The 53,103-nt window shown below is 66.3% G+C and carries 49 protein-coding genes and 7 pseudogenes; 27 read left to right on the forward strand and 29 right to left on the reverse strand.

Going from position 1 to position 53,103, the window contains the following annotated elements; translation table 11 throughout:
- The first annotated feature begins 71 nt into the window (after nt 1–71).
- Nucleotides 72–1,415 (forward strand): macrolide-binding ATPase MABP-1, encoded by a 1,344-nt coding sequence (locus ACLP9N_RS38240; protein WP_442412263.1) that lies wholly within the window; start codon nt 72–74, stop codon nt 1,413–1,415.
- Between the two features lie 6 nt (nt 1,416–1,421).
- On the opposite strand, the gene ACLP9N_RS38245 is transcribed toward ACLP9N_RS38240, so the two are convergent.
- On the reverse strand, nt 1,422–1,700 hold the full coding sequence (locus ACLP9N_RS38245; protein WP_442412264.1) for a WhiB family transcriptional regulator: 279 nt from the start codon (nt 1,698–1,700) through the stop codon (nt 1,422–1,424).
- 339 nt (nt 1,701–2,039) lie between these two features.
- Nucleotides 2,040–4,154 (reverse strand): annotated as a pseudogene (locus ACLP9N_RS38250) (ATP-dependent DNA helicase UvrD2).
- Between the two features lie 117 nt (nt 4,155–4,271).
- On the opposite strand from ACLP9N_RS38250, the gene mrx1 reads away from it, so the two are divergent.
- On the forward strand, nt 4,272–4,526 hold the full coding sequence (gene mrx1 / locus ACLP9N_RS38255) for a mycoredoxin Mrx1 (protein WP_442412265.1): 255 nt from the start codon (nt 4,272–4,274) through the stop codon (nt 4,524–4,526).
- Nucleotides 4,527–4,533: 7 nt separating this feature from the next.
- Here the strand turns inward: mrx1 and nudC are convergent, their stop codons facing one another.
- From nudC to ACLP9N_RS38275, 4 genes are read right to left on the reverse strand one after another with little or no spacing between them, the layout of a single operon-like run.
- Complete coding sequence (gene nudC, locus ACLP9N_RS38260) at nt 4,534–5,457, reverse strand: NAD(+) diphosphatase (protein WP_442412266.1); 924 nt, start codon at nt 5,455–5,457, stop codon at nt 4,534–4,536.
- A gap of 57 nt (nt 5,458–5,514) precedes the next feature.
- Nucleotides 5,515–6,639, reverse strand: a complete 1,125-nt coding sequence (locus ACLP9N_RS38265; protein ID WP_442412267.1) for a potassium channel family protein — start codon at nt 6,637–6,639, stop codon at nt 5,515–5,517.
- 51 nt (nt 6,640–6,690) lie between these two features.
- Nucleotides 6,691–9,987, reverse strand: a complete 3,297-nt coding sequence (locus ACLP9N_RS38270) for an ATP-dependent helicase (RefSeq protein WP_442412268.1) — start codon at nt 9,985–9,987, stop codon at nt 6,691–6,693.
- Nucleotides 9,984–13,118, reverse strand: coding sequence for an ATP-dependent helicase (locus ACLP9N_RS38275; RefSeq protein WP_442412269.1), 3,135 nt, complete (start codon nt 13,116–13,118; stop codon nt 9,984–9,986). The genes ACLP9N_RS38270 and ACLP9N_RS38275 overlap by 4 nt, the downstream gene beginning before the upstream one ends.
- A 67-nt stretch (nt 13,119–13,185) precedes the next feature.
- Between ACLP9N_RS38275 and ACLP9N_RS38280 the strand changes: the two genes are divergently transcribed.
- Together ACLP9N_RS38280 and ACLP9N_RS38285 are read left to right on the forward strand one after the other, a co-directional pair.
- The gene (locus tag ACLP9N_RS38280) at nt 13,186–13,971 is read left to right on the forward strand and encodes an alpha/beta fold hydrolase (protein ID WP_442412270.1); all 786 of its coding nucleotides are present in this window, start codon (nt 13,186–13,188) and stop codon (nt 13,969–13,971) included.
- A gap of 2 nt (nt 13,972–13,973) precedes the next feature.
- A complete protein-coding gene (locus ACLP9N_RS38285; RefSeq protein ID WP_442412271.1) occupies nt 13,974–14,279 on the forward strand; it encodes an MGMT family protein in 306 nt (101 codons plus the stop codon).
- Between the two features lie 6 nt (nt 14,280–14,285).
- Here ACLP9N_RS38285 and ACLP9N_RS38290 read toward each other — a convergent pair whose 3' ends face one another.
- Genes ACLP9N_RS38290 through ACLP9N_RS38300 form a run of 3 tightly spaced genes read right to left on the reverse strand, consistent with a single transcriptional unit; the run spans nt 14,286 to nt 17,037 of the window.
- A complete protein-coding gene (locus ACLP9N_RS38290) occupies nt 14,286–15,140 on the reverse strand; it encodes a TIGR02569 family protein (RefSeq protein ID WP_442412272.1) in 855 nt (284 codons plus the stop codon).
- A gap of 37 nt (nt 15,141–15,177) precedes the next feature.
- Nucleotides 15,178–16,350: an adenylyltransferase/sulfurtransferase MoeZ gene (gene moeZ, locus ACLP9N_RS38295; RefSeq protein WP_442412307.1), complete on the reverse strand. Its 1,173-nt coding sequence runs from the start codon at nt 16,348–16,350 to the stop codon at nt 15,178–15,180.
- Nucleotides 16,351–16,374: 24 nt separating this feature from the next.
- Nucleotides 16,375–17,037 carry a DUF3152 domain-containing protein gene (locus ACLP9N_RS38300; RefSeq protein ID WP_442412308.1) on the reverse strand — a complete coding sequence of 221 codons (663 nt, stop codon included), beginning with the start codon at nt 17,035–17,037 and terminating at the stop codon, nt 16,375–16,377.
- Between ACLP9N_RS38300 and ACLP9N_RS38305 the strand changes: the two genes are divergently transcribed.
- Both ACLP9N_RS38305 and ACLP9N_RS38310 read left to right on the forward strand, forming a co-directional pair.
- The gene (locus tag ACLP9N_RS38305) at nt 16,958–17,230 is read left to right on the forward strand and encodes a hypothetical protein (RefSeq protein WP_442412273.1); all 273 of its coding nucleotides are present in this window, start codon (nt 16,958–16,960) and stop codon (nt 17,228–17,230) included. The two genes, ACLP9N_RS38300 and ACLP9N_RS38305, sit on opposite strands and share 80 nt — an antisense overlap.
- A 404-nt stretch (nt 17,231–17,634) precedes the next feature.
- On the forward strand, nt 17,635–18,330 hold the full coding sequence (locus ACLP9N_RS38310) for a TetR/AcrR family transcriptional regulator (protein WP_442412274.1): 696 nt from the start codon (nt 17,635–17,637) through the stop codon (nt 18,328–18,330).
- Here the strand turns inward: ACLP9N_RS38310 and ACLP9N_RS38315 are convergent.
- On the reverse strand, nt 18,317–18,589 hold the full coding sequence (locus tag ACLP9N_RS38315) for a DUF3107 domain-containing protein (protein ID WP_442412275.1): 273 nt from the start codon (nt 18,587–18,589) through the stop codon (nt 18,317–18,319). The two genes, ACLP9N_RS38310 and ACLP9N_RS38315, sit on opposite strands and share 14 nt — an antisense overlap.
- Nucleotides 18,590–18,766: 177 nt before the next feature.
- Here ACLP9N_RS38315 and ACLP9N_RS38320 point away from each other — a divergent pair, with 177 nt between their 5' ends.
- The gene (locus ACLP9N_RS38320) at nt 18,767–19,519 is read left to right on the forward strand and encodes an MmpS family transport accessory protein (RefSeq protein ID WP_442412309.1); all 753 of its coding nucleotides are present in this window, start codon (nt 18,767–18,769) and stop codon (nt 19,517–19,519) included.
- A gap of 7 nt (nt 19,520–19,526) precedes the next feature.
- On the opposite strand, the gene ACLP9N_RS38325 is transcribed toward ACLP9N_RS38320, so the two are convergent.
- Entirely contained in the window at nt 19,527–20,222 is a 696-nt protein-coding gene (locus ACLP9N_RS38325; RefSeq protein ID WP_442412276.1) for a ferritin-like fold-containing protein, read from the reverse strand.
- Nucleotides 20,223–20,478: 256 nt separating this feature from the next.
- Here ACLP9N_RS38325 and ACLP9N_RS38330 point away from each other — a divergent pair, with 256 nt between their 5' ends.
- Together ACLP9N_RS38330 and ACLP9N_RS38335 are read left to right on the forward strand one after the other, a co-directional pair.
- Entirely contained in the window at nt 20,479–22,014 is a 1,536-nt protein-coding gene (locus ACLP9N_RS38330) for a DEAD/DEAH box helicase (RefSeq protein WP_442412277.1), read from the forward strand.
- 14 nt (nt 22,015–22,028) lie between these two features.
- A complete protein-coding gene (locus ACLP9N_RS38335) occupies nt 22,029–23,255 on the forward strand; it encodes an Rv3212 family protein (protein WP_442412278.1) in 1,227 nt (408 codons plus the stop codon).
- 12 nt (nt 23,256–23,267) lie between these two features.
- On the opposite strand, the gene ACLP9N_RS38340 is transcribed toward ACLP9N_RS38335, so the two are convergent.
- Entirely contained in the window at nt 23,268–24,068 is an 801-nt protein-coding gene (locus ACLP9N_RS38340) for a ParA family protein (RefSeq protein WP_442412279.1), read from the reverse strand.
- Between the two features lie 125 nt (nt 24,069–24,193).
- On the opposite strand from ACLP9N_RS38340, the gene ACLP9N_RS38345 reads away from it, so the two are divergent.
- From ACLP9N_RS38345 to ACLP9N_RS38355, 3 genes are read left to right on the forward strand one after another with little or no spacing between them, the layout of a single operon-like run.
- Entirely contained in the window at nt 24,194–24,784 is a 591-nt protein-coding gene (locus ACLP9N_RS38345) for an acid phosphatase (RefSeq protein WP_442412280.1), read from the forward strand.
- Entirely contained in the window at nt 24,781–25,881 is a 1,101-nt protein-coding gene (locus ACLP9N_RS38350) for an isochorismate synthase (protein ID WP_442412281.1), read from the forward strand. The genes ACLP9N_RS38345 and ACLP9N_RS38350 overlap by 4 nt, the downstream gene beginning before the upstream one ends.
- Entirely contained in the window at nt 25,878–26,360 is a 483-nt protein-coding gene (locus ACLP9N_RS38355) for a GNAT family N-acetyltransferase (protein ID WP_442412282.1), read from the forward strand. Before ACLP9N_RS38350 ends, ACLP9N_RS38355 begins: the two co-directional genes overlap by 4 nt.
- On the opposite strand, the gene ACLP9N_RS38360 is transcribed toward ACLP9N_RS38355, so the two are convergent.
- Nucleotides 26,312–26,743: a hypothetical protein gene (locus ACLP9N_RS38360; RefSeq protein WP_442412283.1), complete on the reverse strand. Its 432-nt coding sequence runs from the start codon at nt 26,741–26,743 to the stop codon at nt 26,312–26,314. The genes ACLP9N_RS38355 and ACLP9N_RS38360 overlap by 49 nt on opposite strands.
- Before the next feature lie 80 nt (nt 26,744–26,823).
- Here ACLP9N_RS38360 and ACLP9N_RS38365 point away from each other — a divergent pair, with 80 nt between their 5' ends.
- Entirely contained in the window at nt 26,824–27,798 is a 975-nt protein-coding gene (locus ACLP9N_RS38365) for a diacylglycerol/lipid kinase family protein (protein WP_442412284.1), read from the forward strand.
- 277 nt (nt 27,799–28,075) lie between these two features.
- Complete coding sequence (gene whiB1 / locus ACLP9N_RS38370) at nt 28,076–28,330, forward strand: transcriptional regulator WhiB1 (RefSeq protein ID WP_442412285.1); 255 nt, start codon at nt 28,076–28,078, stop codon at nt 28,328–28,330.
- A gap of 62 nt (nt 28,331–28,392) precedes the next feature.
- On the opposite strand, the gene ACLP9N_RS38375 is transcribed toward whiB1, so the two are convergent.
- Complete coding sequence (locus ACLP9N_RS38375; RefSeq protein ID WP_442412286.1) at nt 28,393–29,904, reverse strand: sensor histidine kinase; 1,512 nt, start codon at nt 29,902–29,904, stop codon at nt 28,393–28,395.
- A gap of 59 nt (nt 29,905–29,963) precedes the next feature.
- On the reverse strand, nt 29,964–30,179 hold the full coding sequence (locus tag ACLP9N_RS38380) for a biotin/lipoyl-binding carrier protein (protein WP_442412287.1): 216 nt from the start codon (nt 30,177–30,179) through the stop codon (nt 29,964–29,966).
- A 226-nt stretch (nt 30,180–30,405) separates the two neighbouring features.
- Between ACLP9N_RS38380 and ACLP9N_RS38385 the strand changes: the two genes are divergently transcribed.
- On the forward strand, nt 30,406–30,480 hold the full coding sequence (locus ACLP9N_RS38385; RefSeq protein ID WP_139825066.1) for a 50S ribosomal protein bL37: 75 nt from the start codon (nt 30,406–30,408) through the stop codon (nt 30,478–30,480).
- A gap of 3 nt (nt 30,481–30,483) precedes the next feature.
- On the opposite strand, the gene rsrA is transcribed toward ACLP9N_RS38385, so the two are convergent.
- Both rsrA and ACLP9N_RS38395 read right to left on the reverse strand, forming a co-directional pair.
- Complete coding sequence (gene rsrA / locus ACLP9N_RS38390) at nt 30,484–30,786, reverse strand: mycothiol system anti-sigma-R factor (protein ID WP_442412288.1); 303 nt, start codon at nt 30,784–30,786, stop codon at nt 30,484–30,486.
- Nucleotides 30,783–31,445, reverse strand: a complete 663-nt coding sequence (locus ACLP9N_RS38395; RefSeq protein WP_442412310.1) for a sigma-70 family RNA polymerase sigma factor — start codon at nt 31,443–31,445, stop codon at nt 30,783–30,785. Before ACLP9N_RS38395 ends, rsrA begins: the two co-directional genes overlap by 4 nt.
- A 272-nt stretch (nt 31,446–31,717) precedes the next feature.
- On the opposite strand from ACLP9N_RS38395, the gene ACLP9N_RS38400 reads away from it, so the two are divergent.
- Both ACLP9N_RS38400 and ACLP9N_RS38405 read left to right on the forward strand, forming a co-directional pair.
- Nucleotides 31,718–32,578, forward strand: coding sequence for an SDR family oxidoreductase (locus tag ACLP9N_RS38400; RefSeq protein ID WP_442412289.1), 861 nt, complete (start codon nt 31,718–31,720; stop codon nt 32,576–32,578).
- Between the two features lie 15 nt (nt 32,579–32,593).
- Nucleotides 32,594–33,040 (forward strand): annotated as a pseudogene (locus ACLP9N_RS38405) (YbaK/EbsC family protein); the annotation flags it as partial.
- 36 nt (nt 33,041–33,076) lie between these two features.
- On the opposite strand, the pseudogene ACLP9N_RS38410 reads toward ACLP9N_RS38405, so the two are convergent.
- Together ACLP9N_RS38410 and ACLP9N_RS38415 are read right to left on the reverse strand one after the other, a co-directional pair.
- Nucleotides 33,077–33,506 (reverse strand): annotated as a pseudogene (locus ACLP9N_RS38410) (serine/threonine-protein kinase); the annotation flags it as partial.
- A pseudogene (locus tag ACLP9N_RS38415) lies at nt 33,507–33,580 on the reverse strand (hypothetical protein); the annotation flags it as partial. It lies immediately after the preceding pseudogene.
- A gap of 454 nt (nt 33,581–34,034) precedes the next feature.
- Here ACLP9N_RS38415 and ACLP9N_RS38420 point away from each other — a divergent pair.
- The 3 genes from ACLP9N_RS38420 (at nt 34,035) to ACLP9N_RS38430 (ending at nt 36,500) form a co-directional block, all read left to right on the forward strand.
- Nucleotides 34,035–35,525 carry a bifunctional phosphatase PAP2/diacylglycerol kinase family protein gene (locus ACLP9N_RS38420; protein ID WP_442412290.1) on the forward strand — a complete coding sequence of 497 codons (1,491 nt, stop codon included), beginning with the start codon at nt 34,035–34,037 and terminating at the stop codon, nt 35,523–35,525.
- Between the two features lie 84 nt (nt 35,526–35,609).
- A complete protein-coding gene (locus tag ACLP9N_RS38425; RefSeq protein WP_442412291.1) occupies nt 35,610–35,885 on the forward strand; it encodes a hypothetical protein in 276 nt (91 codons plus the stop codon).
- 285 nt (nt 35,886–36,170) lie between these two features.
- Entirely contained in the window at nt 36,171–36,500 is a 330-nt protein-coding gene (locus ACLP9N_RS38430; protein WP_442412292.1) for a hypothetical protein, read from the forward strand.
- A 29-nt stretch (nt 36,501–36,529) separates the two neighbouring features.
- Here ACLP9N_RS38430 and ACLP9N_RS38435 read toward each other — a convergent pair whose 3' ends face one another.
- Nucleotides 36,530–37,690, reverse strand: a complete 1,161-nt coding sequence (locus ACLP9N_RS38435) for an acyl-CoA dehydrogenase (RefSeq protein WP_442412293.1) — start codon at nt 37,688–37,690, stop codon at nt 36,530–36,532.
- A gap of 727 nt (nt 37,691–38,417) precedes the next feature.
- On the opposite strand from ACLP9N_RS38435, the pseudogene ACLP9N_RS38440 reads away from it, so the two are divergent.
- Nucleotides 38,418–39,246, forward strand: a pseudogene (locus tag ACLP9N_RS38440) (alpha/beta fold hydrolase).
- A gap of 37 nt (nt 39,247–39,283) precedes the next feature.
- On the opposite strand, the gene ACLP9N_RS38445 reads toward ACLP9N_RS38440, so the two are convergent.
- The 4 genes from ACLP9N_RS38445 to ACLP9N_RS38460 form a co-directional block, all read right to left on the reverse strand.
- Nucleotides 39,284–39,970: a rhomboid family intramembrane serine protease gene (locus ACLP9N_RS38445; RefSeq protein ID WP_442412294.1), complete on the reverse strand. Its 687-nt coding sequence runs from the start codon at nt 39,968–39,970 to the stop codon at nt 39,284–39,286.
- A 146-nt stretch (nt 39,971–40,116) separates the two neighbouring features.
- Nucleotides 40,117–40,458, reverse strand: coding sequence for a DUF308 domain-containing protein (locus ACLP9N_RS38450; protein WP_442412295.1), 342 nt, complete (start codon nt 40,456–40,458; stop codon nt 40,117–40,119).
- Between the two features lie 158 nt (nt 40,459–40,616).
- Entirely contained in the window at nt 40,617–40,811 is a 195-nt protein-coding gene (locus ACLP9N_RS38455; RefSeq protein WP_442412296.1) for a hypothetical protein, read from the reverse strand.
- A 637-nt stretch (nt 40,812–41,448) separates the two neighbouring features.
- Nucleotides 41,449–42,312: an Hsp20/alpha crystallin family protein gene (locus tag ACLP9N_RS38460; RefSeq protein ID WP_442412297.1), complete on the reverse strand. Its 864-nt coding sequence runs from the start codon at nt 42,310–42,312 to the stop codon at nt 41,449–41,451.
- A gap of 400 nt (nt 42,313–42,712) precedes the next feature.
- Between ACLP9N_RS38460 and ACLP9N_RS38465 the strand changes: the two genes are divergently transcribed.
- The 4 genes and pseudogenes from ACLP9N_RS38465 to ACLP9N_RS38480 form a co-directional block, all read left to right on the forward strand.
- The gene (locus ACLP9N_RS38465; RefSeq protein WP_442412298.1) at nt 42,713–43,141 is read left to right on the forward strand and encodes a hypothetical protein; all 429 of its coding nucleotides are present in this window, start codon (nt 42,713–42,715) and stop codon (nt 43,139–43,141) included.
- Between the two features lie 1,011 nt (nt 43,142–44,152).
- Complete coding sequence (locus ACLP9N_RS38470; protein WP_442412299.1) at nt 44,153–44,974, forward strand: magnesium transporter MgtE N-terminal domain-containing protein; 822 nt, start codon at nt 44,153–44,155, stop codon at nt 44,972–44,974.
- 179 nt (nt 44,975–45,153) lie between these two features.
- Nucleotides 45,154–45,231 (forward strand): annotated as a pseudogene (locus ACLP9N_RS38475) (hypothetical protein); the annotation flags it as partial.
- A 47-nt stretch (nt 45,232–45,278) separates the two neighbouring features.
- Nucleotides 45,279–45,748: pseudogene (locus ACLP9N_RS38480) on the forward strand (putative zinc-binding metallopeptidase); the annotation flags it as partial.
- Nucleotides 45,749–45,850: 102 nt separating this feature from the next.
- On the opposite strand, the gene ACLP9N_RS38485 reads toward ACLP9N_RS38480, so the two are convergent.
- The 3 genes from ACLP9N_RS38485 to ACLP9N_RS38495 are packed head-to-tail and all read right to left on the reverse strand — an operon-like array spanning nt 45,851 to nt 49,923.
- Nucleotides 45,851–46,693, reverse strand: coding sequence for an alpha/beta fold hydrolase (locus ACLP9N_RS38485; RefSeq protein ID WP_442412300.1), 843 nt, complete (start codon nt 46,691–46,693; stop codon nt 45,851–45,853).
- Between the two features lie 3 nt (nt 46,694–46,696).
- A complete protein-coding gene (locus ACLP9N_RS38490; RefSeq protein WP_442412301.1) occupies nt 46,697–48,409 on the reverse strand; it encodes a PHA/PHB synthase family protein in 1,713 nt (570 codons plus the stop codon).
- A gap of 2 nt (nt 48,410–48,411) precedes the next feature.
- Nucleotides 48,412–49,923 (reverse strand): long-chain-fatty-acid--CoA ligase, encoded by a 1,512-nt coding sequence (locus tag ACLP9N_RS38495; RefSeq protein WP_442412302.1) that lies wholly within the window; start codon nt 49,921–49,923, stop codon nt 48,412–48,414.
- A 150-nt stretch (nt 49,924–50,073) separates the two neighbouring features.
- Here ACLP9N_RS38495 and ACLP9N_RS38500 point away from each other — a divergent pair, with 150 nt between their 5' ends.
- Nucleotides 50,074–51,282, forward strand: a complete 1,209-nt coding sequence (locus tag ACLP9N_RS38500) for a PucR family transcriptional regulator (RefSeq protein ID WP_442412303.1) — start codon at nt 50,074–50,076, stop codon at nt 51,280–51,282.
- On the opposite strand, the gene ACLP9N_RS38505 is transcribed toward ACLP9N_RS38500, so the two are convergent.
- Nucleotides 51,279–51,866 (reverse strand): HdeD family acid-resistance protein, encoded by a 588-nt coding sequence (locus ACLP9N_RS38505; RefSeq protein WP_442412304.1) that lies wholly within the window; start codon nt 51,864–51,866, stop codon nt 51,279–51,281. The genes ACLP9N_RS38500 and ACLP9N_RS38505 overlap by 4 nt on opposite strands.
- A 279-nt stretch (nt 51,867–52,145) precedes the next feature.
- On the opposite strand from ACLP9N_RS38505, the gene ACLP9N_RS38510 reads away from it, so the two are divergent.
- Nucleotides 52,146–52,328, forward strand: coding sequence for a hypothetical protein (locus ACLP9N_RS38510; protein ID WP_442412305.1), 183 nt, complete (start codon nt 52,146–52,148; stop codon nt 52,326–52,328).
- A 38-nt stretch (nt 52,329–52,366) separates the two neighbouring features.
- Here ACLP9N_RS38510 and ACLP9N_RS38515 read toward each other — a convergent pair.
- Nucleotides 52,367–53,103 (reverse strand): PucR family transcriptional regulator (locus ACLP9N_RS38515; RefSeq protein ID WP_442412306.1); only part of this gene is annotated, 737 nt, incomplete at its 5' end.

Raw genomic sequence — 53,103 nt, forward strand, 5'->3', positions numbered from 1 at the left:
CCCGGACACGCCGAGCGTCCGGGGCTTTTGCGACTGCTCGCCGAATTAGCGGACACCGCGCACCGGCCGTCATGGATGATAGGTATGTGTCAGACATCAAACGTGGCCGCGCCGCGCGCAACGCGAAGCTGGCCAGCATCCCGGTCGGCTTTGCCGGCCGGGCAGCGCTCGGAGTCGGCAAACGGCTGGCCGGCAGGTCGAAGGACGAGGTCCAGGCCGAGCTGCTGGAGAAGGCCGCCAATCAGTTGTTCACTGTCTTGGGCGACCTCAAGGGCGGGGCGATGAAGGTCGGCCAGGCGTTGTCGGTGATGGAGGCCGCCATTCCCGAGCAGTTCGGCGAGCCCTACCGCGAAGCCCTGACCAAGCTGCAGAAAGACGCTCCACCGCTGCCCGCGGCTAAGGTGCACCGAGTGCTCGACGCGCAGCTGGGCACGAAATGGCGGACCCGGTTCAGTTCGTTCGACGACACCCCGGTGGCCTCGGCCAGCATCGGTCAGGTGCACAAGGCGGTGTGGTCCGATGGCCGTGACGTGGCCGTCAAGATCCAATACCCAGGTGCCGACGAGGCGTTGCGGGCCGACCTGAAGACCATGCACCGCATGGTCGGGATGTTCAAACAGCTCGCCCCGGGTGCCGACATCCAGGGCGTGGTCGACGAGCTCATCGAGCGCACCGAGATGGAACTCGACTACCGGCTGGAGGCCGACAACCAGCGCGCTTTCGCCAAGGCATATCAGGGCCACCCGCACTTCGCGGTGCCACACATTGTGGCCAGCGCGCCGAAGGTGGTGATCCAGGAGTGGATCCAGGGCACGCCGATGGCGGAAATCATCCGCAACGGAGCCACCGAACAGCGCGACCTGATCGGCGTGCGCCTGCTGGAGCTCACCTTCGACGCACCGCGCCGGCTGGGGATGATGCACGGCGACGCCCACCCCGGAAACTTCATGCTGCTGCCCGACGGCCGTATGGGCGTCATCGACTTCGGCGCCGTGGCGCCACTGCCCGATGGCCTCCCTATAGAGCTTGGGATGGGCATTCGATTGGCCCGCGACAAGAACTACGACCTGCTGATGCCGACGATGGAGAAGGCCGGGTTCATCCAGCGAGGACAACAGGTATCGGTGCGCGAGATCGACGAGATGCTGCGCCAATACGTCGAACCCGTCGAGGTCGAGGTGTTCCACTACACCCGCAAGTGGCTGCAGAGAATGACCGCGGTTCAGATAGACCGATCGGTGGCGCAGATCAAGATGGCACGGCAAATGGACCTGCCTGCCAAGCTCGCAATTCCGATGCGGGTGGTCGCATCGGTGTCCGCCATCCTCTGCCAGCTGGATGCGCACGTACCCATCAAGCGGTTGATGGAGGAGCTAGTGCCCGGCTTTGCCGAGCCCGATATCGCCGTCGTCTGACGCCGCCTAAGCGGCGACGTCTTCTTTCTGGTCTTTGCGTGGACGTCCGCGCGGGCGTTTGCGGCTCACGATCGAACCGCGGTCGAAAATCTCACCGCCCCACACACCCCACGGCTCGGCGCGCTCCAGCGCCGCCGCCAGGCACTGCCGCCGGACCGGGCAGCTCGCGCAGAGCGTCTTGGCGCGCTCCAGACCGTCCGGGGTTTCGGCGAACCACAGGTCGGGATCGCCGAGGTGACATGGCAACTCGGGCAGCGACTGTCTGGGGACTGTCAGTGCCGACATGTCCTCACCTGCTTCCTGGTCTGGTGGCTGTCTCTTCGGTGATCCGGACCAGGTCGGGAGGTGTTCCCAAAAACTATGGCCACGGATCCTGGTGACTTCGGGTCCGTGGCCATCTGATGGGTGTCGGGTTAGTTAGTTACAGATAACCCCGATCCACGGACGCGTCAGTCGCGGCGGCGGCATGGGCGACATGGGCGGCAGCCACTGCTACACCGAACGCGTTGCGGTTAATCATGTGGCCACCCTCCTCTCAAGCACCAGCCAGTAAGAACGCGGTTTCGAGAGTAAATGGTAGCAGCCTCCGGTGACAAACGATTTTCTGACCTGCACGTTTATCACTCAGGCGCGGGCGCGGACCAACCCCAGCACGTCGGGGCCGTACTGCTCGAGCTTGCGGGCGCCGATGCCCGGGATCGCGATCAGGGCCGCGTCGTCGTCGGGCAGCATTTCGGCGATCGCGATCAGTGTGTTGTCGCTGAAGACGATGTATGCCGGCACGTTCTGTTCTTTCGCGACGTTGGTTCGCCAGTCCTTGAGCTGCAGCAGCAATTCTTCGTCGACGTCACCGGCACATGTTTCACACCGCCGCAGCATCACGGCCGCCGGCGTGGTGAGGTTGTTGTTGCAGATCCGGCAGCGGGTCACCGCGCCCCGGTTGCGGCGGGACTTGCTCTGCGCCGGACCTTGACGCGTCTGTGGCGCGATGCCGTTGAGGAACCGCGACGGCTTGCGGCTCTGCCGCCCGCCGGGGCTGCGCGCCAACGCCCAGCTGAGCGCCAAATGCACTCGGGCCCTGGTGATTCCGACGTAGAGCAGTCGACGCTCTTCCTCGACGGGTTCGCTCTCGGCGCCGTGCGCCAACGCGTGCGAGATGGGCAGCGTGCCGTCGGCCAACCCGACCAGGAACACGGCATCCCACTCGAGTCCCTTGGCGGCGTGCAGCGACGCCAGCGTGACGCCCTGCACCACCGGGGGGTGCCGTGAGTCGGCCCGCGTCCGCAGCTCGGCCAGCAGCCCGGGAAGTTCGAGCTGCGGACGCTGCGCCACTTCGTCGTCGACCAGCTGGGCCAGGGCCGTCAGCGCCCCCCAGCGCTCCCGCGCACGCGTGCCGACGGGTTCCTCGGCCGTCAGCCCCAGCGGTTCCAGGACGGCGCGGACGACGTCGGGCAATGGCCCTTCTAGGGGCCCGCCGCCCCCGCGCTCGGCCGCACGATGCAGCGCCAGCAGCGCCTGCTTGATCTCCTGACGGTTGAAAAACCCCTCGCCGCCGCGCACCTGGTAGGCGATGCCCGCCTCAGTCAGTGCCTCCTCATAGACCTCGGACTGGGCATTGACCCGGTAGAGCACCGCGATCTCGGACGGCGGGATGCCGGATTCAATGAGCCGGGCGATCGACGCCGCGACCGCGGTGGCCTCGGCGGACTCGTCGGGATGCTCGTGGAAGGACGGGGCCGGACCGGGTTCACGCTGGCCGGTCAGCTGCAGCTTGCTGCCCGCGACCCGGCCCCGGGCCGCGGCGATCACCTGGTTGGCCAGCGACACCACCTGCGGAGTGGACCGGTAGTCGCGCTCCAGGCGCACCACCGTGGCATCCGGAAAGCGCCGCGAGAAATCGAGCAGGAAGCGCGGTGAGGCCCCGGTGAAGGAGTAGATGGTCTGGTTGGGGTCGCCGACGACGGTCAGGTCGTCTCGATCACCCAACCAGGCCGAGAGCACCCGCTGCTGCAACGGTGTCACGTCCTGGTACTCGTCGACGACGAAGCAGCGGTAGCGGTCGCGGAACTCCTCGGCCACGGCGGCGTCATTCTCGATCGCGGCCGCGGTGTGCAGCAACACCTCGTCGACGTCACGCAGCGTGATCGATTCGTCGCGGACCTACAGGGCCTCGTACGCGGAGTCGACAGCCGCGACTTTTTCGGCGTCCAGCGGAATGTCGCGGCCGGCCGCGGCCACCGCGGCCGGGTACTCCTCGGGGCCGATCAGCGATGCCTTGGCCCACTCGATCTCGCCGGCCAGGTCGCGCACGTCGTCGGTGCTGGTGTTCAGCCTGGTGCGGCTGGCCGCGCGGGCCACGACGGCGAACTTGGTGTCCAGCAGCTGCCAGCCGGTGTCGCCGATGACCCGCGGCCAGAAGTACCGCAGCTGGCGGTGTGCAGCGGCGTGAAAGGTCAGCGCCTGCACTGAGCCGACACCGGAGCCGGCCCCTCCGGCGGCTTCGAGCGCTCGCAACCGCGAGCGCATCTCCCCCGCCGCACGCTGGGTGAATGTCACCGCCAGTACTTGTCCCGGGGCGACGTGACCGCTCGCGGCGAGCTGGGCGATGCGCTGAGTGATCGTGCGGGTCTTGCCTGTTCCGGCTCCCGCGAGCACACAGACCGGTCCGCGCGCAGCCAGGACCGCCTCGCGCTGCTCGTCGTCCAGTCCGGCGGTCAATGGGTCTGCGACCATCGGCATGGGCTCCATCTTGGCAGCGATGGCCGACAAACGTGGTGCAGCGCCACGCGGCGAATCGAATCGCCGAGCGTGTCTCGCTGTGCGGAATGCATCGCCACCCGGCTACGTTAACGGGCTATGACCAATGCTCCGCTCACCATTTACACAACATCGTGGTGTGGCTATTGCCATCGGCTCAAGACGGTGCTCAAGGCGAACGGAATCTCTTACGACGAGGTCGACATCGAACAGGACGGCGCGGCCGCCGAATTCGTCGGCTCGGTTAACGGCGGCAATAAGACGGTGCCGACGGTGAAGTTCGCTGACGGGTCGACGCTGACCAACCCGAGCGAGAATGAGGTCAAGGCAAAGCTGGCCGAGGTGGCCGGCTAGCAGCGCTTCAGTCGCTGGCAGCCCAGGATTCGATGATCACCCGGGCGATCGAAATCGACCCGGGCAGTAGCAGTTTCGACGCCGAGGCGCTGGACCAATCGCCGGCGTCAAGCGCTTCGCGTACCTCATCGCGGGTGAACCACGCCGCCTCGGCGATCTCGCCGTCGTTGAACGAGAACTCCTCGTCCGGGTCACCCAGGGCGTGGAAGCCGACCATCAGCGAGCGCGGGAAGGGCCAGGGCTGGCTGCCCAGGTAACGCACATCGCGCACGGTCAGGCCGATCTCCTCGCGGATCTCGCGGACCACGCAGACCTCGAACGACTCGCCGGCCTCGACGAACCCGGCCAGCAGCGAGAACATCCGCTCGGGCCACACTGCCTGGCGGGCCAGCACCGCGCGGTCACCGCCGTCATGGACCAGGCAGATCACCGCGGGGTCGATACGTGGGAACTCCTCGTGACCGGTGAGCGGGTTGACGCGTGACCAGCCCGCCCTGGACGGTTTGGTCGCCGAGCCGTCGGTTGCGCTGAATCGTGCGCTGTCATGCCAATTCAGTAGCGCGATGGCCGACGACACCAGTTGGCTGCTGGTGTCGTCGAAGATCGGGCCGAGGCTGCGCAGGTTCACCACCTCGGCTTGCACGTCGAGATCCTCGGGCGCTTCCAGCACGCCCCGGATACCCCAGACATGGCGGCCGCCCTCGATGCGGCCCAGGAACACCGCGTCCGGCGGCGGCTTTGCGCCCAGCGCGACCGTCGAGCCGAGCACCACCCTGCCGTTGGCGACGAGCACCTGGTTGCGGGAATCTACGCGCAACAGGGCCGCATCAGCCCATCCCGCGATGGCTGCGTCGACATCGGTGCGCACTTGATCGGCCCGATCGGCGCCGACGCGCGACAGCAACGGAACACTTCGCAGCTGAAGGTCCACGCTAGTCCCCTCCGTGGCGACCCGCTGCGCCCGGCTGCGCCGCGCTTGCGATCGCCACTAGTGTCCCGTGGCGACCCGCTGCGCCCGGCTGCGCCGCGCTTGCGATCGCCACTGGTGTCCCGCGTGCCGGATGTAGAGCAGTCGGTCGGTGGCTTCGATGGCGTCCACCTCGGGCGCACCGATGCGCAACAGGTGGCCGTCGCGCACCACACCGAGCACGATGTCGCGCAAATGCCGTGGGGATCCGCCAATCTCGGTCTCCTCCACCTCGCGTTCGGCAATAGCCAGCCCGGCGTGCGGAGTCAGCAGATCCTCGATCATCTCCATGACACTGGGCGTGGTGGTGGCAAGGCCGAGCAGCCGACCAGCGGTCTCCGAGGAGACCAACACCGAGTCCGCGCCCGATTGCTGCAGGAGGTGTTGGTTCTCGGCCTCGCGGATCGACGCCACGATCTTGGCCTTGGGCGCAAGCTCGCGGGCCGTCAGCGTCACCAATACCGCGGTGTCGTCGCGGTTGGTAGCGACGATGATCGAGGACGCGTGCTGAGCGCCGGCCAACCGCAGCACATCGGATTTGGTGGCGTCGCCTTGCACGGTCACCAGGCCGGCGGTCGCGGCGTGTTCGAGCGCGGTGCGATCGGTGTCGACGACGACGATCTCGCCCTGCGCGTCCTCGTCTCCGAGCCTGGCGCCGACCGCCGTTTTGCCCTTGGTGCCATAACCGATCACGATGGTGTGGTTGCGCACTCTGCTCCTCCAACGCTGAATCTTCCATGCCTGCCGGGACCGCTCGGACAGGACCTCGAGCGTCGTGCCGACCAATACGGCCAGGAATGCGATCCGCAGCGGCGTAAAGACCAGGGTGTTGACCAAACGCGCGACTTCGGTATACGGGGTAATGTCGCCGTAACCGGTCGTCGACAGCGACACCGCCGCGAAGTAAAGGCAGTCCAGGAAGGTGATCCCGTCGCCGCGCACGTCGCGGTAGCCGGTTCGGTCCAGGTAGACGACGAAGGTCGCGGCGAACAACACCGCCAACGCGATGACCACTCGGCGGGTGATCACGCGCACCGGGCTGGCGTGTTCTTCGGGGATGCGCAGAACACCGACCAAGAGGTGACCGGGTCGGGTGGTCAGCGTTTGATCGAGACCGCTCAGCCGCCGCAACCTACCGCTGCGCACGGCAGCCCATCATCGCCTCAACCCAGCGCACGACACCTATGTAACCACGATCTACCGGTGGCCACCGGCAGAGACAGCGAGCAGTGCGGTCAGCTCGGCGGGATCGGGCAGGTCGTCCGGAACGACGGCGATTCCGGTGCGCACGTAGTAGAAGGCGGCGCGCACCGAGGATTCCGGGCATCCGGACAACGCGGCCCACGCCAGGCGGTAGACAGCGAGCTGGACGGCGGCCTGCCGCAGGGCTTCCGGCCCATGCGGCGGCTCACCGGTCTTCCAGTCCACGACGGTCGCACCGCCGTCGGGGTCGGCGAACACAGCGTCGATGCGACCGCGCAGCACGGTGTCGGCGATGGGCATTTCGAACGGCACCTCGACCGCGATGGGTGTGCGGGCTGCCCACTGCGATCCGGCGAAGGCCGTCTGCAGCGCGGCCAATTCCTCGGTGTCGCCGACGTCGGAGTCCGCCGCGCCCGGCAGGTCGCCGAGGTCAAACAGCCGCTCGGCACCGTAGAACCGCTGGACCCAGGCGTGAAAAGCGTTGCCCAGCAACGCATGCGGGTCAGGTCGAGTCGGCAGACGATGCATCAGCCGCTGCGCCGCCCCCGCCGGGTCACGGGCCAGGTCCACCAGCGCGCTGACCGACAACTGGCTGGGCAGGGTGTCGACAGACGGTCGTGCGGCGCGTGCACGTTCGGCCAGCAGCGCCTCGACATCGGCGACCCAGCCGGCGACGTCGGCGTCTGAGTCGGCTGGGACAGCCGACTTGGCCAACGCAGCCTGAGCCACCAGCGCCGCCCCGCGTTCGACGTCGCCGCGGCGCCCTGCCAGCGGATCGGCGGGCCACATCGCTTCGACGACACCGTCGCGCAGCGGGTTTCGCTCACCGTCGGCGGGCGCATCCGCCCAATGTTCCACCACCCCGCAGGGGTCGCCGGCCGCGGCCGAAAGGTCGATCACGTCCTTGAGTTCGCATAGGAAATCCGACGGGCCGCGCGGTTTGATCCCGGTGCAGCCCCAGTGATGGCCGGATACCAGCAGGGCGTCCTCGGCCCGCGTGATGCCCACGTACAACAGTCGGCGCTCCTCGTCGACGCGCCGCTGGTCGAGCTGACGACGATGCGCAGAGATCTTGTCCGACAGCTGCTTTCGATTGGTGACGTCCGAGGTGTCCAGTACCGGTATGCCGAGTGCGCCCGCGCAGGCGCGGTCGCCGCGTAGCAGCGGCGGCAGTTCGGCGGCGTCGATGAGCCAGTTGCTCCGCGACGCCGTCGACGGGAATACCCCGCCGGACAGGTGTGCCACCGCCACCACCTGCCACTCCAAACCTTTAGCGGCGTGCACGGTGAGCACCTGGACCCGGTCCCTGGCGACCGCCAACTGTGCGGGCGCCAAACCGTTCTCCACCAACTCGGCCGCGTCCAGGTAGGACAGCAGGCCGGCGACCGACGGTGTGGACGTAGCGGTTGCGCGTTCGGCGTAGCCGGCGACCACATCGGCGAACGCGTCGAGGTGCTCGGCTCCCGACCAGCCCACGGAGGCCACCGATGCGGCCCGGACTTCGCAGTCGACGCCCAGCACGCGCCGCACCTCGGCGACCAGATCGGGCAAGGAATGACCGAGATGGCCTCGCAGCGCATGCAATTCGCCGGCCAGCGCGCAGATGCGCTGATATCCCGTAGCCGAATACGAGCCGGCCGGGCCGGGATCGCTGATCGCGTCGGCCAGACACGCGCTGTCCGTGTCGGGACCGGCTGCCATGGCGATCGACTCGGGTGTGGGCGCCTCGCCTGGCTGACCCCCACCCAGTGCGACCGCGCGGTGCCACAGCGCGGCGATATCCCGAGCACCGAGCCGCCACCGTGGACCGGTCAGCACCCGCATCGCGGCCGCGCCGGCCGTGGGGTCGGCGACCAGCCGCAGCATGGCCACCACGTCGGCGACCTCGGGGACTGAGAGCAAGCCGTCCAGGCCGACGACCTCGACGGGAATTCCGCGGGCGCGCAAGGCATCCGCAATGGGTGCTGCGTCGGCGTTGCGGCGGACCAGTACCGCGGCGGTCGGCGGGCTGACGCCGTCGGCCTGGGCTTGCTGGTAATGCGCGTGCAGGTGGTCGGCTATCCACTCGCGTTCGGCGCGCACGTCGGGAAGCAACGCACAACGGACGGTGCCCGGCGGGGCGTCCGGGCGCGAGCGCAGCGCTTGCACCGCAACCGACCGTCGTCGCGCCTCCGCCGAAATGGCATTGGCGACATGCAGGGCTCGCGGCGGGTTGCGCCAGCTGGTCCGCAGCTCGAGGATCGGCGCGGGGGTGCCGTCGGATCGCGGGAAGTCGGTACAAAAGCGCGGCAGGTTGGTCGCCGAGGCGCCGCGCCAGCCGTAGATCGACTGGATCGGGTCGCCGACGGCCGTCAACGCCAGCCCGTCGTCACGGCCACCCCCGAACAGCGCCGACAGCGCGACACGCTGGGCGTGCCCGGTGTCTTGGTATTCATCGAGCAGCACCACCCGATAGCGGTTTCTCAGGTCCTGACCGACCTGCGGGAACGCCGCTGCCAGCCGTGCGGCGGACGCCATTTGCGCGCCGAAGTCCATCACTTTCGCGACGCGCATACGCTCGGCCAGCGCGTCGAGCAGCGGCACCAGCTCCGCGCGCTCTGTCTGGGTGGCCAGCAACCGCAGCAGCCACTGGCTGGGGCCGCGGTCGCGCTGGTAGGGACCCGCCGGCAGGTCATGAATCAGCCGCTCCAGCTCCACATGGGTATCGCGGAGCTGCCCGGTGTCCACCAAGTGCTCGGCGAGCTGACCCCACAACCGCAGCACCATCGACGTCACCGTGGCCGGCGTCTTGCCGGTGTGCAGCTCGCCGCCATAGCCATTGACGACATCGAAGGCCAGCTGCCACAGCTCGGTCTCACTGAGCAACCGGGCGTCGGGTTCGACGGGCAGCAACAGGCCGTAGTCACGCAGCAGCGAGCCGGCGAAGGCGTGGTAGGTGCTGACCACCGGGGTGTCCGCCGCTTCGGCGGGTGCCGGGCCGGCCGGGCTGGTCGCGCCCAACCCGACGCCGGCCAGCCGCGCCAGCCGGGACCGCACACGGCGCAGCAGCTGACCCGCGGCCTTGCGGGTGAACGTCAACCCCAGCACCTGGCCGGGTTCGGCGTAGCCGTTGGCGACGAGCCAAACCACCCGCGCGGCCATCGTTTCGGTTTTGCCGGCGCCCGCCCCCGCGATGACGACCAGCGGGCCCGGTGGCGCGGCGATGACCGCGACCTGCTCGGCGGTGGGCGGCAAAAGGCCTAGCGCGCAAGTTAATTCAGTGGGGCTGTAAAGCTCTCCAGATCCGGTCACAGCGCTGACCCTTCGGCGTGGGCCGGACACGACGGCCGGATCGGGCAGTGCGCGCACCCGTCGTTGCGTCGGGCGACGAACCGCGGCCCGGCTGTCGCGTCGGCGGCCTGTCGGATTAGGTTGCGCCACTCTTCGAGGGCGGTGGGTGTCAACGGATCCTGTTCGCGTTCAACGACTCCCGACGCTCCGGTCTTGGCGGGGTAGATCAGACGCGCGCCGCCGGGCTCCACACCGGCGGGCAACATGCCTTCCACCACCGCCAGCTGATACATCGCCAGCTGGGCGTGTTGTTGGGCGTCGTCCTTGCTGACGGGCGTCTTGCCGGTTTTGACGTCAACGGTCACCAGGCGGCCGGCCGCGTCGCATTCCAGCCGGTCGACGCGGCCGCGCAGCCGAACCTCTCCGCCGTCCTCGCGCCGCACCCCGAGCACCCCGTCAACGGCGACCTCGACGCCGACCTCGGTCAGTTCACGCCGGCTCTGGGTTCGCCACTCGACGAAAGCCTGGACCATGGCGCGGTACCGGGCCAGCTCGTTGGCCGAATGCCACTGCGCGTCGAAAGGCAGATGCTCCCACGCCCGCTCCAGCTCGGCCAGCAGCTGCGATTCGGTTTTGCCTGGTTGCGCGATCAGCGCATGCAGCACCGAGCCGATCGTCGACCGCAGATCACGGGCGTTGGTTCCGCCGTGCCGTTCGGCCAGCCAACGCAGCGGGCAGTCGGTGAGCGCCTGCAGCGTCGACGGCGTCAACGTGACGACATCCGCTGCGCCGCAAAGCGAATCGTGGGTGCTGACCGGCGTGAGCCCGTGCCAGCCGGCCGGGTCGGCGCCCGGCACACCGGCGTGCGCCAATCGGGCCAGTTGGGTCGCCGCACACGCGCGAGCGGCGTCGTCCACGGCACCGTCGGGCGCGCACACCACACCGCGCAACCGGCCTACCAGCGCCGCCGCTGAAAGCACCCGGGGCGCGCTAATCGGCGTCAGTGATTGGGGGTCGTCGGCACCGGTGTCAAAGCCAGCGAGCTCGAAGAAGCACGGCGACGGCAGCGCGGCCTCCTCACCCGCCCCGCCGGTGTCACTGTCTACCGCGGTCACCAGCAGTCGGCGCCGGGCCCGGCCCATCGCCGCCACCAGCAGCCGGCGTTCCTCGGCCAGCAGGGGCGCCCGCACCGAGGCGTCCTCGCTGACCCCGTCGAGCACGTCGAGCAGCCGCTGGGTGCCCAGCACGCCTCCGCGCGGAATCGTGTTGGGCCACAACCCGTCCTGCAGGCCGGCGATGACAACCAGGTCCCATTCGTGCCCCAGCGCCGCGTGCGCGCTGAGCACCCTGACCTGCTGCTCGCCCTCAGCGGGCTCGGCGGTGACGCCGGGCAGCTGCAGCGCCGCAATGTGCTCGACGAGTCCGCGCAACGACGCACCGGGCGTACGAGACACGTACTGGTCGGTGACGTCGAACAACGCGGTCACCGCGCCGAGATCCCTGGTGGCCTGGGCACCGCCCGGGCCGCCGCGCTCGCTGGCCGCCAGCCAGCGGCGCTGCAGACCGGACCGCTGCCAAGCCGCCCACAGGGTGTAGCGCGGATCTTGGCCGTCACGATCGCAGCGGGCGGCCGCGTCCAGCACCGCGCGCACCCGCCGCAGCGCCCGGGACTGCGCGCCGGATAGCGGGACGTCGCCGGACAGCGCGTCGACCAAGAGGTCACCGAAACTGCCCGGCGCCCCAACGGGCTTGGCGCGCTGAAGTGTTCGGCGCAGCTGGCGCAGCGAGACGGGGTCGACACGACCGATGGGCCCGGTCAGCAATGCCAGTGCGCATGCACCGTCGAGCCCGTGGGCGGTCGCGGCCAGGACTGTGAGCAGCGCGCGCGCCGCGGGTTCTTCGGAAAGCGGGCCCCCGAACGCGGGTGGGGCCACCGGAACTCCGGCCGCGGCCAAAGCACGCGGCAACCGCGAGCCAGCCCGTGCCACCGAGCGGACGATCACCGCCATCTGCGACCACGGCACCCCGTCAATCAGGTGGGCACGCCGCAACGCGTCGGCGATCATCGCCGCCTCGGTGTGCGCCGAGGCGGCCACGCGCACCGTGACCGATCCATCGGCGGTCCCGGTGCCCTCGATGTGCCTGCCGCCGCTGCCGCCGGGCAATCGGCGCGCAACGCCGCTGACCGCGCGCGCGACGGCCGGGGCGCAGCGATGCGACACCGTCAAGGTGACCGAGGGACCGTCTTCGGTAAGCAGCCCGGCGGGCTCGCCACCGCGGAAGCCGAACACCGCCTGGTTGGGGTCACCGGCAACGAGGGCCAGTTCGGTGCCGGCGGCCAGCACCCGAATCAGGTTGGCTGCCTGAGGGTCGAATTGCTGGGCGTCGTCGATCAATAACACGCGGACCCTGGCGCGTTCGGCCGCCAGCAACTCGGGATCGACCGCGAAAGCCTCCAACGCGGCGCCGACCAGCTCGGAGGCACCCAACGCCGGCGCCGTCGCCTGCGGCGCCGCCATTCCGACCGCTGCCCGCAGCAGCAGCACTTGCTCGTACTGCCGCGCGAATTGGCCGGCGGCCGTCCACTCCGGGCGCCGGCGCCGCCGGCCCAGCCGCTCCAGCTCCGTCGGATCCACACCGCGTTCGGAGCAGCGCGCCAACAGGTTGCGCAGCTCGGTGGCAAACCCGGCAGTGCTCAGGGCTGGCCGTAGATGCTCCGGCCAGGTGGTGGCGGCGTCCGGTCCGTCTTCCAGGTCTCCGGCCAGCAGTTCGCGGATGATGGCGTCCTGTTCGGCGCTGGTGACCAACCGCGGCGGGGCATCGCCGGCGCGCTCGGCGGCCCGCCGCAGGACCGCGTAGGCGTAGCTGTGCACGGTGCGGACCAACGGCTCGCGGACCGCGGCGCGGCACGAACCCGTGGCCCGTGAACGCAACAGCGCCGTCGTCAACGCGGTACGCGCCCGCATCCCGAGCCGGCCCGAACCGGTAAGCAGCAAAACCGATTCCGGATCAAAACCGGCGGCGATGCGGCTGACCGCGGCGTCGACCAGCAGGCTGCTCTTACCAGTCCCCGGGCCGCCCAGGACACGCACCCGGCCGCGTGTGCCGGGCTGCAGTACGGCACCCGCCTCGGCTCCCCAGCTGAATGTCATATCGGCATGACACCACGAGGGTCCGACAAGTCGATGCGGCCAGCGCGCGGCCTGGCATCATCGACGCGTGACCGCCAAACTTCACGTGCATCGCTACGGTCCGTCCGGCCCGGTGCGGATGCTGGCCATCCACGGGCTGACCGGATACGGGGGACGCTGGCAATATCTGGCCGCCGACTTGCCCGAAATCTCCATCGCCGCACCCGATCTGCTCGGCCACGGCAGCTCATCGTGGGCGGCGCCATGGACCCTCGACGCCAACGTTTCGGCATTTGCCCAGCTGCTCGACGACGAAGCCGACGCGCCGGTGCTGGTGGTCGGGCACTCATTCGGTGGCGCCATCGCGTTGCAGCTGGCCGCGGTTCGCCCCGATCAGGTGGCCGCGCTGCAGCTGCTCGACCCGGCGATCGGCCTGGACGGTGCGTGGATGGGCCAGATCGCCGAGGCGATGTTCCGGTTCCCCGACTACACGGATGCCGCCGAAGCGCGCACGGAAAAGATGACGGGCTCCTGGTCCGACGTGGACCCCGCGTTGCTCGACGCCGAGCTCGAAGAGCACCTGGTGCAGCTGCCCAACAGACGGTACGGCTGGCGGGTCAGCATGCCGGCGATGATGTCGTATTGGAGCGAGCTGGCCCGCGACATCGTGTTACCGCAAGCGGGAACGACGACGACGCTGGTGCGGGCGAAGTGGACGTCGCCGCCGTATGTCACCGATCAGCTGATCGATGCCCTGCGGCAACGATTGGGAGCCGATTTTCAACTGCTGGATTTCGAGTGCAACCACATGGTGCCCAATGCCAAACCCAGCGAAGTCGCCGCGCTGATCCGCGAGCATTTCCAGAAGCGCTGAACATGGCGCCGGTGACGGACGAGCAGGTCGAGCGGATACGGTCGCTGGTCGCGGCCATCCCACCGGGCAGGGTCGCCACCTACGGCGATATCGCCGCTGTCGCAGGACTTTCCAGCCCACGCATCGTCGGATGGATCATGCGGACCGACTCCTCGGACCTACCCTGGCACCGGGTCATCACCGCGTCCGGGCGCCCGGCGCGGCATCTGGTCACACGACAGCTCGAGCTGCTGCGCGCCGAAGGAATTTTCAGCGCCGACGGCAGGATCGCACTGGCCGAAGTTCGCCACGAGTTCCCTTCCGGCTGAACGGGTTCAGAGCACCAACCGGACCAGGGCCGCGGTGCGGGCCAGACCCGGAAACGCCTCGGCGGTGGACCGCGGGTGCAACGCATGAACCGCTAGACGAAACATCAACGCGCGCAACAACATCTGCGGCCACTCCGGCAAAGCGGTCCACCGCTCGATGAGTCCGTCGTCGGCTTCACCCCAGGACAACGCATCGACGACGACCACGCCCGCCGCCCATGACGGGGGCCGCCAGTAGGGCGTGATGTCGGTGATCCCCGGCGCGGCAGTACCCACGAAAAGCACTGTGCCGTAGAGGTCTCCGTGTACCAGCTGGTTGGGGCTCCTGGTCGGTTTGCGCAGCGTTGCCAGCTGGTTGATCAGATCGATCGACCGCTCGCCGTCGGCGGTCAGTGGCGCTGTCCGCGCCCCCGGCGGCACCGACTGCAGCGGCCGCTCCTCCCAGGCGGCACGGTCGGCGGCGATGAAGATGTCGACGTCCGCCCAGGGCGCCGTGGGTCCCTGGGTCAGGAATCGGGGGCGTTCCAGTTTGCCGGTGGCCTCATGCAGTCGCACCGCCGCCGAGACGACTTCGTCGTGCCTGGGCTCCGGGGTGCCGGCGACGAATGTGTCCGCCCGCCATCCGGAAACCACGTAGCGCCCGTCGGTCGAGCGAACCGGCCGGGCCAGGCGAACGCCGTCGACGAACAACGTCTCCCGCACCCGGGCCGACCAGGCCGCTCGAGCGTGGTCGGCCACGATCGACAACACGACCTCGCCGCATCGCCAGCCACCCTCCCAGCCGGCACCCAAAAGAACGGGTTTCACGCCGGTCAAGCCGAACGCCGACAGCGCATGCTCGGGCGGTGGCTTCACTGTCACACTGGGTAGCGTAATAGAGCCTGGTAGGGGCATTGCGTTAGTACATCACCATGTCGGGCTGCATTTGTTTGGCCCAGGCCACAATGCCGCCCTGCAAATGGACCGCGTCGGCGAAACCGGCCTTCTTCACCGCGGCCAGCGCCTCCGCGGAGCGCACCCCCGTCTTGCAGTACAGCACCGGCATCCGGTCCCGCGGCAGCTGTGCCAGACCCTCACCCGAGTTGATCAAAGACTGCGGGATCAGCTGGGCGCCGTCGATATGGACGATGTCCCACTCCGCCGGCTCGCGAACGTCGATCAGGGCCAACTTCTTGCCCGAATCCAGTAACTCCCGCAATTCCTGCGGGGTGATCGCCGCGCCCTCGGCCGCATCCACCGGCGCGGCTCCGACTCCGCAAAGCTCGTCGTAGTCGACCAGTTCGGTGATCTTCGGTGACGACGGGTCCTTGCGGATCGTGATCGTGCGGTAGGTCATCTGCAGCGCGTCGTAGATCAGCAGCCGGCCCAGCAGCGATTCGCCGATCCCGGTGATCAGCTTGATCGCCTCGGTGCCCATCACCGACGCGATGGAAGCACAGACGATGCCCAGCACGCCGCCTTCAGCGCAGGACGGCACCACGCCGGGCGGCGGCGGTTCGGGGTACAGGTCGCGGTAGTTCAGGCCGCGCCCGTCGGGAGCGTCTTCCCAGAACACCGAGACCTGGCCCTCGAAGCGGTAGATCGACCCCCACACGTAGGGTTTGCCGGCCAGCGCCGCGGCGTCGTTGACCAGGTAACGGGTGGCGAAGTTATCGGTGCCGTCGATGATCAGGTCGTACTGGTTGAACAGGTCGACGGCGTTGCCGGCGTCCAGCCGGAACTCATGCAATCGAACCTGGACCTCAGGGTTGATCGCGCCGAGGGAGTCGCGCGCCGACTGGGCCTTGGGCCGCCCGACGTCGGCCACGCCATGGATGATCTGACGCTGCAGGTTCGACTCGTCGACGACGTCGAAATCGACGATGCCGATCGTGCCGACGCCGGCCGCGGCGAGGTAGAGCAACGTCGGCGCCCCGAGCCCGCCCGCACCGATCACCAGCACACGCGCGTTTTTGAGCCGCTTCTGCCCGTCGACACCCAGGTCGGGAATCGTGAGGTGGCGGCTGTAGCGGGCCACCTCGTCGCTGCTCAGTTCGGCTGCGGGCTCCACGAGTGGGGACAGCGATGGCAGGGATGTCAAGGCACAAACACCGCGCTAAGCGATTGGGTACGGCCAGGGATTGAATCGGCAGGCCTTGCCGTCCGGCTTGACGAATTCGGGGTCGAACTTGGCGCCGTCGTCATTGGATGTGGAAAAGGTCTGCTGCATCATGACTGGGGCCAGCGCACCCTGCTTGTCGCACGGCTCGTGGCGCACATATCCGATGGCGTGGCCGACCTCGTGGTTGATCACATACTGGCGGTACGAACCGATATCGCCCTCGAACGGGACCGCTCCACGCACCCAGCGCGCCTCGTTGATGAAAACCCGCGCTTGCCGGTCCGCCCCGTACACCGGGTTATAGCAGGACGTCTCCAGCCGGAATTCGTAGCCACAACCTTCACGGACGGTCACCGGAGACACCAGCGAGATCCGGAAGTCGGGTTTTCCCTTGTCGCTTCCGTCGATCCGGGTGAAGGCGAATTGCGGGTTGTGCGTCCAGCCTTTCGGATTGGCCAGCGTCTGGTCCACCATCTGGGCGAAGGCGTTGTCGCCGCCGAACATTGTGGGGTCCAGACCATCCTCGATCTCGACGGTGTACCTGAACACCTTGGCCGTGCCCTGCCCGATCTGCGGCGTGGCGCCCGGGACGACATGCCAGGTCTTGCTGCCCGCCTCGGTGAAGGGGCCGCCGTCCGGCAGCGTCCCGGCCGGCAGGTTGTCGTCGAAGGCGGCGAGCCCCCGAGGTGGCGCGTCGAGGATCGACGTGCCCACCACACCGATGGCCGGCGGGCCCTGGATGGCCTCGCTCGCGGCCGGCTTCACCGTGCTCGTCCCGGTCACCGTCTGGTACATCACCACCACGGTCAGCGCCACTAGGACAGGCAGCGCATACGCGCGCCAGCCATAGGTGGACACGAACCGCCCCAGCCATGTCTGTTTTCGCCATTGGCGCTGCCGGTCACGGTCAGCGCGCGCCCGTCCGGCGCTCGCGGCGAGCGGATCACGCTGGGCCCGCAGCGGTTCTCGCCACTCGTCGTGTAGCACCGGCACTCGACCGGTGCTACGCACAGGCCGCGGGGACGTCACTTTTCCAGGATGGCACAGCTGGCAGCGACTGGGACTGCTGGCGCGCCCGAAGGGACCGCCAGACTCCTTCTGCCAGCATCGACAGCGCCGTTGCAGGTCCATTGAACGTCCGTGGAGTCCCAGGAGTCCCAAAGTAGCCCCAGGTAGTAATGTCTTTCCGGCGAGCCGCGTGGGAGCTGGGCGGCAACACCGAATGTAATTGGGGACAGATCAGATGAGGACTCGATGAGCGAACTCGCCAAGGCAGCCGAACGTCGCGCCGACACTACGGCCGACCGCGGTGGGCAGCCGGAGGGCTCAGACCGTCTTGGGGCCTCGAATCGGCGGGGCAACCGGTTGCCCCGCGACGAGCGTCGGGGCCAGTTGCTCATCGTTGCCAGCGACGTCTTCGTCGACCACGGCTACCACGCGGCCGGGATGGACGAGATCGCCGATCGCGCGGGAGTCAGCAAACCCGTTCTGTACCAACATTTTTCGAGCAAACTAGAACTATATCTGGCGGTGCTGCGCCGCCACGTGGACAACCTCGTCTCGGGCGTACAGCAGGCGCTGAGCACCACCACCGATAACCGGCAGCGGTTGCACGCCGCGGTCCAGGCGTTCTTCGACTTCATCGAACACGACAGCCAGGGCTACCGGCTGATCTTCGAGAACGACTACATCAGCGAACCGGAGGTCTCCGCGCAGGTGAAGGTGGCCACCGAATCGTGCATCGACGCGGTGTTCGCCCTCATCGCCGCGGACTCCGGGCTGGAACCGCACCGCGCCCGGATGATCGCGGTAAGCCTGGTGTCCATGAGCGTCGACTCCGCCAGGTACTGGCTGGACGCCGACCGCCCGATTTCCAAGTCGGACGCGGTCGCGGGCACCGTGCAGTTCGCCTGGGGCGGACTGTCACACGTGCCGCTTACCCGCTCGTAGCGGCCTTCCCGGCGTGGCGGCCCCTGGACTCCGCCCCGATTCCGAACCCGACGCGGCGTGCGTCGGCGGCCCCGATCTCGACGTAGGCGATCTTGGCGGCGTGAATCAGAAAGCGACGGCCCCGCTCGTCGGTCAGGCCCAGGAGGCCCGAGCCCTCCCGCACCGCGACATCGACGGCCTCTTCAACCTCTTCGGGAGTCTGCGTACTGGAGAAGACCAGCTCGCGCGGACTGTCCGTGATTCCGATCTTTACCTCCACGGTGACCCCTTCCGATTGGCGTTGAAGTCGCAGGCCTGTCAGCAGCAGGCTAGTGGACGCCCCTGGTGCGCTCTGATGCAGATGCGCCCACCGGCCCGAAACGGACCTATCCGGGAGATAACGATTAGCTCCCAGCTCGGCTAACGTGGCGCACGCCGGCCACTCCTCGACATTCACATCAGTAACGTTGGCACCATCAGACACACACTGGACGATCTCGCGGGCGAAGTTCACGACTACCCCGACGACGAGATTTACGACACAGACGGAGCCGACTACCTCTCCGGTGAGGACGGCTATGACGATCTGGCGTGGCCAACCGACCGACGCTGGCGCCCGGTCGTCGCGGTTGCCGGCGCAGTGGTCGCGACCTGCGCCATCGCCACCGCGGTCATCCTCAACAGCGGTGACAGCGCAACGACCAAGGCCACGGTAGGGGCGCCGACCCCGACTCCGCGGACGCTGATGACGCAGCCCTCCACGCAGCCGTCCGCGCCGCGCGCCACCGCCCCGCCCAACGCGTCACCCACACTTCAACTGCCGCCCGAGACGATCACCACCCTGACACCGGCACCGAGCGTCGGCCCGACGAGAACCCCGACCGCCGCGCCGCGTCCCGGGCTCCCGCCGCAAGCCCTGCCACCCCAGGCCACGCTGAATCCGCGCGCCGTCCTCTACAGCGTGACCGGGACGAAGCAACTCCTCGACCTGGTGAACATTGTCTACACCGACGCCCAGGGCTACCCGCACACCGAACTCAACGTGGCCCTGCCGTGGACGAAGGTGGTCGTCCTCAACCCCGGCGTCCAGACCCAGTCGGTCATCGCCACCAGCATCTACAGCCGGCTCAATTGCTCGATCGTCGACGCCGCGGGGCAACCGGTCGTGGTGTCGACCAACAACTCGATGATCGCGACCTGCACGCGCTAGCCGCGTCTCAGCTCAGGCCGAGTTCGCTCATCCGCTGGTCGTGCGTGTGCTGTAAACGGTCGAAAAACGCACCGACATTGCTCAGGCCGTCGGTGCCGGACACCACCAGGTCGACCAGCTCATCGTGATCGGCCAGCAGGTACTGGGCCTGCGTGATCGTTTCGCCGAACAACCGGCGCGCCCACAGCGCCAGCCGGCTGCGCTGCTTGCTGCTGGCGGTCACCGCGGTCCGCACCTCGGCGACGACGAATTGGGAATGCCCGGTCTCCGACAACGCCGCCCTAATCACCTCGACACATTCGTCGGGCAGCCCGCCGGCGATCTCGAGGTACAACTCGGAGGCCAGGGCATCGGCGACGTAGGTCTTCACCAGGGCTTCCAGCCAGGTGCTCGGCGTCGTCAGCCGGTGGTAGTTCTCCAGCGCCGACACGTATTTCGACATCGCGGCCACCGCGTCGACACCGCGGGTTTCCAGGGCGTCCCGCAACACCTCGTAGTGCCCCATCTCGGCGGCGGCAATGCCGGCCATGGAAATGCGTCCGCGCAGGTTCGGGGCCATCCTCGCCTCGTCGGTCAGCCGGTAGAACGCGGCTATCTCGGCGTAGGCCAGCAACGCGAACAGCTCGTTGACGGCCGGATGATCCGCCGGCAGGCGTGGCGCTGGGGAATCGGCCACCTGGTCCGCGGATGAGGACGAGGGCATGGCAACACTCTAGTCGGCGGGCTCGCAGGAAACAGGAGCCTACAGACGTCCATTAGCTATCATGCTTGTAGGTAGTGGCTGTATTTGTACCGTCAGTACCGGCGAAATGTGCGTGCACAGCTGGCCCGCTCGGACTGGGCCGGCGACTCGGCTGACCTAGTCGGAGTATTGGGAGTCGGACTCGTGCGCGCGTGAACCGCGACAGAGAAACACGACACAACACCGATAACGTCACCGAAAGGCGCACTACTCACGCATGACTGCACTCACAAGCACAACTGAACTGACCCCCCAACTAACATTTGCCAATCTCGGAGTCCGCGACGAAATAGTCCGCGCACTGGGCGAGCAGGGCATCGAACGACCATTTGCCATTCAGGAACTCACCCTGCCGCTGGCGCTCGCCGGCGACGACGTGATCGGCCAGGCCCGCACCGGCATGGGCAAGACCTTCGCATTCGGTGTTCCCCTCCTGCAGCGCATCACGGACGGCACCGGAACCAGGGCGCTGACCGGCGCACCCCGGGCCTTGGTGGTGGTGCCCACCCGGGAGCTGTGCCTGCAGGTGACCGACGACCTGGCCACCGCGGCCAAATACCTGACCGCCGAAGGCGGCCGCAAGCTGTCGGTGATCTCCATCTACGGCGGACGGGCCTACGAGCCGCAGATCGAGGCGCTGCGCTCCGGCGCCGACGTCGTCGTGGGCACCCCGGGCCGGCTGCTCGACCTGTGCCAGCAGGGCCACCTGCAGCTGGGCGGGCTCTCGGTGCTGGTACTCGACGAGGCCGACGAGATGCTCGACCTGGGCTTTTTGCCCGACATCGAGCGCATTTTGCGTCAAATCCCCGCCGACCGGCAATCGATGCTGTTCTCGGCGACCATGCCGGACCCGATCATCACGCTGGCCCGCACGTTCATGGACCAGCCCACCCATATTCGGGCCGAGGCCCCGCACTCGTTGGCGGTGCACGACACCACCGAGCAGTTTGTCTACCGCGCCCATGCGCTGGACAAGGTGGAGCTGGTCAGCCGGATACTGCAGGCCCGTGACCGCGGTGCGACCATGGTCTTCACCCGCACCAAGCGCACCGCGCAGAAGGTGGCCGACGAGCTGGCCGAGCGTGGATTCAAGGTTGGCGCGGTGCACGGTGATCTCGGGCAGATAGCTCGCGAGAAGGCGCTCAAGGCGTTTCGCGCCGGCGACGTCGACGTGCTGGTCGCCACCGACGTCGCCGCGCGCGGCATCGACATCGACGACATCACCCACGTCATCAACTATCAGTGCCCCGAGGACGAAAAGATGTACGTCCACCGCATCGGGCGCACGGGCCGCGCCGGCCGCACCGGCATCGCGGTCACCCTGGTGGACTGGGACGAGCTGCCCCGCTGGACGATGATCGATAAGGCCCTGGGCCTGGGCTCCCCCGATCCGGCCGAGACCTACTCCAGCTCGCCGCACCTGTACACCGAGCTTTCCATCCCCACCGAGACCGGCGGCGCGGTCGCCTCGCCGCGCAAGTCCCCGGTCAAACGGCGCGACACCGAGCGTGACGGGCGTGACAGCCAGCGGCCGGAAAAGTCGCGGCAGCGCAGCACCACAAAGCGGCGGCGTACCCGCGGCGGCCAGCCAGTCACCGGACACCCCGCCAACCCGGCCACCAACGGCGAAGGCGTTGCCGGCGGGGCAGCCGCCCAGGAGACGCCGCCCGCCTCCCCCGCCACACCGACTGGGAGCGCCCGGCGGCGCCGTCGCCGCCGCAAGCCGGCGAACGCCACCGCGCCCGCCAACTGAGCGCGCGCTGCCGCATGGTCAGACCCGAACGCCGGACCAAGGGTGACATTGCGGCGGCGGTGACCATCGGCGTGGTTGTGGCGACGGTGGCAGCACTGATCTGGTGGACCAGCGATGCCCGGGCCACCGTCAGCCGCCTTGCCGCCGTTCCGGCACCCAATCCGACTCCGGCCCGGGAAGTTCCGGCCTCCCTCAAAGAGCTGTGGACGGCCGCCAGCCCTGCGACCACCGCACCCGTGCTGGTGGGCGGGACGATTGCCACCGGCGACGGGCGCCGAGTGGACGGGCGCGACCCGGCCACCGGCGAGTCGCGCTGGAGCTACGCGCGTGACACCGACCTGTGTGGGGTGTCGTGGGTCTACCACTACGCCGTCGCCGTCTACCGAGACGACCGTGGTTGCGGCCAGGTCAGCACCGTCGATGGGTCCACCGGTGCCCGCGGGCCCGCTCGCAGCGGCTACGCCGATCAGCACGTGCGGCTGTCCTCCGATGGCACGACCGTGTTGTCGGTGGGTGCCACTCGGCTGGAACTGTGGCGCTCGGACATGGTCAGGATGCTGGTCTACGGCGAGACCGACGCCCGCGTGAAGCCGTCGAACCGCGGCCTGCACTCCGGATGCACGCTGGAGTCCGCGGCGGCCAGCTCGTCGGCGGTGTCGGTGCTGGAAGCCTGCGCGAACCAGGCCGCCGATCAAGCCCAAGTGCGGCTCGTGCTGCTGCGCCCTGGCAAGGATGACGACGAACCCCAACAGCATTTGGTGGCCGAACCCGGCATCCGGGCGGGTTCGGGTGCGCGGGTGGTGGCGGTCTCGGCGACCAACACCGCGGTATACCTGCCGTCACCGCAACCGAGGGTCGAGGTGATCGACGAGACCGGCACCACGGTGGCGAGCACCTTGCTGCCCAAGCCGCCGTCGGGCTCGGCGGTGGCGACCCAGACGGGCAGCGTGGTGACCTGGTGGACCGGCGACGCCCTGGTCGTGTTCGACTCGACCAACTTGACTAAGCGCTACGTCATCGCCGCGGGCGAGACGACTGCGCCGTTGGGGCCGGGCGTGGTGATGGCGGGGCAGCTGCTCGTGCCGGTCACCGACGGAATCGGCGTCTACGACCCGCTCAGCGGCGCGAGCAACCGCTACATTCCGGTGCACCGGCCACCCGGCAAGTCAGCCGTGATCCCGGCTGTTTCCGGTTCCCGGGTGTTCGAGCAGCGCGGCGACACGGTCGTCGCCCTGGGCTGACGGACGCGCTGGTTAAAGCTCCACATTGAACGTGGGCAGCGGCTTGCCGGTCTTCCAGTGCTTCAGCAGCGCCTGCGCCAGCTCGCGATAGGCCGCCGCGCCCTTGTTCTTGCGCCCGGCCATGACCGACGAGCCCGACGCGCTGGCCTCGGCGAAGCGCACCGTGCGCGGGATGGGTGGGGCGAGCACCGGCATGTCGTAGCGGTCGGCGACGTCGAGGAGCACGTCGCGGGTGTGGGTGGTCCGGGAGTCGTACAGCGTCGGCAATGCGCCCAGCAGCCGCAGATTCGGGTTGGTGATCTGCTGGACGTCGGCGACCGTCCGCAGGAACTGCCCGACACCGCGGTGAGCCAGCGTCTCGCACTGCAGCGGCACGATGACCTCGTCGGCGGCGGTGAGCCCGTTGAGGGTGAGCACGCCCAGCGAGGGCGGGCAGTCGATGATGACCACGTCGAACTGGTTGTCGAGCTTGGCCAGCGCACGTTTGAGCGCATACTCGCGGCCCGCCCGCATGAGCAGCATCGCCTCGGCGCCGGCCAGGTCAATGTTGGCCGGCAGCAACGTCATTCCCTCCGCCGTCGTGACCAGCGTGGCGTTGGGCTCGACCTCCCCGAGCAGCACTTCGTGCACCGACACCGGTAGTTTGTCGGGATCTTGGCCAAGCGAGAAGGTCAAGCAACCCTGCGGGTCCAGATCGACAAGCAGGACTCGCCGTCCCTTGTCCACCATCGCCGCACCCAAGGAGGCGACCGTCGTCGTTTTGGCCACGCCGCCCTTCTGGTTGGCCACCGCCAGTACCCGGGTCTCACTCACAAGCGCTGCCCCTCCTCATCGTCGCCAGCGCGGTCACAGTGCCCATCCTGGCATGTTTTCCGGCGAGTGCTTCGGACAGTGGCTGCGGCATCGCTTCGGCATGTCGTCGGGCAGAATCTGTCGGCATGGGCCTGCACAACCACCGGCTGCTGCTGCTGCGCCACGGCGAGACCGAGTGGTCGAAATCGGGCCAGCACACCGGCCGTGCCGAGATCGAGCTCACCGATGTCGGCCGGGCACAAGCCATGCTGGCCGGGCGGGTCCTCGGTGAACTCAAACTCGCCGACCCGTGGGTGGTTAGCAGCCCACGGAAACGAACCCTCGACACGGCCCGGTTGGCCGACATCACCGTCGACGAGGTTTCCCCGCTGCTGGCTGAGTGGGATTACGGGTCCTACGAGGGCCTGACGACCGCGGAGATCCGCGAGTCCATTCCCGATTGGCTGGTATGGACACACGGATGCCCCGGCGGTGAAAGCGTTGCGCAGGTCAGCGATCGCGCCGATGCGGCCGTCACCATGGCGCTGGAGCACATGGAGTCGCGCGACGTGGTGTTCATCAGCCACGGCCATTTCTCCCGTGCGGTGATCACGCGCTGGCTCGAGCTGTCGCTCGTCGAGGGCCGCCGCTTCGGCATGCTCACCGCATCGATCGCGGTCTGCGGGTTCGAGCACGGGTTGCGACAGCTCGGCGCACTCGGGTTGACTATTCCGTGACCTCCGCCGAACCGCCATTCGCGTTGTGCGGGCCCAACGGGACTCTGGTTGCCGACGGGGTGCAAACGCGCTACAGCGACGTGCGGGCGGCGCAGGCGGCGCTGCGCTCCGGAAAGGCACCAATAGTGTTGGGCGCGTTGCCTTTCGACGTCAACGGACCCGCCGCATTGCTGGTGCCCAACGCTGTGCGGCGCACCGATGCGTTGCCGAAGTGGCCGACGGGCCCGTCGCCGGCGGTCCGCATCGCCGCCGCCATCCCGCCACCCGCGGAATACCGTGCCCGAATCGGCCGCGCGCGGGATCAGCTCGCCGCTCCGGGTAGCGCGTTGCGCAAGGTGGTGTTGGCCCGCGCATTACGGCTGACCGCCGATGCTCCGCTGGATGCCCGCGCCGTCCTGCGCCGGCTGGTGGATGCCGACCCGACCGTGTACGGGTATCTCGTCGACCTCACCGCCGCCGGCGACGCCTACGCAGGCGCGGCCCTGGTGGGCGCCAGTCCGGAACTGCTGGTCGCGCGCTTCGGCGATCGCGTCGTGTGCCAGCCGTTCGCCGGTTCGGCCCCGCGCGCCGCCGACCCCGACGTCGACGCAGCCAACGGCGCCGCGCTGGCCGCTTCAGCCAAGGACCGTCATGAGCACCGACTCGTCATCGACACGATGCGGGCGGCCTTGGAGCCAGTGTGCGACGACCTGACCATCGCACCCGAGCCGCAATTGAGCCGCACCGCGGCCGTGTGGCACCTGTGCACGCCGATCAGCGGCCGGCTACGCGATACCTCAACCACGGCAATCGATCTCGCGTTGGCCCTACATCCCACCCCGGCGGTCGGCGGGGTGCCGACAGAGGCGGCCGCCAAGTTCATCGCCGAGCTGGAAGGCGATCGCGGTTTCTACGCCGGAGCAGCGGGCTGGTGCGACGCCGACGGCGACGGCCACTGGGTGGTGTCCATCCGCTGTGCGCAGCTGTCGGCCGACCGCCGCACCGCGCTCGCCCACGCTGGCGGCGGCATTGTCGCCGAATCCGATCCCGATGACGAAGTCGACGAAACCACAACGAAATTCGCCACGATACTGCGCGCGCTGGGAGTTGAGCAGTGACCGAAAAGATACGCCGCGCCATACCGGAGGACTCCGCCGACATTACGGCCATGATTCACGGGCTGGCCGAATTCGAGCGCGCCCCCGATCACTGCACCGTCACCGAAAGTCAAATTTCCACAGCGCTTTTCGGTAGTTCTCCAACGGTTCAGGCACACGTCGCCGAGGTTAACGGCGAGCTCGCCGCGATGGCTCTGTGGTTTCTCAACTTCTCCACCTGGGATGGTGTCGCGGGCATCTTCTTAGAGGACCTGTTCGTATGGCCGAGGTTTCGCCGCCGCGGCCTGGCCCGTGGCCTGCTGGCGGCGCTGGCGGCCGAATGCCGCGACAACGGCTACACCCGGTTGTCATGGGCGGTGCTGAACTGGAACTGGAATGCCATCGCGCTGTACGACGGGATCGGCGCGCAGCCGCAGCGCAAGTGGACCACCTATCGGCTGTCCGGCCCAGAGCTGGCGGAGCTGGCCGGACCGCGCTGATCGCCGCCGGCGGCCCAGCGCACGGCCGCGGGACTGAACAGCAATAGCAATACGGTCAGCGCCACCATCCCCAGCGGGATCCCGAAGGCCGGCCGATGCGAACCCACCGCGAGGTACCACGCCACGGGCAGCAGGAGCAACTGGGTGAACACGCCCAGCCCGCGGCCCCAGCGCTTGCCGGCGACGAGGGCATATCCGGCGGCGAGCACTCCCCCGCCGACCACGGCGAACCAGACCGCGGTGCCCAACCCGTTGACCACGCGCTGGTCGGCCCCGGCCAGCCCCCGGACCACCAGCACCGCGGCCACCACCAGCGCGGCCACACCCTGTATCGCAACGATGAGTCCCGCTCCACGCACAGGGGTTGGGGCGCGTGGGGTCACAGCGTCAGCGTAGCTACGTCTCACGACTACATGTGGCTCTCACAGGGCCGGCTTAACCGACCCGCCTAAGCTGATCGATCATGCGTGCCGTGCTGATCGTGAACCCAACAGCCACTTCCACCACACCGGCCGCCCGCGACCTGCTGGCCAATGCGCTCAAGAGTCGCCTCAAGCTCACGGTCGAACACACCACCCACCGCGGTCACGGGAGCGAACTCGCACAACAGGCCGTCGCCGACGGAGTCGACCTGGTCGTCGTACACGGCGGCGACGGCACGGTGAGCGGGGTGGTCAATGGTTTGCTCGGCCGTCCGGGCCCCCCCGGTACTGCACCGGCCGGCCCTGTACCCGCGGTCGCGGTCCTACCCGGTGGCTCGGCGAATGTGCTGGCCCGCTCCCTGGGAATCGCCAAGGACCCGGTCGCGGCCACCAACCAGCTCATCCAGCTGCTCGACGACTACCGCCGCCACCAAACGTGGCGCCGCATCGGGCTGATCGACTGCGGTGACCACTGGGCAATGATCAACGCAGGGATGGGCATCGACGCGGAAGTGGTGGCCGGGGTGGAGGCGCAACGCGACAAGGGCGTCAAGGTCACGGCGTTGCGCTATTGGCGTGTCGCGATACCCCTCACGATTGCTTTCAGCCGCCGCGAACCGACCCTCACGCTGGAGCTACCGGGCCGAGAGCCCATTGCCGGCGTGCACTTCGTCTGGGTGTCCAACACCAGTCCGTGGACCTACAGCAACAACCGGCCGCTGGTCACCAACCCCGGATGCAGCTTCGACTCGGGCCTCGGGGTGTTCGCGCTCGACGGCATGAAGGTGCTTCCCACGCTGAACCTGGTTCGCCAGATCTGCTTCAAGGGACCCAAACCGAACGCCAAACAACTCGTCCGCGACGACGACGTGGCCTGCCTGAAGGTCTCCTCCATCGGCGCCCCGATAGCCAGCCAGTTCGATGGGGAGTACCTCGGCTTGCGCGAGAGCATGACGTTCCGGGCCGTTCCCGATGCGCTGGCGGTCGTCGCCCCGCCTGCGAAAAATCGTATCTGACGTGCGCCGACAGCAGACGTGACGAGCTCCACATCGGAAATTCCCGGTAAAGTGGCCTTGAAGTGTAGTACAACTGTGTAAGGGCTTTGATACGAGAGTTTCAAAGTGAGATAGCCCACCCGCTAACTCCCACTATTGACATCTGTTGAGCCTGTGAAACGATCGAAAGGTTGCACGCAGAAATTTTGTAGGGGTACGGAGCCTTTCTTGTGCACGCGTTTACAGCCGAAGAAAATGCCCGTGCGTCTTGCTGCGCAAACGGTAAGGAGTAATACGTATGGATTGGCGCCACAAGGCGGTGTGTCGCGACGAGGATCCGGAGCTGTTCTTCCCGGTGGGGAATAGTGGTCCGGCGCTCGCGCAGATCGCTGACGCGAAACTGGTCTGCAATCGGTGCCAGGTGACCACAGAGTGCCTCGCCTGGGCCCTGAACACAGGTCAGGACTCGGGCGTCTGGGGCGGCATGAGCGAAGACGAGCGGCGCGCGCTGAAGCGTCGCAACTCCCGGACGAAGGCCCGTAGCGGAGTCTGACCCAGTTCCACACCGGTGCGGCCTCGACAACCGTCGGGGCCGCACTGCTGCGTGCGGTGTCCTTACAGAAGCAGCCGCGCCCGTCGTCCGATCGGTACTCGTAACACCACATCGGTGCCGCGATCGGATCCTTCACGCATGCCCAGCGAGCCGTCCAGCTCGGCGGACACCAAGGTCCGCACGATCTGCAGCCCCAGGCTGTCCGACTTCTCCAGGCTGAAGCCTTCCGGCAACCCGCGTCCGTTGTCGTGTACGACGACATCGAGCCAGCGTGCTGAGCGCTCGGCGAGGATCGTCACCGATCCTTCTTGGGCTCCCGGGTCGAACGCATGCTCGATCGCGTTCTGCACGAGCTCGGTGATCACCATGATCAGGGCCGTCGCACGGTCGGAGTCCAGCACGCCGAGATCCCCCACCCGGTTGATCCGGATCGGCCTGTCCACGGACGCCACGTCGTTCATGATCGGCAGGATCCGGTCGATGACCTCGTCGAGGTTCACCTGCTCGTCCACCGACATCGACAACGCGTCGTGGACCAACGCGATCGAAGACACCCGGCGCACCGACTCGCTCAGCGCCTCGCGCCCCTCGGCGTTGGCGGTCCGGCGGGCCTGCAGGCGCAACAGCGCCGCCACGGTCTGCAGGTTGTTCTTCACCCGGTGGTGGATTTCCCGGATGGTGGCGTCCTTCGAGATCAAAGCCCGGTCCCGACGCTTCACCTCGGTGACGTCGCGGATCAGCACCGCGGCACCGGCGCTGCGACCGTGCACCACCAAAGGCAGTGTCCGCAGCAGCACCGTGGCGCCGCCGGCATCCACCTCCATCCGCATGCTTTTGCCACCGGCCAGCAAGTCCTGCACGTGCTCGGCCACCTCCTGGGCCTCGAAGGAGTCGGAGATCAGTGGCCGGGTGACTTGGACCAGGTTGCGATCTTCCAGCTCGCTGGTCAGGCCCATCCGGTGGTAGGCCGACAAAGCGTTGGGGCTGGCGTAGGCGACGACACCGTTGACATCGAGGCGGATGAAGCCGTCGCCGGCGCGCGGGGTGGAGCGGGACATGGCCACGTCCCGCACGTCGGGAAATGTGCCCTCCGCGAGCATGTGCAGAAGATCCGTCGCGCACGCTCGGTAGGCGGTCTCCAGGTGACCGGAGCTACGCTCGGCCGCCAGTTCGGTCTGGTGCTGTGTGAGCACCGCCACCACCTGCTCGCCATATCGCACCGGCGACGCCGCAACGTGCGGGCCGGGTAGCTGCCGCGAATCCTGTTGGGCCGCATCACTTTCCCGCACGAGGACGCCAGCTCCGGCAGCAACGAAAGCCTCGGCGACGAGCGGCAGCCGATCGGCGGTGACGACGCTACCCACCGCGTCGGTCTGCAGGACGGTCGGTGCGGTGTTTGGCCGGCATTGCGCCACGCACACCAGCATGTCGTCGTCGCGGCGAACCCACATCAGGTAATCGGCGAACGACAGGTCGGCCAGCAGCTGCCACTCCCCGACCACCGCATGCAGGTGATCCACCGCGTTGCCCGGCAGCATCGTGTGTTCGGCGAGCAGATCACCGAGCGTGGACATCAGTTACTTTCGAGTCGTTCCGCGCGCCAGGTATAAGGCAGGTGTGAAGCGGCCAATCGCTAGCTGATCACGGCGATGAGGTCGCCCGCCTGGATGACGTCACCCACCGCCACGCTCACCTTGCTGACGGTGCCGCCGACTTCGGCCAGGACAGGGATTTCCATCTTCATCGACTCCAGCAGCACCACGATGTCACCTTTGCCGATCGCGTCGCCCTCGTTGACAACGACTTCGAGCACACTGGCCACGATCTCGGCGCGAACATCCTCGGCCATCTTCACTCCACTCGTCCCGGCCATTTCGCATGCTGGCTGCTGGTTTTTCAAGCTTTGGTCAGGCTCATGTATATCGAACCACACGACGGGTCCAGACACCGGTTACGTGGGCCTTCTATGGGTCGTCGGCGCCGCGTCGGGTCCCCGTGAGAGACTGGGCAGCAATCTGACGGGTGCTGAGCAACCTGCATCCGAGCAACAATGCGATTCCCGGGAGGTTTCCACCATGGCCAAGCGTGGCCGCAAGAAGAAAGACCGCAAGTACAGCAAGGCCAACCACGGCAAGCGACCCAATTCCTAGTCGCTAGGGCCCACCCCGGATGATGGTGGTCCGCCGGATCTCCAGCCGGAGGCGCTCCTTCAACCCCTCGGGGGCTTTCTCGCCTCTGCACTTGCTGGCGATCAATGTCTTGATCCGCTCCTCGAGCCCGTAATGCTTGAAGCATCCCGGGCAAGCCTCGAGGTGCTGGCGAAGCTTCTCTCGGTTCTCGGGTGTGCATTCGCCGTCAAGCAGCGTCCACACCTCGGCGATCACCTGCGCGCAGCCGATGTAGCCATGCGCATCGTCGTTAGGGCACGGCGCCGTCGGACCGGAAAACTCACTCATGACGGCACCTCCTCGTGCGCCTGCTGACCGCGGAGGAAGCCCCGGTCCTTGGCCACATCGGCCAACAGACCACGCAGCTGACGCCGGCCGCGGTGCAGCCGTGACATCACGGTTCCGATCGGCGTATCCATGATCTCGGCGATCTCCTTGTAGGGGAAACCTTCCACATCGGCGTAGTACACCGCCATCCGGAACTCTTCCGGCAATGCCTGCAGCGCCTCTTTGATCTCGGTGTCCGGCAGCGCCTCCAGGGCCTCGACCTCAGCCGAGCGCAACCCGGTGGAGGAATGCTCGGCGTTCGCCGCCAACTGCCAGTCGGTGATCTCCTCGGTCGGATACTCCGACGGCTGGCGCTGCTTCTTGCGGTAGCTGTTGATGTAAGTGTTGGTCAGGATCCGGTACAGCCAGGCCTTGAGGTTGGTGCCCTCCCGGAAGGAGCGAAAGCCGGCATAGGCCTTGACCATCGTCTCCTGCAGGAGATCCTCGGCGTCGGCGGGATTGCGTGTCATGCGCAGCGCGCCGCCGTACAGCTGGTCCAGCAGGGGAATCGCGTCGCGCTCGAAACGTGCCGTCAGCTGCGCGTCGGTCTCATTTGGCGGCCTGGGTTCGGGAACCTCCGACCCGGTGGCGCCGTCTTGACCATCTTCAAAGTCTGCCATCTCGATCAGCACGGTCCCTTCTGTCGCGGTGTCGCCGGACAACACCGGTAACGACACCGGACTTACAAACAAGCGAGCCAACTCCTGCTCGCCGAACAGGCTCGTCGCCGTTGACACCACACTCCTCCTCCCAATCTAAAGGCTGCGACCGACAGTGTCTGCGGGTATACCACCCGCCCAGAAGTAAACCGAATGTTTTAACAGCGGATACCAGCGGGCTATTTCCGAAGCCCCCGGTCAAATCGGGTGGAGCAGGGCGTTAGTGTGGCGCCATGTCCCACGCCACTTCCCTCCAAGGCAAGACCATGTTCATCTCCGGCGCCAGCCGCGGCATCGGCCTCGCGATCGCCAAGCGGGCCGCTCAGGACGGCGCCAACATCGCCCTGATCGCCAAGACCGCCGAGCCGCACCCCAAGCTGCCGGGCACGGTGTACACCGCGGCCAAGGAGCTCGAGGAAGCCGGTGGCCAGGCGCTGCCGATCGTCGGGGACGTCCGCGACCCGGAATCGGTCGAGTCCGCGGTGGCCAAGGCCGTCGAGCAGTTCGGCGGCATCGACATCTGCGTCAACAATGCGTCGGCGATCAACCTGGGGTCCATCTCCGAGGTGCCGATGAAGCGTTTCGACCTGATGAACGGCATCCAGGTGCGCGGCACGTATGCGGTATCGCGGGCGTGCATCCCGCACCTGAAGGGGCGGGAGAACCCGCACATCTTGACGCTGTCGCCGCCGGTGCTGCTCGGCAAGGAATGGCTGAAGCCGACGGCGTACATGATGGCCAAGTTCGGCATGACGCTGTGCGCGCTGGGGATCGCCGAGGAGATGCGCGAGGAGGGCATCGCCTCGAACACGTTGTGGCCGCGAACCCTGGTGGCCACCGCCGCGGTGCAGAACCTGCTCGGCGGCGACGAAGCGATGAGCCGCGCCCGCAAGCCCGAGGTCTACGCCGACTCCGCCTACGTCATCCTCAACAAGCCGTCGCGGGAGTACACCGGCAACATGCTGCTGTGCGAGGACGTGCTGGTCGAGTCCGGCGTCACCGACTTGTCGGTGTACGACTGCGTGCCGGGTGGGCAACTCGGCGTCGACTTCTGGGTGGACGGCGTCAACCCGCCGGGGTACTCGGGTCCTTAACCCCTTAGCGTCCTAGTGGCCGGCGCAGCAACACCGGGGATCGCCGCACTCGTCAAAGCCGGTGTGCCACACGAGGTCTTGCACTTCAACGTCATCACCGACCTGTCTGCCTCCGGGGATTTCGCGCCCGAGCAGGTATTCAAGACCCTGATCATCGCGCTGCCCGGGGAACTGGCCGTCGCGGTCGTCCCGGTGCCGTCGAAGTTGTCGCTGAAGGCGGCCGCCGCGGCGCTGGGCGTGCCCAAAGCCGCGATGGCCGAACCCGCTGCGGCCGAACGGTCCACCGGCTACGTGGTCGGCGCCATTTCCCCGTTCGGCCAGCGCAGGCGGCTGCGGACGGTGGTGGACGCCTCGGCGTTGAACTGGGACCGGGTGCTGTGTAGTGCGGGCAGGCGGCATTGGGACGTCGCGGTGGGTCCACCAGACCTGATCCGCTTGACCGGCGCGATCACCGCTGACATCCGGACTCAGCGGAGCCCTCGACTCTTGAATTTTGCTCTACGCGAGTCCCGCATCGACCAGCAGACGCGAGAGCCCGAGTTCAGCGCACTTGGCAGAAGCTGGCGTCGGTTCTTTTCGAGCTTGCGCTGTCCGGCCCGCGGCCATGAGCGTTTCGATGAGGAGCAGTTGCGCCTGCAGCGCCGCGAGGGGTCTGCGCTCGCCGTCGATTCCCGCGGCCAGATCAGCGGCCCGTCGGCATGCCTGCTCCCGGTCAGCCGCGGAATCGCTCGCGGATAACAGGCGGATCCCGGAGTCCTCGTCGAGTTCGGCTGTCATCGTGGCGATTCCATTGCCGCGGGGGGATGGTTCGCGGCGAACGCAAACCGGCAGTAACCGCTTGCGGGAGCTCGATTCCCAGCCGCACGCGCTCATTGTTGATCCTTGCGGCAAGACGCGGCAGCCGCAGCTGCTGTGCGGCGGTCGCGCCGGGCGCCGACAGTAAGTTCCACGCAATGATCAGGTCGAATCGGGGTCACCCGCACCCATCAGGCCGAAGTCGATGGTGATGTCGCATTCTTCGCGCACGTCGGAGGATTCGTCTTCGGGGCTCTCGTGACAGGACTCTTGGTGGGCACCGGACGAATCGTCGCCCGCAGGCCGCAATGGGTGAGCACGTAGGCCCCAAATGTCCCATAGGAGGGCAGCTTTGGTGCGCTCGCTGGTCATGGCCGCGGCCAAGGGAGTGATCGGCGGTATTCAAGGAACCGCCGAGGGATTCGCGACGGCTGGAGTAAAGGCAGTCGGTCAGTGGCTGGCCGGTCGGGTGAGGCCGGGGTCAAGGGTGTCAACCGCGGTATTCAGCTAGCCGCCAAGGGGTCTGGGACGGCTGGAGTACGGGCAGTCACTCCCGCCAGCCACCGTGTTGAGATTCTGGGCGACGCCGAGGAGCACCATCAGGGCCTCCACGGCGCTTCATTCGAATCCGATCGATGGCGTCGAGGTATAGATTGATTTGATGAAAACGGCGCCGCGCACATCGCCCGGGTTGCGGCAGATCAGCAAGGGCCTCGGTGCCCTCGACGCCGAGGTGTTTGAGGCGATCACGGACTCGCGCAGCCCCTTGCTTGACACCGCGATGCCGGCGCTCAGCCGTGCCGCCGATAACGCCAAGCTGTGGTTTGCGATAGCGGCTGCTATGGCGCTCTCGGGGAGTCGCTCGGCGCGGCGCGGCGCGGGCCGCGGTGTCGTCAGCCTGGCGGTGACAAGTGCGATTACCAATCAGCTGGCTAAGCGGGTGTGGCGACGCCAGCGGCCCCGATTCGGGTCGGTTCCGTCGGCGCGGCGCCTGCCCCTTCCAAGGTCGTACTCCATGCCCTCCGGTCATTCCGCCAGCGCGGCAACGTTCGCGGTCGGTGTCGGGCTGGAAAACCCAACGCTGGGGCTGGTTCTCGCCGTGCTGGCCGGTCTGGTCGGGCTTTCGCGCGTCGCGACGGGGGCGCACTATCCCAGTGACGTGTTGGCAGGCTTCGGTATTGGCGCGTCCATCGCCGTGTTGGGTGGGCGTCTGGTCCCCCCGATCGTCGAACACCATCTGCCGAACGCCGACCCGCTGCGCATCGATACGCCACCGCGGCCGGACGGTGCCGGCCTGGTCGTGGTCGTCAACCCCGCCGCGGGCAGCGGGACCGGGGAACGGGTGATCGCCCAGGTTCGCCGGGAACTGCCCAACGCCAAGATCATTCAACTGGCCTCCAACGACAACATCGAAAAGGTGCTGCGTGCGGCGGCCGAGCGGGCCGAAGTGTTGTGCGTCGGTGGTGGCGACGGAACCGTCGCGTGCGCGGCGGCTGCAGCGATGGATAGCGGCCGTCCGCTGGCTGTTTTCCCGGCCGGCACGTTCAACCACTTCGCGAAGGACATCGGCTGTGAGGACGTGAGCAAGACCATTCGGGCGATACGGGAGGGCAGCGTTTTCTGCGTCGATCTCATGTGCTTCAACGACACTCGAATGATCATCAACACTTCGAGCATCGGCGCCTACCCCACTTTCGTGCGGGTACGCGAACGGCTTGAACACAAGATCGGCAAGCCGCCGGCGGCGGCTTACGCAATGCTGCGTACCTTGCGGAATGAGGAGCCGGTGCGTATCCGCTACGACAACAAGACCCTCCAGACCTCGCTGTTCTTCCTGGGCAACTCCACGTACCTGCCGTCCGGATTCGCGCCGGCGCAACGCAACCGGATCGATGATGGGCTGATCGATGTGCGAATTCTGGAAACCGGGAGACCGTTCAGCAAGATCCGCGTCATGACGGCGATGATGGCCGGACGGCTGGTACGCAGCCGGCTGTATCACGAGCAGCATGTTCCGGAGTTCAGCTTCAGCTGCGTCGACGGGCCGACCGCCATTGCATTTGATGGCGAGGTGGATGGACAGCATGAAAATGCAAGCTTCAGCGTCCGTTACCGAGCCCTTCCGGTGTTTTGCCCCCAGCCGCGACGCTAACGATGACTTCGGACCCTACGCCGATCCGCGTGCGAGAGAGACGATGACGCAAGCCGTAGGAAAGTTATTCAGGAGAGAAGCGACATGCCCGATCCCGCTGAGCGTATCCGCCACACACTTATTGTACGAATCCGTCAGATAATCGACGAACATCGCGCGAGCGGTGACGGTGACGATACCGAGGTTGCCTGTAGTTGTGGAACGCAAGGGTTGTCCGATTATCCTCGTCATCTCGCCGAGCAGATCATCGACGGGTTGGACCTCAAGGCGGAAGCTACTGACCACGTCAAAAATCAGATCCGCTATGCAACCGCATGGTTCGACGGGGAGCTAACCCAGCTAGAGGGCGCTCAGTGCTAGGTCAGTGTCGACGGCACGTGAAAACTGACCGCGGGACGGGTGTAGTTAATTCGATGCTCATCAAGGGGCGGCTTTTTCCTTTACGACTCCTGTGCCCAGCCTGCCGGTGGTCATCCCGAGTTCATCCGCAACTTGGGCGATCGGCTTAGCGTCTACGGAAAATCCGTCCTTCCCGGAGCTTTCATCTTGGCGTGCGGCCCACTTTTCGACCAGCAACCTGCTTGAGCTTGGACCGGTGCCGACATCTAGCCCACCGTTCGATGGATTGTCCACCCGACATTTCCGGTGAAGGATCACGTCGAGGAGGTCCGTCGGTTCACGGCGGGGAATCCGGGTTCGCCTAGCGTCGGAATCGGAACAATGGCCGCGGGCTTCGAGGGCTTTCGCCGCTCGCACCGCCAGGCGCAGGCCGGCCGCGACGTCGCGCTGGCTCGGGGTGAGCATGGGCCGACAGTCATCGCGGCCGCCGACTCAGGTCTGGCGGTCGCGGCACTACTGTGCAACGACATCGATCCGGCGCGGGTGTGGGTGGCCGAGGCGCTGCTGGTGTGCGACTGGTACGGCACGGCGGTCCTTTCCGCGGACCGTCAGCCACCACGGGCGCGCACTTCATAGGTCGAAAGTGTGGCCGCCGGCCGGTGCGGCTACTTCAGCAGTGCGCGCGACATGACGACACGTTGAATCTGGTTAGTGCCTTCATAGATTTGGGTGATCTTGGCGTCGCGCATCATCCGTTCGACTGGGAAATCCTTGGTATAGCCGGCGCCGCCGAACAGTTGTACCGCGTCGGTCGTCACCTCCATCGCCACGTCGGAGGCAAAGCACTTCGAGGCCGAGGAGATAAAGCTCAATGCCGGCTCGCCGCGCTCGGCGCGCGCCGCGGCGCTGTAGACCATCAGCCGGGCCGCCTCCACCTTCATCGCCATATCCGCCAGCATGAACTGCACACCCTGAAAATTGCTGACCGATTGCCCAAACTGCTTGCGCCCCTTCGTATAGGCGATCGCCGCGTCCAGCGCCCCCTGCGCGATGCCGACCGCTTGCGCCCCAATGGTCGGGCGGGTGTGATCCAGCGTCGCGAGCGCGGTCTTGAACCCGGTGCCCGGGTCGCCGATGATCCGATCGCCGGGAATGCGGCAGTCCTCGAAATACAACTCGGTGGTCGGCGAGCCCTTGATGCCCAGCTTGCGTTCCTTGGGCCCGACCGTGAAGCCGGGGTCGTCCTTGTGCACGATGAACGCCGAAATCCCGTTGGCGCCCTTATCCGGATCGGTCACCGCCATCACCGTGTACCAGGTCGACTTGCCGCCGTTAGTGATCCAGCACTTGGCGCCGTTGAGCACCCACTCGTCGCCGTCGCGTCGCGCACGGGTGCGCATCGCGGCCGGGTCACTGCCGGCCTCGCGCTCTGAGAGCGCGTACGAGGCCATCGCCTCCCCAGCCGCCAGCGTCGGCAGCACCTGCTTCTTCAGCTCGTCCGAACCCCGCAATATCAAACCCATCGTGCCCAGTTTGTTCACCCCGGGGATCAACGATGCCGACGCATCAACGCGCGCCACCTCCTCCATCACAATGCAGGTCGCCACCGAATCCGCGCCCTGGCCGCCGTACTCCTCGGGCACATGGATTGCGGAAAACCCCGACGCGCTCAGCGCCTTGAGCGCCTCCTCCGGGAAACGCGAATGCTCATCGACGTCGGCGGCGTGCGGCGCGATCTCCTGCTCGCACAGATCCCGCAACACCGCGCGCAATTCGTTGTGCTCATCGGGCAGCCTGAACAGATCGATCGACGGATTACGCGTCATCGCGGTATCCCTTCTCGTGTTGCTTCTTCGCAATGCGGTTATCAACGCAGTGGCGTGTTGGACACCCGGACTTTGGGTTCGGCAAGAGCGTAGCCAGCGTGGCTGGTCGCTGCGCAGTCCCCAACCAACCAGTTTCCGAGATCTCATTGTTTTCCGGAGACAATGCACCCGTTTCGGGGCGCCGTGCCCCAGCGGCGGTCAAGGTCGCGGCGCTCACGCTCATCGGTCAGCGACAATGATGCGGATGATCTTCGTTCCCTGAGGCCGATGGCGGCGGCCTGATCGAGATCTAACCTGCCAGACATGGATTGCGACACGGTGCAGGAAAAAGTCGCTGCCGTTAGCGCGGTCGCCGATGAAACCGGCTTCGGCCCGACCGCCTATTCTCGGCTCGGAGTCGCCGGCGGACGCGACGGGACGCGACGGTCGTCTGGGACGGACGCGGGAAAGCTTGGACTCGCCCGTGGGCGCGGGCATCGTGCCATTGGAACCGGCACCGGGCACCTATGTGCGCGAACACTGACATGCTCGGCCCGAAAGACGGCTTATAACAAGATTTTTGAAGCGGACACCTCTGCTCGATTCTGTCGGGCAGGCGGTTCCGCAGCGTATCCGTGCGAGGCGGGCACCAGATGACCTCGACTGCGGAATCGATGTTCGAGATGACCGACAAGATCGCCGGTGAACAACGCCCGGCGCGCATTGCAGGCGTCATCGCGCGGCACTCATGAACGCGTCACCGTCCGATAGGGCCGGCACGGAGCGCCTTATCCCGGTGCTGGGACAGCAGATCCGTGTCAACGTCCGTTCCGGGACGGGGGTGCCGCTGGTGTTGTGCAATGGTATCGGCGCCAGCCTGGAAGTGTTGGACTCGGTAGTGAAGCACCTTGATCCGGACACCACAGTGGTGCGGTTCGACGTGCCCGGGAGCGGCGGTTCACCGGATTCACCACTGCCGTACGGGTTTCCATACCTCGCCACAGTACTGCGACAACTCCTGAACAAGCTCGATCTCAACACCCGGGCCGTCGATGTCCTCGGACTGTCCTGGGGTGGCGCGCTCGCACAGCAGTTCGCCTTTCAGAACCCACGCTACTGCCGGCGGCTGATCCTCGTCTCCACCGGGAAACGGCATCATCATGGTGCCCGGAAAACCGGGTGTGCTGACCAAACTGCTCACACCACGTCGCTTCCTTGACCACGAGTACGCGGCCTCGATCGCCGGTGAACTCTACGGTGGGACGGTCCGCACCGACCCGTCGGTCGTCAAGCGATTGTTCGACCGCCAGCTGATGGCCGGCTCCCGTGTCGGATACCTCCATCAACTGCTCGCCGGTTCGGTGTGGACGAGCATCTTCGCGTTGCCGCCGGTCCGGCAACGGACAATGGTCGTCGCCGGACTCGACGACCCGGTCGTCCCGTTGGCGAACGCCAGGATCCTGCATCGGCTGCTGCCAAATTCGACGCTGCATCTTCACTCAGGCGGACACGTCGATCTGATCGCCAACGCCGCCGAGCTCGCGCCGGTCGTCGAAATGTTCAGACGGATGTATTAGGGAGCCATATCGACATCGCGGCGGGAATTCCATGCCATCACACGTCCTGGGCCGCGACTCGCCCGGCACCGACGAGAACTCTGGCCACGATCACGCCGAAGAGGAATCCACCGACATGGGCGAAGAACGCGACACCACTGCCACCGCTGTTCGAGGGGTGAACCAGCGCGGAGTTGCCCTCGAAGAACTGGTACAGGAACCAGCCGCCGAGGAAGAACCATGCCGGGATCCTGACTGGGAACCACGCCACGAACGTAAGGATGCGTGAGTTGGGATAGAGCACGAAATAGGCTCCCAGCACGGCGGCGATCGCGCCGCTAGCGCCCAGGGTTGGTATCTGCGCGTCGGACGCCGTGCCGAAGAGCAGGGTCATCGCGGTCTGCATCATGATTGCGGCGAATCCGCCGGCGAAGTAAAAGACCAGATAGCCCAGCCGCCCCAACGCGTCCTCAACGTTCTTGCCGAAGATCGCCAAAAACAGCATGTTGCCGAGGATGTGATCCCAGCCGGCATGCATGAACATCGCCGTGATCCAACCAACACCCCAAGGCAAGCCAACGTGGCAGGCGTTATCGACATCGCACGGATAGAACGATGCCTGGTTGATCGTCGTATCCCCGTTCGGCAACTCGTAGAACAGAAAGACCGCGAAGTTGGCGGCGATCAGCGTGACGTTGACAACCGGGAACCGCCGGGCCGGAATGCCATCGGAGTAAGGGATCATGGGAGTTCCTTCCCGGTGCAGCGGCGGTGGTGGCCTTCCGTGCCGAGCGATGCTCGAGACGACCATTATTGGGGTCACGCGTCTAGGAGTCCACCGCGCGCTTCGAATCCCCGTTCCTCACCCGGGGCGGTAATGCACCTGGTCGGTCATGCACCTGAAGGCCAGCCATACCTGACAGCGCTCGTCAACCGCACGACGCCTCGCTCGACGGCACTGGCTGCCGTGCGCGCCCGAAATGTACACACGATCCGTGCGACCCCGATGATGACGAGCCAGATCCCGGTGACGAGTGCAAGCGCGACAATCGAACTGAACGGCCAGGCAAGCACGACAACGCCGGCCAGCACGGCAATGATGCCACCAAGATCAGCCAGCCCCGCCGGGGATTTCACCGTAGCTTGTCGCCAATGCAAATTCCGAAACACCTTGGAATATAAAAGCAACTCCGATCCAAATGGCCAGTAACAGAACTGCATATCCTTGGCCAAAGTGACGAAAGGCCAGCACGCCCAAGATCACCGCGAGCGCGCCGCTGATGAATAGCAAGATCCGGTTGCCGACCGGCGAGAGCGATCAGCCCCGATGCCAGCGTGGCCTTCCACAGATGCGCGAAAAGTTGCGGAGATTGCAACGTGGTCATGGCTGGTCAGCTCCTGGTGGCGGCCAACTCGTCGGCCTCGCCGCCCGTCTGTTCGGCCCGCACGACGGCCCACTCTGCGGCGTCAAGACAGTAGCCTGCCAAAGTGACGGCCGCCACCGCGTCGTCCTCGGGCGTTTTCGGCGGCCGCTCTACGCTCTTTTGCTCAAGTTCAGCGTGCCGCTTTTCGAAGTCAGCGCGCATCGCGGCGATCTGTCGTTCGATTGCGCCCTTGGTGTCTGACCACCAGCCCCGTGCGGCTTCCTTCGCCTCCGCCGTCGTCTTCTCAACTCTTTGACTTCGCGGTCGATGACGGTTTCAAGTTCTTCGCGGCGCGCCTGCAGCGCGGCTCGGTTCTGCTCCCGCACCGCGGCGGCCGAGTCCTCGAGCCTTTTGACACGAGCGGCAAGATCCATCAGCGACTCCGACAACGGTTTCATGATCGACTCCTTCTAGAATTTGTCGTCCCCGATGTCGAACAGCGTGCGCGTGCTCGGCGGCCGGACGTAGGGCCGAGGGTCCCTTGACGTACCACATTGGTTGCTCGTTATCCCGGCACGCCCGCGGTGTACTGGACGACTTCAGTACCGCGGGGTCGACAGAAATCGACTACCTAGCAACGTCCTTCAAGATCAGGTCACGCTGGCGAACAGACGCCGCAGGTCCCCAAATGGCGAGAGGTTCAATGCTTTGCTGACGACCCCGCGTGTGCCATCAGAGCGACCGACTACTGCCGCCCAATATGTTTGGTGTTCAACCAGACTCACACGCAGAGCAGTGTAACCCTACACGTGACCACGACGGCGAACCTTCGTCGCTCACCCGGGTTGGGTGTACCAGATCAGGTGCCCGAGGTGACGCTGATGTGCTTTTCGGCAGCCGCGGCCTGCGGCAGCCCCACCGAGACGGTCAGGATGCCGTCGCGGTAAGTGACGTTGACGTCGTGTTCGTTCGATCCCGGCGGAAGCGCGACCGAGCGGACGAACGACCCGTATGTGAATTCCGATCGGCCGCTGGATTCGCTGCTCTCGCTGCGCTGGGCCCTGATCGTCAGCACCCCGTCACGCGCGGTGACGTCGACGCCTTTGGCAGGATCGATGCCGGGCAGTTCGGCCCGGATTTCGTAGCGGCCGTCCTTCACCCCGTCCTCGAGCCGGATCGGTTGACCGCCGAACATCGGTTGAAGCGTCGGCCACGACGGGAAGCCACCCAGCCACTCCGACAACTCCGGCCAACTCGAGACGCGTTGTATCCCAGGGGCACTCGGCGCGCCCTTCACCCGGCTGGCGGCGCGAGCCACCGGGCTCTCCCAGGTCGCCACCGCCCAGATGACGAAGATGTCCAGTGCGATCACCACGATTGCCCAGACCGGGTAGTGCGGAAGCCACAGGAACTGGCTCACGATCGACAACGAGGCGACGATGATGGCGGCGACGCGTGCCCATGTCGTACTCCAGAACAGTCCAAAGGCCACGACCGCGACCAATATCCCCATGACGATATGGATCCAGCCCCAGGCGTTGGTGCTGAACTCGTACACATAACCCCGCCCGACGACGAGCGTCTGATCGTGGGCCAGCGCGGAAATGCCCTGAAGAATGGTCACCACCGCAGACACCCACAACACGGCAGCCACCCCGTAGGTCCCGATGCCGGCCACCACGTCTCGCGTTGAAAAGTTACCGTTACTTGACTGCTGGGCCACAACTGCCTCCTGTGCCTCCTGGACTTCAGAAATTGCCAGTGCGCTCAACGTCGGCTTCATAACCAGCGAAACGGACATGCCGCTTCCCGCCTGGATCTCTGCCTGTCGCACTCGCCATGTTTGCGCTGATCACATCGCCGGTATAGGGCACAAAGTCATTCATGCAGGCCTATTACGCAGCGACGTCGGCATGACAACGATCGATGACCACCGAGCTCCGGGCCCCACCTGAAGCCGATCGTCTGCGGCGCCAACGCGCGTGGGGTCGAAGGTGTCGCACACGATCTGCCAGCACTGTCTTATCGGAGCAACTTGCGAGGACTTAGGACCCTACGCCGGCGCGCAGCCCCGCGAGACGATAACAGCACAGACAAACGCCTAACTCTGAAGGGGACTTCTGATGGCAGACAACGACCTGAGCGCGCGATTCGAGAAGGTCTCCACCGCCGCCAAAGAGGCAAACGAAAAGATACGCGCCGCTGGGCAGCAGGCCCGCGAGCAGGTCGAAGCGGATGCGGCCCAGGCGCGAGACAGGGCATCGCAAGCCGCTGATCACCTCAAAGACCGGGCTGAAGCCGCCCACGACAAGGCATCCGAGCATTGGCAGGATCTGGCCGACAAATGGAATGCCCACGTTGCCAAGATTCGCAAGGACTTGAAGAAGAAGAAAGCCGAACACGACGCCAAAGAGATGGAGGGCTATGCCGAGATGGTCGAGGGCTATGCCCTCGATGCGATCGATTTCGCGCAGGCTGCGGTCTATGAAGCGGAATACGCTGTGCTCGATGCGCTTTCGGCACGCGCCGCTGCTAACGCGATGGCCTCCTGAAGGGACGTTTCATCGCGTTAGCGGTTGTCTCCGGCAAACCGCCTGAATGAGTCCAACACCACGCTGCCTCGGCCGCCCGACCGAGGCCAAGGATGCATTGATCGGGCTGCAGGACCGCTTTTTCGCCTAGGCTGACCGGGCTCTGCTGATTGTTCTTCAAGCAATCAACGCGGCGGGCAAGGACACCAACGATCAAGCACGTCATGAGCAGACTGAATCCCGAAGGTGTTGCCGTGCGTAGCTTTAAGCCCCCGTCGATCACTTGAGCAGGCGCATGACTATCTATGGCGTCATCAGCAGGGCGACTTCGCGACGGCGTATCGGGGTATCTCCCTGACAACCCCGGCGGGCTGCACGTGTATCGCTTCCCGCACTCGGCGACCGCGTGATAGCTCATTTCCTCACCGGTGATGAGTTCATGGTTTCGCCTCCGACCCGGCCCGGCCCGGCTGCGAGAGTTCGGCACAAACCGGTACACCGTGGCCCGGATGCGGGGCATGTCAGCCAGGAAATAGACGCTGAGCACAGCCACAATACCGACGTGTGACGCGGCGCCGAACACCGTCTTTCCGACCTTGACGACACCCCCGACCGTCGGTGCGCCCGGCCCACGGATCATGTCGGTGATCCGTTGTTGCACATGGAAGCCCTCGTTGAGCCCGCCGATCAGCGAGGAGTGGTCCTGCGCCTGCTGCAGATAGCGGTGCCTGTTCGATGAACTGGCGTGCTTCCTGCACCAGCGGCGGAATCGCCGCCGCCACAGCACCGGCAAGGACACCGTGTCATCGAAGGGTTCGCGCACACCGCACCGGTGGTTGAGGGTGTCGGCCGGATTGCTCGCGCGCGTTTCTGCCGAAACGTCTACCGCGACGTGGGCGTGCTGGGAGGATAGCGGACACCGTTGGTGCATTTTGCGCCCTCATTTCAGGAGCGTCCGAGAACCGCGGGGAGGCGACATTGGCCACACCTGATAAGCGCAGAGCCACCCGTCGCGGGGCTGTATCAGCCACTTTGCACGATCGGATCGCTGCTAGTCGGACGATCGCCGACCAGACGATCTCGTTGGCCCACCTGCTCGGCCGTCGCGTCCTCGATGCCGCCGGAACCCGCGTCGGCAAGGTCAGCGACGTCGTGGTCCGTTGGGACGCCAATGTCACGTATCCACCAGTCGTCGGGATCCTCGTCGGCGTAGGCAGCGGGTTCGCGTTCGTTGATCTGCAAGACGTGACGTTGACCCAGACTGGAGCACACCTGCGATCCGAGCAGCAGACGGTGTCGCGACCGGTTCGGGGTGAGGGCGAAGTCGCGCTGGCCCGTGACGTCCTGGACCGTCAGCTGGTGGACGTCGCCGGGGTTCAGGTCGTGCGGGCCGCGGATGTGTATTTACTCAACGGGCCCCGTGGGTGGGAGCTCGCCGGCATCGACGTAGGCGTGCTGGCGTTTGGCCGTCGGCTGCTGCCTAAGCGCCGACTTTGTCCGCCACCGGATCGTGCGATCGAGTGGGCCGACCTGCAAGCGTTCGTTCCCCGTTTCATCGATACCGCGCTGCCGGGGAACGAGCCCGCGGCTGCGGCCGGGATCATCGGTGGTGGCATGCAACTCGGACGTCCCGCCTCAGCGCTCAAAAAGCTGCGTGCCAGAGATGTGGCGGCGATCCTTGCCGAACTGGGGCGCGGGCAGCAGGCACAGGTGACTGCCCTCGCGACGCCCTCGGCAGCAGTTGAGGCGCTTCGTCAGCTGAAACCTTCTCAGCGGGCGGCCCTCCTTGCCGAGCTGAGCGAGTCAGACAGGAACCGGCTGCAGGCGATGCTGGACGGCGGCGAAGCTTCGTGACTAAGCCCCAAGCGGCACAAACCCCGCGGCACATCCGTCGTCCCTGGGTGGTCCGGCTTCTCGCTGTGCTGGCCATCCTTGGGCCGGGTTTGATCGCGGCCAATGCGGGCAACGACGCCGGGGGGATCCTGACCTACGCCAGCGCCGGGGCGCAATTCGCCTATCGCACCTTGTTCCTGATGGTTCTCGTCACCGTCGCGCTGGTCGTGGTGCAGGAGATGTGCTCTCGCCTCGGTGTCTACACCGGCGAGGGGCTCGGGGGCCTGATTCGCGAACAGTTCTCTGCCCGTAGCACATTCGTGGCGACGAGTGCCGCGCGCTCTTCGGTGACGAACGCGCCGACTACCAAGCCGAAATCGCCCGTCACTACAAATTTGGGGCGCCCCAGAACTGGAGCGACTCCTTCATCTCGGAGTACGCGGCGATGCACCGTGGGAGGATTTCGCGGAGTGCTTTGCCCACTATCTGCACATCACCGACACCATCAACACCGCGCGCGAGGCCGGTCTGGTTCTGATCGCCGACAGGGCGAGCGTCGCGATTCCCCGGGACATCGTCCCGCTCGCGTCCTACGCCGACGCGCCCATCGAGCAGTTGCTATATGACTGGAAGTGGTTGGCGCTGTTCTTCAACCGCATAAACACCGCGATGGGCAAAAGCCCACTCTACCCGTTCGAGATCCCGCCCCCGGTGATCCGCAAGCTGGGCTTCGTGCACAAGGTGATTCGTCAGACCGCGCTCACTGACACCGCCGGATCTTTGAATCCCGTATAGCGGCGGTTGCCACATAGGCCAAGGCGTTCTCATAGGCGCCCATGAGCAGGCGCTCATACGAATAGAAATCCGAGGTGTCGACGTCATCAATGTCATTGTGGCTCAAGGTCGTTCTCCCGGTTCACACAGGAATTTCTCGATGACGGGAGCGAGTTCGGTCGCGTTGTGCACGAGGTCGATGTGCCCGCCGGAGTGCAGGTGTAGCCGCGAATGAGGCAGCAACGCGTTCATGATGTGGGCGTTGGCCAGCGGGATGATGGGATCATCGGTGCCGGCCACGATCAGGCTCTCCTGTCGCACCGCGGGCAGCGCGAACAGGCTGGTCCAGACCGAACCCGCGAGCAGTTGATGCACGTAACCGATCTTCGATCCGGCGTGCAGCTGCCGCACGAACAGTCGCGCCACGTCGTCGCCATGGGCGCGGACGGTACCGCCGTAAAGCCCACCGGCAATGGCCGCGGCGTAATCGGGATCCGAGAACCTGCGCGGGGTAAGCATTTTCGCCAGTACCCGTGGGTGGGCCGGCACCATAAGCACACCGGTGCCGGTCGCCACCAGCACCAGGCGACGGCACCGGCGCGGGTTCTGGAAAGCGAACTGCTGCGCAAGAGCGCCGCCCCAGGATAGCCCTAGTACGTCCACCACCCCGATTCCGATCTTGGACAGCAGCCGGCCCAACACCCAGGCAAGGTAGGGAAACCCATAGGGCGCAGGGGAGGTGGGTGATCCTCCGGTCCCAGGAACGTCGAATCTGACCACCGGGCAAGCCAGGTTCTCTACCAGCGGATCGAGCACTTCCAGGCTGGCGCCGATGCCGTTACAGAGCACGAGCGGCACGCCGGTTCCCTCCCGCACGTTCACTCGGATCCGCTGACCGCCGGCGGTGATGTAGCGGTGTTCGCCAATCGTGCTCACCGCTTTAATCGCGGCGACCGTGCGGCGCATCGGTCACTTCTCCATTACGTAGCTGCCGGGGGCCGGACCCAGCGGCGGGAGGTCTTCCCCGCCAAGCGTTTTCGGAGCGTCGATCTCCGAGCCGCTACGCTCGGCGAGCCAGCTGACGTAGTCCGGCCACCAGGAGTCAGCGTGCTTCTCGGCGGAGTCCAGCCACTGTTGGGGATCCTCGGCGTCGACCGGACCGGTGCGGAACGACGCCTTGGGGTTGCCGGGCGGGTTCACCAATGCCGCGATGTGCCCGCTGGTGGACAGGACGAAGCGATTGTCCTTGCTGCCGAGCAGGCGCGCACTGCGATAGGTGGCTTGCCACGGGCAGATGTGGTCGGCGACGCCGCCGACCACGTAGGCGTCGGAGGTGATCTTGGCCAGGTCGACCGGGCTGCCCAGCATGCTGACCCCGCCGGGCGTGACCAGCGCGTTACGCAGGCCCATCAGCACCAGGTCGCGGTGCAGGGCAGCGGCCATCCGGGTGGTGTCGGCGTTCCAGAACAACACGTCGAACGGCGCCGGCTTGCGGCCCTGCACATAGTTGTTCACTACGTACCGCCACACCAGGTCGGTGGGCCGCAGCCAGGCGAACATCTCCGCCATGTCGCGCCCGTCGAGGTAACCCTTCCTGGCCGAAACTCGAATCGCCACCTGCGCTGCGCGCTCGCTCATCGCCGCCGCCGCGAACCCGCCCCGGGTCTCATCCAGCACGGTGACAGCCAGGTTGAGACCCGCGACCCGATCGCCCTCGCCGATCTCTGCGAGGTGGGCCGCCGTCATTGCTGCGAGGATGCCGCCCGAGCAAGTGGCCAACAGGTGGGTGCTGTCGGTCCCGGTGATTTTCTGCACCGCGTCCATTGCCTCCACGATCGCCGCGCCGTATGTGTCGAAGCCCCAATCTCGGTGGCGCGCTTGCGGATTGCGCCACGAAAACACGAAGACCTGCCGGCCCTGCTGGACGAGATACTCGATCATGCTACGCCCAGGCGCGATATCCATGATGTAGAACTTGTTGATCACCGGCGGCACCATGAGCAATGGAATCGCGCGCACCTTGGCCGTCTGCGGGGCGTATTGAATCAATTCGAACACCGAGGTTTGCAGTACGACGGCCCCTTTGGTGATAGCCAGGTTCTCCCCCACCGCGAAGGCGTCGGGCTCAACCATCGCCGGCACGCGAGGCTTCGAAAGGATGTCTCGGGCAAAGGCTCTCACGCCCCGTACTGCGCTCAGACCGCCGGTATCGATCAGCGCCTTCCAGCCGAGCGGACTGATTAGCGGGTTGTTGCTGGGTGCCAGGCCCTCCACAAAGTTGTCTACGACGAACTGCATCTTCTCGTTGTCGCGCCAATCCAACTGGGCATCGGCAAGCAACTCCTCAGCGGTCTCGGCACCTGCCAGATAGGCCTGCATGATTCTGTGCAAGAACGGATTCTGCTGCCACGCAGGATCGGTGAACCGCTTGTCGGCCCGTGCCGGAACACGGTGCGACTTGCCGGCGGCGATACTGCCGAGTTCACGGGTCAGCGTGCCAACCCGGTCGGCCACCGCGCCGGGGTGCGCAGCGAGGTTGCCGGCGAAGCGGGCCCAGGTGGTATTCGGCATCATTCGGCTGGCAAATGGCTTGGTGGCGCTGGTAAGGAGCAGGTCGAGCGGTGCAGCCAGCTCGTCGACTTTGGTCGTGGGATCCTTGGGACCTTTCGCAGAACTTGCCATAGTTATTGTGTGCTTTCAGTTGTCGGAACGGTGATGTCGCGTTTCTGGACCTTGCCGGTGGGTCCCTTGGGCAGAGCGTCGACCAGCCAGACCAGGCGCGGATACTTGTAGGCGGCGACCCGCTCCTTGACGTATTCGCGCAGCTCATCCGCCGTCACCGCGGCCCCCTTCTTGAGGGCGACCGCAGCCCCGACTTCCTCGCCGAGGGAATCGTGCGGGATACCGATGACGGCGGCTTCGGCCACGTCCGGATGCTCGTAGAGCACCTCCTCGATCTCGCGCGGATAGACGTTGTACCCGCCGCGGATGACCATGTCTTTGGTCCGGTCGACGATGTAGAAGTAGCCGTCCTCGTCGACGCGTCCGACGTCGCCGGTATTCAGCCACCCCTCGGCGGTGATCGTGGCCTTGGTTGCATCGGGCAGGTTCCAATAGCCCTTCATTACGTTGTGGCCGCGAATCTGGATCTCGCCCGCCTGTCCCTGGGGGACCTCAACTCCGTCCAGGTCGACCACCCGCATCTCCACACCCTCGATCGGGGTGCCGATGGAGCCCGCCTTGCGCGGCCGGTTCGGATGGTTGAACGCGGCAGCCGGAGAGCTCTCGGAGAGCCCGTAGCCCTCTAGAACGGCACAGCCAAAGGCCTTTTCGAAATCGGTGAGAACCTGTACGGGCAGGGCCGCACCCCCGGAGACGCAGGTCCGCAGACTCTGCGTCGCCCCTGGTGCGGCCTCGTCGGCAACGCTGAGCAGCGCCGAATACATCGTCGGCACTCCCTCGAACACCGTGACGGCGTCACGCTCGATCACCTCGAGAGCCTTGCGTGGGTCGAACCGAGGGATCAGCGTCAACGTCGCGCCCGCGAGGACCGCACCGTTGAGACCGCAGGTCAGGCCGAAGACGTGGAAAAGCGGCAGGCAGCCCATCACCACGTCGTCCGGCCCGGTCTCAACCAGGGTGCGCACGCTGACCTCGGCATTGCGCCCAAGATTGCCGTGCGTGAGCATGGCTCCCTTGGGCTTACCGGTGGTGCCGGACGTATGCAGGATGACCGCGACATCATCGTGGTCGCGCTGAACCGGCGAGTCCTGGTGAGGCAGGTCGGCGATCAGCTTGGCCAGCCCAGCGTCGTCGACGAGCCAGCACTGGGCGCCCACCTCGGCGGCGCCGGCGGTGGCCTCCTCAGCGAAGGCCGGTGCCGCGAACAACGCCCTGCCGCCGCTGTTGGACAGGTAGTAGGACACCTCACGGGACTTCAGCAGCGGGTTCATCGGGACCGCGACGGCGCCCCGATAGATGATCCCGTAGAACACGATGGCGAATGCGGGCGTGTTCGGCAACATCACGCCCACCCGGTCGCCCGGCTCGATTCCGGCCCGCTCCAGCAGCGTCGCCACGCGAGCCGCCGCGGCGTCGAACTCGCGGTAAGTGAGCTGTAAATCGTCGCAACGCAGCGCAACGCGGTTGGGGCTGCGATCTTTCGATGCGACGAGGTTGGCGCTCAGGGCGGTCATCAGGTGCCTTTCGAAAATGTCTTGTTTGCTGGTTCCAATGGTCATTCGGGCGCCTGTGCAAAACAATGTCGCCGTCAACAAGATGTGAGCCGGTTGGGTGTGACCGCCCACATCAGCCGATATCCAGGAATAGGGTCTAGGGGTATGAGCGTGTCATCGAAAACCGCTGGCGTCAGGCGTTTGTCCACCCCTGATCCGCACATCGTCCAGCTCGGCAAACTCATGCTGGGCCGCGCCCCGAGATTGGGGGAAACGATGGCCGATCTGCTGTGCCGCGAGATCGACGCATACCGCGACGGCAGCGTCGTCACGAAGGATCAGGTCGCCGAAAGTTGTGTGGCGAACGTGACGTTCATCTTCGACTCGCTCGCCGGGGACGCCGATGTCGATGTCTCGCCCGCTGAGCAGACCGGCACCGAACGCGCGCTCGCCGGTGTGCCGCTGCCAGCGGTGATGACTGCCTACCGCATCGGTTTCCGATTCATGTGGGAGGAGACCCTCGCCACCGCGCGAGCCGCGGCAATACCTACCGACTCGATCCTGGATGCCACCGCACGGGTCTTCTTCGCTCAGGACACGTTCACCCAGGCAATGAGCAGCGCCTACCGTCAGCAGCTGACCGCGCAGATTCTCGAGCGGGAGGAAGAGCGATCGGCGTTGGTAGAAGCGCTGCTGTCTCGGCGGATTACCGACAGTCAGAGCCTCTGGGAGGCGGCAGACCTGCTGCGGCTACCCACTTCGGGACCGTACGTCGTCGTTGCAGCGGAACTGCCGGCGATCGGAAAGCTGGGATTACCCACAATCGAAAATAAGCTCTCCACCCGCGATATCCGATCGGCGTGGCGGCTGCTGCCGGACTTGCAGGTCGGCATCGTCCATCTGCGGGGCCCCGACAGCCTCGGCGCACTTGTCGAGGTGCTCCGGCAGGCGGCGGCCGCCCGAGTCGGAATCAGTCCGCCGTTTCACGAGCTGGCCGAAACGAGCGACGCGCTGCGATTCGCCCGGCTGGCGGTCACCGGAAAACCGACGGCCGACTCACTCGTTGCCGTCTTCGACGACACCCCGCTAGCGGTCGCGGCGGTCAGCGCGCCTGAGGTCATGGCGAAGATCAGGTCGTCGGTGCTAGGGCCACTGGACGCGATGCCGACTGAGGAACGCACGGTGCTGCTCGATACCTTCCAGGCTTGGCTGGAGATGGGCGGCTCTGCCAACGACACCGCGGCGAACATCTATTGCCACCCCAACACCGTGCGGCACCGTCTGCACCGCATCGAGGAGTTGACCGGCCGATCACTCTCGCGGCCGAAAGATCTCGCCGAGCTGTGTCTCGCGTTCGAGGTCGAGCGGCGACTGCCTTAAGCGCCGCCGTGCAACGCGTTCGCGCGGTGGCGGACCTGCAGTGCGCTGATGACGTCCACGATGCCGATGGCGATCAGCCAGCATCCGGCGACCAAGGTCAGGATGAACATCGAATCGATCGGGGAGACGATCAGCACTCCGCCGCCGATAACGATGATGATGCCGGAGAGCACCTGCCAGCCGCGTCCGGGCAGGTGGTCGAAGGATAGCGCCGCGGCGAGCAGGGTGACGCCGCGAAATACCCAGCCGATGCCGACCCACAGGGCCAACAACCAGATCGACTCGAGTCTGTCGCGGAAGCAGAAGAATCCCAGCACCAGCGACACGGCGCCGGTGAGGAACGCCAACACTCTCATTGCGGCGCCGGCGTGAGTGCCGAAAGCGGCGAACATGTATCCAACCCCGGACACCACCAAGTAGATGCCGAAAAGGACACCCGCCACGAGCAGTGTCTTGCCCGGCCAGACAAGGATGATGACACCGAGTGCCACGGAAGTGATGCCGATGAGGATGAGCAACTGCCACGTGTTACGAGCAAGCTGGTGCAGGGGACCTTCGAAAACGGTCTTTTCGTTGGTTGTCATAGAAAAACGATAGGCCGGGGTCGGCGCAAAGAGAATGTTCGCGCGAACAAAATTCGCGTTAAGCGCACATATCGCAATACAAGCGAGCCGCTTTTGTTACCCGAAGACAAGAAGGCGTCGCAAGTTGGTCGGTTGAAGACATCGCTGAGCCGCGTCGGCGTCGTTACATTTCTCATCACGAACACAGCACGACGTTCCTCAGCAGCCCGCTGAGTGCGAATCACATACTGCCACAACCCATCCCAACCACCCCGCACTGCGGAGAAATGTGAGCTAACCATGTCTTCTGTCATCGCGACGTACCTGACCATCGCCAGCATGCTTGTTCTGACCACGTTCCCGGTGCTCGTCCCGGCCATCATCACCGCCGGCCACGCGATCAGGCGCCGGATCTCCGCGCAGGCCCGCGCCGCCTACCTGCCCACGGTGTCCCGCCGTCTCGCCGCCCCCGCGGTCGCGTAACACCTGCCCGCAAAACCCGATAGACCAGCCCGGCCGGTCTATCGGGTTTTTTGCTGCAGAACCGCGGTGCCATACCAGTGACAGGCGAGCAGCGCGAGTTCCACGTCGAGCCGGTCGCTGCCGATGTCCCGGCCGCGCCGGGCGACGGCACGGGCCACGCGATACTTCACCGAGTTGAAGTGCAAGTTGAGTTCCTCGGCTGCCACCTTGTAGCTGGAGCCGCATCCCAGAAACACCCGCAACGTCTCGCGCAGTCGCGCGTCGTTCTCGTCATCATTCGCAAGGTCCCCAAGCACGGTGGCCACCCAGTCGCGGGTGGCGACCACGTCGCCACCAAGACGCGCCACCACCGACAACCCCGGATCGGTGACCCCCACCACCGTCGGGCTCGACGAATTGAGCCGTTCGCTGACGATCGCGACGCCGCGGGCCTCCTCTGCCTCCCGGTGTGAGCGGCGAAATCCCTCGACGCCGCCGGCCATGGACCCAATTGCCAGACTCGGCGAATCCGTTCGACCCAGCGCGAAGCTGCGGACCTTTGCCACGGCATCGAGAGCCTCCGCGCGATACGGCAGCCACCCCCATGCGCAGCTTTGGTCGGCGGCAACGAAGAGCGGGCTGGCGGCGACAGCGGCGGCTTCGCCCAGGTCGCGGAGAAACCGTTGCAGCCGGGCAAGCTCGTCGCCTTCGGCGCCCGGGTTCGGGTACCACAGGACCAGCCCCAGGTGGTGCCACCGCAGCGGATAGCGGATCGAGGTGGTGGCCGCATCGACGT

This window comes from Mycobacterium sp. (assembly GCF_052144515.1).
Classification (GTDB): Bacteria; Actinomycetota; Actinomycetes; order Mycobacteriales; family Mycobacteriaceae; genus Mycobacterium.

Coding starts and splice junctions, on each gene's coding strand:
- ACLP9N_RS38240 (WP_442412263.1), top strand. CDS start 72: ATGGATGATAGGTATGTGTCAGACATCAAACGTGGCCGCGCCGCGCGC.
- ACLP9N_RS38245 (WP_442412264.1), bottom strand. CDS start 1,700: ATGTCGGCACTGACAGTCCCCAGACAGTCGCTGCCCGAGTTGCCATGT.
- mrx1 (WP_442412265.1), top strand. CDS start 4,272: ATGACCAATGCTCCGCTCACCATTTACACAACATCGTGGTGTGGCTAT.
- ACLP9N_RS38275 (WP_442412269.1), bottom strand. CDS start 13,118: ATGACATTCAGCTGGGGAGCCGAGGCGGGTGCCGTACTGCAGCCCGGC.
- ACLP9N_RS38285 (WP_442412271.1), top strand. CDS start 13,974: ATGGCGCCGGTGACGGACGAGCAGGTCGAGCGGATACGGTCGCTGGTC.
- ACLP9N_RS38310 (WP_442412274.1), top strand. CDS start 17,635: ATGAGCGAACTCGCCAAGGCAGCCGAACGTCGCGCCGACACTACGGCC.
- ACLP9N_RS38325 (WP_442412276.1), bottom strand. CDS start 20,222: ATGCCCTCGTCCTCATCCGCGGACCAGGTGGCCGATTCCCCAGCGCCA.
- ACLP9N_RS38330 (WP_442412277.1), top strand. CDS start 20,479: ATGACTGCACTCACAAGCACAACTGAACTGACCCCCCAACTAACATTT.
- ACLP9N_RS38335 (WP_442412278.1), top strand. CDS start 22,029: ATGGTCAGACCCGAACGCCGGACCAAGGGTGACATTGCGGCGGCGGTG.
- ACLP9N_RS38345 (WP_442412280.1), top strand. CDS start 24,194: ATGGGCCTGCACAACCACCGGCTGCTGCTGCTGCGCCACGGCGAGACC.
- ACLP9N_RS38365 (WP_442412284.1), top strand. CDS start 26,824: ATGCGTGCCGTGCTGATCGTGAACCCAACAGCCACTTCCACCACACCG.
- whiB1 (WP_442412285.1), top strand. CDS start 28,076: ATGGATTGGCGCCACAAGGCGGTGTGTCGCGACGAGGATCCGGAGCTG.
- ACLP9N_RS38375 (WP_442412286.1), bottom strand. CDS start 29,904: ATGTCCACGCTCGGTGATCTGCTCGCCGAACACACGATGCTGCCGGGC.
- ACLP9N_RS38380 (WP_442412287.1), bottom strand. CDS start 30,179: ATGGCCGAGGATGTTCGCGCCGAGATCGTGGCCAGTGTGCTCGAAGTC.
- rsrA (WP_442412288.1), bottom strand. CDS start 30,786: ATGAGTGAGTTTTCCGGTCCGACGGCGCCGTGCCCTAACGACGATGCG.
- ACLP9N_RS38395 (WP_442412310.1), bottom strand. CDS start 31,445: ATGGCAGACTTTGAAGATGGTCAAGACGGCGCCACCGGGTCGGAGGTT.
- ACLP9N_RS38400 (WP_442412289.1), top strand. CDS start 31,718: ATGTCCCACGCCACTTCCCTCCAAGGCAAGACCATGTTCATCTCCGGC.
- ACLP9N_RS38420 (WP_442412290.1), top strand. CDS start 34,035: ATGAAAACGGCGCCGCGCACATCGCCCGGGTTGCGGCAGATCAGCAAG.
- ACLP9N_RS38425 (WP_442412291.1), top strand. CDS start 35,610: ATGCCCGATCCCGCTGAGCGTATCCGCCACACACTTATTGTACGAATC.
- ACLP9N_RS38435 (WP_442412293.1), bottom strand. CDS start 37,690: ATGACGCGTAATCCGTCGATCGATCTGTTCAGGCTGCCCGATGAGCAC.
- ACLP9N_RS38445 (WP_442412294.1), bottom strand. CDS start 39,970: ATGATCCCTTACTCCGATGGCATTCCGGCCCGGCGGTTCCCGGTTGTC.
- ACLP9N_RS38455 (WP_442412296.1), bottom strand. CDS start 40,811: ATGCGCGCTGACTTCGAAAAGCGGCACGCTGAACTTGAGCAAAAGAGC.
- ACLP9N_RS38465 (WP_442412298.1), top strand. CDS start 42,713: ATGGCAGACAACGACCTGAGCGCGCGATTCGAGAAGGTCTCCACCGCC.
- ACLP9N_RS38485 (WP_442412300.1), bottom strand. CDS start 46,693: ATGCGCCGCACGGTCGCCGCGATTAAAGCGGTGAGCACGATTGGCGAA.
- ACLP9N_RS38490 (WP_442412301.1), bottom strand. CDS start 48,409: ATGGCAAGTTCTGCGAAAGGTCCCAAGGATCCCACGACCAAAGTCGAC.
- ACLP9N_RS38495 (WP_442412302.1), bottom strand. CDS start 49,923: ATGACCGCCCTGAGCGCCAACCTCGTCGCATCGAAAGATCGCAGCCCC.
- ACLP9N_RS38505 (WP_442412304.1), bottom strand. CDS start 51,866: ATGACAACCAACGAAAAGACCGTTTTCGAAGGTCCCCTGCACCAGCTT.
- ACLP9N_RS38510 (WP_442412305.1), top strand. CDS start 52,146: ATGTCTTCTGTCATCGCGACGTACCTGACCATCGCCAGCATGCTTGTT.